This window comes from Paenibacillus sp. FSL R7-0302 (assembly GCF_038006885.1).
Taxonomy (GTDB): Bacteria; Bacillota; Bacilli; order Paenibacillales; family Paenibacillaceae; genus Paenibacillus_AQ.
The window spans coordinates 2,940,483-2,998,153 of sequence record NZ_JBBOWB010000001.1 but is presented as its reverse complement, the minus strand read 5'-3'; the positions used below and the strand labels follow the sequence as shown (position 1 = coordinate 2,998,153).

The following is a 57,671-nucleotide window of genomic DNA, read 5'->3' as shown; positions in this document are numbered from 1 at the left end:
ACTCTACCGTCCGCAATACCAATGTGCGCAATAACGGGGACGATGGTCTGGCCGTGTGGCCGAGCAACACCTTTGGTGCACCGGATGGTGTGAATAACACGTTCTCATACAATACGATTGAGAATAACTGGCGTGCTGGCGCTATCGGCATCTTCGGGGGCAGTGGTCACAAGGCGGATCACAACTACATCATCGACACGGTGGGCGGCTCCGGTATCCGGCTGAATACGACCTTTCCGGGAGCGCATTTCAACAGCAACACAGGGATGATTTTCTCGGATACGACGATTATTAACAGCGGCACCAGCCGTGACCTGTATGACGGGGAACGCGGCGCAATTGATCTCGAAGCTTCGAGTGATCCGATCAAGAATGTAACCTTCACCAACATCGACATCATCAATACCCAGCGCGATGCTATCCAGTTCGGCTACGGTGGCGGCTTCTCGGGTATCGTATTCAACAACATCAACATCAACGGCACAGGTCTCGATGGAGTGACAACTTCCAGGTTCTCCGGCGCCCATAAGGGAGCGGCAATCTACACGTATACCGGCAACGGTTCGGCGACCTTCAATAACCTGACTACCAGCAATATTGCATATCCAAGTCTGTATTATATTCAGAGCGGGTTTGGGCTGTTGATTCAGTAGCTAGAGATAGACAGGGGAGGGGCCTAAATGGCTCCTCTTTTTTTGGTTTTAGCCAGTTGAGTGCGTGAAACGTGCGAAAATCAGGACCACCCGTCCAACGGAAGGTCCTGATTTTTGTTTCTTAGAAGATCCCTGTTGAGTTGGTGGTCTTCCTTTGAGTGGTCTGTTCTTCCCAACAAGATTAAGGACATGAAGATATGTATTTATTAAAATGAGTGCTTACTAAAATTATTTCCCCATTCTAAATAAATAAAAAATTCTAATGTACCATTATTCCCTGTAACTTGACTATTGGTAATACCAATTATCTCATAGTCTTCGATAAAGTGATTACATAAATCGGTTAATATATCACGGATGGTATCGATACTGTCGAATTCCCCGCTTCTGCGTATATCAGAAGATGCTACTTCAAACAGAGGTTTAATTAAAGCAATTACAGTTCCGCAATCCCCTATGATTTCTCTACATAATGGCAGGGCATATTTTAATGAAAGGTATGACAAGTCTAAGGTGATTACTTCTGGAGTACATCAACAGCATAAACAAGCTTTGCTCCATTTTGTATCAGGCAATCAGTAAACCCGCCAGTAGAAGCTCCGCAATCCATTACCACTTTTCCATTTACATCAATTCCAAAATCACGTAATGCGCCTGCTAATTTTAAGCCTCCTTTATTTACATACTTTCTTTGATAATACCTTTTAATTCTTACTGTTCCATCTACAGGAACTTTGTCGTTAACACTTATTATTAATTCATCGTTAACCAAAACTCGACCTAATATTATCCATTTTTTTGCCTCTTCCAAGCTATCAAACCAATTTTCTGAAATTAATTTATCAATGACAATACAACTTTTTTTATTTTTCTTCATTTAGAAAACTCCAATTTTAGATAGAATAAGTGCCTTGGTAAAAATGATTGCGCATAATTATCATTCAAATGTTCAAATGCATAAAATAATTTATTCATTTGTAAAGATTAAATTAATAAAAACATGAGTCAATAGATAAAAATGTAACAATAAAAATTCGATATTTGTTTAAATTTTTGTATTTAATTTTAAATAATTTCAATATTATTACAAATTAGTCGCTTTACAGATGGAAAATGCTGTGATAAGATGCAAATTAATTAGAAGGGAAGTGCTTTTATGTAATTGTTAAATGTAAACTTTAATGTTCATTTGTTTATTTGTTGGAGCGCAATTGAAGAAAACAATTTATTAAGTGAAAACACTAATTCCAAAAAACAAGGTGTGATGATGCTGCAATTACTACGATATTGTCTGGACCCGATAAAAATCATGATAAAGTTTTGTAAAGCTCATGCCATGCTCAAAATAATTTTGTTAATGGTGTCAGCGATTTTGGCTCCGTTAAGCTTGTTGCTAACAGAAGATCTAATCGACAGTGTATCTGATTTATACAAAGGCAATGCGGGTTACACCCACGTGGGTCTGAACCTGGTGCTACTACTTATCACTATTTTGACAATCTCCCTTTGTACGTCGATGGAGGGTTACCTCAATATAAATTTTGATAGATTATTATTGAAAAACTGGACACCGGTCGTATTGAACAAGTATAAGCAGCTCAAATACAGTTGTTTTGAAGATCAAGAAACGCAGGATATTATTTTTCAAATGAGTGACCATCCTAGTGAAAGTATCAAAAACAGTTTTCTTAATATCACGCAGATAGGCAGTTCTCTGCTTTCACTGGTACTACTAAATCTGGTATTTGCAAAGGTTTCTGTCTGGTTGTCAGTACTTTGTTTTTTATTCACGGTTCCCATGCTTTTTCTAAACTATAGAGCTATGACTATCCTCGACAGCCTTTTCTACAAACAATCTGCCGAAGATCGGAAGTTGGGATATTTGTTAGGGTTGTTGACTACTAAATCTTCCCTTTCTGAACTCAAATTATTTTGTGCGGTAGAATATATCGTTAATCAATGGGGAGGGATCAGAAGTAAAGTTTATAAAGAGAGGGTTGGCGCCAATGTAAAATCTCAAAAACTTATCTTTATCAATACTTTATGTGTTATGGCTTGGACGGTGCTAATTATTATTACGTTAGTAAATTATATGTACAACGGACTCATTACTTTAGGGCTTTTTGTAGCTTTAATGGGCTCTCTCAATTCGATTATCAGTATATCTGAGCAGGTCTCCTGGGAATATTCCGAATACTCCCGAAATGTATTGAAGACAAAGTACTATAAGCGTTTTATGTCTTTGCCTGAAAGTGAAGAGAGCGCTGATTTCAAAAAAGAGAGGTGTTTCAATAATCCTGAAATTTGTTTTAATGATGTCTACTTTTCATATCCCCAATCTCAAAAACCGATTCTGCAAGGTGTGTCTCTGACGATAAGACATAATGAGAGAATTGCAATTGTCGGTAAAAATGGTGCTGGAAAGTCTACGCTAATTAAGCTGTTGTGCGGGCTTTATCAACCTGATAGGGGGGAGATCACCATTAATGGTATAGCGCTTTCAAACTTGAGTCAGCATGAGATTTCTGCTCTTTTCAGCGTCGTCTTCCAGGATTTTATGAAATACAGTTTAACTGTACGGGAGAATATAGCCTTAGGGAATATTACAAAAATCCATAACGATGCAGCTATAGATAAGGCCTTGGGACAGGCTGAAACAATGGGATTCCTTAAGCTTTCTGGGAAAGGACTGAACACGCCTTTAGGGAAGCTGGAGGATGACGGCATAGACCTATCTGGAGGCGAGTGGCAGCGGATTACTCTAGCCAGAGCACTTTTCGCGGATTCTTCATTTATCATACTAGATGAGCCAACAGCGTCTTTGGATCCGGTTGCAGAAAGTGAACTTTATCAATCTCTTTCTTTAGTTATAAAAGAAAAAGGTTCGATCATGATCTCACATCGCTTGGCAAGTGCCAAATTGGCAGACAAAATCTTTGTTATAGATGATGGGCGGATCTGCGAAGAAGGCAACCATGATGAGTTAATCGCCAAACAGGGAATTTATGCTGAAATGTTCAGAGCTCAGGCGAAATGGTATGACATGGATAGAACCTCTTTGAGAGTGGGCTACTAATATGTTAAAGCAGCTGGCTAAAATATTTAGAATAGCAATGGACTCTTCGCCCGGATCGCTTTTGATTATTATAATTAGTTCGGCAGCCGGTTTCTTATATCCCGCTGTCTCAACCAGGATTTTGTCATCGATCTTTCATGAGTTTAGCAACACGGCTTTGTTAAATCTGCATAAAATTTATTTTTTCATGGTGCTATTTATAGCGATTTATATCCTGAAAACCATCCTTCAGAGTATCGCTGGGTTATTTGTGTCTATTGGGATTTACGAGAAACTGGGATATCAGCTTAATATTTATATAGGCGAAAAGTGTACGAAGCTTCCTTTTATCAGCATGGAAACACCTGAGATATTAAATAAGTTAAATAGAGCAAAAGATTGTGTAACGAGAGCGGTAATTCCGCAATTAATTATGATTACAATCAGCGTATTCTCCAGTTTCATCTCGGTGCTTCTTGTAATCACTCTGTTAGCATCCTATAGCTTATGGTTTATTCCAATCTCCTTGCTTAGCGTGCTTCCTTATTTAATAGCCAGAATTATCCGGGGTAAAGAATTTTACTATTTGAAATGGTTTCAGGCCCCCAAGCAGAGATCCCTGGATTATTTCTGGAGTCTGTTCAATAATAAGCAGGCTGTAAAAGAAATGCGGGTTAACGGCAGCGGTGATTACTTGGCTGAGAAGTGGACTTATTATCGTGATGCTGTGTTGAGTCAAGAGTGGAATTTCAGAAGGAAAGATAGTCTGACTTTACTGGTGTGCGATTTTCTCAGGGCACTTGGATACTTGACCAGCATATTTTTTGCCTACAGACTTGTTATCCATCATGAGATAACAATCGGACTGTTCGGTGCGTGTATTGCTGCTTTTGCAATAGTGCAAGACCAGACAAGATCTTTCCTGGTGGAATTAGGCCGTTTTAAAGAACACTTGTTGTTCTCGAAAGACTATCTTGATTTCTTGGAATTGGAGGAAGAGGTTGAGGGCATAGCACAAATAAAAGGAGATTTTAATCAAATTATTATGGACAATGTTTCTTTTCTATACCCGAATAGTACAGATTATGCTCTGAAAAATGTGAGCCTACAAATACACAAAGGAGAAAAGCTGGCAATAGTCGGAAAAAACGGGAGCGGGAAAACCACCCTGGCAAAATTAATCATGGGGATGTATTCATCCAGCAGCGGCAGCATTTATTACAATGGAACGGATCTGAAGGCTATCAATAAAACAAGTTATTATTCCCTCATTTCTTCTATATGGCAGGATTTTGTTACCTACAAACTTACCATCAGAGAGAATATTGCGATTAGTAAGACTCAAAAAATGGATAGCGATGAGGCTATTTTAAATGTTGTGAAAATGATGGGGATGGAGAAGCTTGTCAGAGAAAACGGATTGGATACCCCTATCGGAAGTGAATTTGGCGGGATTGAGTTATCGGGTGGAGACAACCAGCGGCTTGGATTGGCCAGAACGATGTTCCGGGATAGTTCAATGGTTGTTCTGGACGAACCAACTTCTGCTATGGACCCGACATTCGAATCGGAAGTGCTGGAGAAATTCCTGGAAATTTCAGAGAAGAAAACATCCTTGGTTATTTCTCATAGACTGGGGCTATGCAGAGTGGTGGACAGGATTATCGTCATGAATAATGGTGAAATTGTGGGAATCGGGACTCATAAAGAACTGCTTGAGAACAATGCTGAATACATAAAACTCTATACAGCTCAAGAACAGTGGTATCACTAGTCCACCCGATAGTTTTAAAAACTGATTTTAAATTAAATGAAGCGGGAGTGGAAATATGGTATTAAGTGAGCATATTCTCAGTGTATTGCGGGCTAAAAACGTACCTAGTCATGTTCAAATTGAATTAACCAAAAGATGCAACTGGAGATGCAAGTTTTGTTATGCCGAGTGTGATGAAGACGATGGATTAGATACCGCAACATTGTTCACTTTGTTGGACGATTTAAAAAGAATAGGCACGATTGAAATTAATTTTACTGGTGGAGAACCTTTATTAAAGAGAAGATGTATAGAAATATTTGAAAGGGCTAAATCATTAGGGTTTGGCCTGTCCCTTAATACCAATGGTTCACTAATAAATGAAAAAAACTATAGACAACTCTCTGAGCTGTTTTCGAGAATTGAGATAAGTTTGCACTCTGGAATCGAAAGCGAACATGATCAAATCGTACAGAGAACTGGAGCATGGAAAAAGACAGTTCATGCAATTAAATTGTTGACAGAAGCAAACGTGAAAGTGTTGATGAAATGTGTACTCACTCAAGAAACCCTTAACTCATTGAATTCATTAAACTTGTTATCCAAATCGCTTGGAGTCGAACTAGTAGTTGATTATAACATTACTTCAACATACAGCGGTAATACAAAACCTTTGCAATATAAATTAACAAATGAACAGATTTCCAAGTTAATAGAAACGGACAAATCAGTGGTTTATAAAGTATCTGATGATTATATAGAAGAAAATTATAAAAAAAGAAAACTTTCTGATGGCATCTGCCGGGCTGGAAGAACATCAGCTTTTATTGATGCTGAAGAAATGTATTTCCATGTATTATTTTTAAAGATACAAGTGTGCCGGAAAACAGCGGTGGTTACACCGAGAACATTAAAACAAAACCGTTTGAAAACATTTGGAGGGACAATTCCTTATTTCATGAGATCCGTGCTTTATCTGCGGCTGATTATGTTTAAGTTGTGAAATAGATAATGATTAGAGGAGGAAAGTAAATGAACTCTAAAATCTTACCAATGAAGTATCCAATTATAACTTCTTGGCAATGGCAAGCTAATTTATTTTCAAATGATCAGAGACGAATCGCACGACAAAACCTTTGTTGACTTTTATCAATATCCTATATTAGAGGTTTGCCCATGGATTTATAATCAACATCTAAAACGAGAAACCATTTTGTTTTTTAAAAAAGATATTTGCGAGTTTTTTATCGAGTGTATCGATCTTAATAATTATATTTATGCGTGTTTGAACAATCCTATTTCGGCCGCTCAGAATTTTTTCCTCACGATACTTTTATATATGGTTACAATATGGAAAAGAAAGTATTTTACATAGCTGATTTTTCTATTAAAGAGAAATACTCTTATACAGAGGTATCATTTTCACAAATTGAAAAAGCATATTTAGCCATTGAGGAAAAAGATGATTGGCTTTTAGATAAAGGGGGACTGCAGCTTCTTAGTTTTAATGCTAAAGGCATATTTGATTTTAAACCCTCGTTGGTAATAGAATTCTTGGATGAGTTCTTACAGTCTAAAAATAGCTTTGAAAAAAGTTGTTTTTATATAAACAATCCTAATAAAAGTGTATTTGGATTAGAGGTTTAAAGCAGTGTAAAATATATTAATTTAGACGAGTGAGAAAGAAATTATTCTTACTGAGGAGATTACAGTGTATTACGGCTCAAGATAAAGCTCTGCTGGTCAGGGAGCATGAAGACCACAACCTTTGATTTGATCCTTTGATTATGGACTTTTTTACATGGAATATAATTATTGATCTTCGATAAATTACGACAGCGTAATATCTGCCCTCCATGTTATTCTATTACTAATACATAATAGCTATACAAAGGGGAAACATTGATGAAAAGGTTGCTTTATATCATTTTGGCAGTAGGTTTAATGATGAGTGTAACGCTCACGGGAGGGGCAGGTACTTCATCTGCTGCACAAGCTAATAAGGTATTGCGTATCGGTCTGGGAAGTCTTCCTGATCAGCTTGATCCGGCAGCAGCTGCGGATGACAGCACAGTGACGGTTCTCAAAGGGTTATTTGAAGGACTGGTCCGGTTGAATGCGGCTGGTCAAGCCGTTCCGGCAATAGCAAAATCATGGACTCTCTCGAAGGATGGCAGAACGTATACCTTTGCGCTTCGCGGGGATGCGAAATGGAGCAACGGGCAGCAGGTGCTGGCCTCGGACTTCGAGTATGCCTGGAAGCGGGCGCTGGCTCCGGAAGCCAAGAATGTCTACGCTTTTAATATGTACATGATTAATAATGCGCAGAATTACAACGAGGGACTTCTGAAGGATACCTCCAAAATCGGCGTAAAGGCGTTGAATAACACCACACTACAGGTCACATTAAAGGAGAAAACCTCCTATTTCATCCAGCTGCTCGCAGAAAGCATTTATTTTCCGGTGTACGCTAAGACTGCGAAGGCCAACAACCAATGGGCAACAGACCTTAAGTCTATGGTAACCAATGGTCCCTTCAAGCTCAAGACTTGGAAGAGTAATGAGATTTCTATAGTTAAAAACCCTGCTTATTATGCGGCCCAAGAAATTAAGCTGCCGGAGGTACGTCTGCTGCTGCCTGAGAATCCGACAGTCGCTTATATGGACAAGAAGGTTGACTGGGTTGGAGGCGGAGGGGTGGAATCAGTGGATTATACATCTTTAGATAGCGCATCTTACCGCGACCTGCATGAAGGGCCGTATGCTTCCACCTATTTTTATCAATTCAATCTGACTAAGCCGCCGTTTGACAATCTGAAGATCCGCCAGGCATTGGCGATGGCGATTGACCGTGAAGCCTTGCGTTACGGCAATCCGGCGTTTGGATTTGTGCCGCCAAGTATTCATGGGACCCAGTTGAATTTCCGCACAGAGATGTCGGACAAAATGTACTTTCATGAGGATGTGGCGGCGGCCAAGCAATTACTGAAGGAAGGCATGAGAGAAGCGGGACTCACCAAGTTCCCAAGCTTCACTATTATCGTGAATGAATATATCAATCATGACGTTATCGCAAGTAAAGTGATCAAGGACTGGAAAAAGAACTTAGGCATTGAAGCAAGTGTAGAAATCCAAAGCTTCGAGGAACTGTTGGATAATCGTATACATCAAAACTATGCTATAGCAAGAGCGGGATGGAGCGCTGATTTCAATGATCCGGCCTCGATGCTGGAGCTATTCAGTTCACAGAATGTCTCCAATGATACGGGGTGGAGCAATACAGTGTATGACCGTTATATGCAGCAAGCCCGGCAGGCGGCCGACCCCGGCACACGTATGCAGATTTATGCCACGGCCGAACAGCTGCTCATGGATAAAATGGCAGTTATTCCGCTGTTTTACACTGTGACTGATTATTTGAGTCATCCTAATATCAAGAATGTATATGTTGATTATGACGGGTCCATAGCTTTCACAAGAGGCTCGTGGCGGTGAAAAGCGTTTAGAAAACAAGGATCAGGAGGCCATGAGCAGATTGCTGCTTGTGGCTTCTTTCTTTTCCTCTAAGCTCTTCACCAATCGTTCAAAATCAAGCCGTGTCCGTACAGACAACAGCGCATATCTATGTTAATATACATCATGAATGAATTATAAAATATTCATTCATGAGTTGCTCAGGTATCAAGTGGAGTCACTATTTTGTATTCTATTCTGGAGGGACAAACATGAAGAAGGTCATCGCAATCATCGGCAATCAGCAAAAGAACAATACGTACAGAGCGGTCCGTGAGTTTGAAGCACAGCTACGAACCTACGGGGAGATTGAGTTTGAATACATTTTCCTCAAGGACTATAGGCTGGAGTTCTGCCGGGGCTGCAAAACCTGTTTCAGTAAGGGCGAAGAATATTGTCCGCTCAAAGATGACAGGGATGTGCTGATCGGGAAGATGGAGCTTTCCGACGGCGTTATTATGGCCACTCCGAATTATGCCTTCCATGTATCGGCTTCCATGAAGAATCTGCTGGACCGGCTGGCGTATGTGTTCCATCGGCCGCAGTTCTTCGGCAAGACCTATACGTCGATCGTCAATCAGGGGATTCACGGCGGGAATGCGATTGTCAAATATCTTAGCAGCATGGGAGAGAATCTGGGTTTCCAGGTTACCACAGGGTGTGTGCTTAGTACGATGGAGCCAGTGACCACAACAGCCGCGCAGAAAAATGCAGTGAGAATCCGCAAGTCTGCGGCCCGCTTCTACAAAGGACTGATGCGTCCGGCACCGCCGGCTCCCACATTGTTCCGCTTGCTGATGTTCCGGCTGTCCCGGACCAGTATTCAGCATATGCTGGATGAGCGGTCGAAGGATTACCGGCATTACCGGGCTAACGGCTGGTTTGAAGCGGCGTATTATTATCCGGTCTCACTCAGTCCTGTCAAGAGCTTGGCCGGACATCTGTTCGACAGAATCGGTAAAAGAATGGCTAAACGCGCTTAATGATGAATGAACACAAATATATTCATTCACGACGAGGAGGGTTAAGAGTGGGGTTGAGAGGAGGGTCAACATGAAAAAGAAGTGGAAACGCAACCTGCTGCTGCTGTGCCTAACCGCGATTCTCGTGGGACTAATCGGTTCAGGCGCGGCCTTGCTCTATACAGAGAAAGAGCGCCGTGAAGCGCGGAATGTTGAGATTGATCAAGTGAACTTCAACAAGCTGCATGCGGGTGAGTATACAGGTGAATATGCTGGCGGAATGTATAAATGGAGGGCGAATAAGGTGCTGGTTACCGTCACGGCGCACAAAGTTACAGCGATCCAGCTCCTGGAGCATGCGGAGAATCAGTCTGCGGCGTCTGCAGATGAATTATTTGACAGAGTGATCCAGGCTCAATCGCTTCAGATAGACAGCATCAGCGGTGCCACGCTTACAAGCAAAGCCTATCTCAAGGCCATAGAGAATGCCCTTCACAAGGGCGTTGAAATGTAACAAATATTTTGCAATACTAGCTATACCAATGAGATCCTTATACGAAAAAGAACCCAAAGGAGCAATGCAAATGCATACCGATTCATTATCCGCCATCGCGGCGGGATACCGCCATTCCGTTCTGCTCTTGCCGGACGGAACCGTGCGGGCTTGCGGCGAAAATACATACGGGCAATGCGAGGTAAGCGGCTGGCGTGATATGGTTGCGGTTGCAGCAGGCAATGCTCATACAGGGAATTCGCATACAGTAGGCCTAAGGCCGGACGGAACGGTGCTCGCGGCGGGCTGGAATAAGCATGATCAATGCAACGTGGGCGATTGGCACGATATCGTTGCGGTTGCGGCAGGCTGGCGGCGTACGGTCGGGCTGAAAGCAGACGGAACGGTGGTTGCAGCGGGAAGAAACAACGAAGGTCAATGTGAAGTCAGTGGCTGGTCGGATATCGTTGCGGTTACAGCAGGAGACTGGCACACGGTTGGACTTAAGGCCGATGGTACGGCTATTACAGCGGGGAACAACCGCTATGGGCAGCGGAATGTGAATGGCTGGCAGGAGCTGACGATGATATCAGCGGGTTATCTTCATACGGCCGGACTCAGAGCAGACGGTACAGTAGTAGCTATAGGTCTGAACAAGCGCGGACAAGGTGAAGTAGGCGGCTGGCGCAGGATTAAGGCCATCGCGGCTGGCAGCCATCATACGGTAGGCCTTCAATGGGACGGCACAGTGACGGCTGCAGGCTGGAATGATTACGGGCAATGTGAGGTGAGCAGCTGGACGGATATTGTTGCCATTGCGGCAGGCTGCACCCATACGCTCGGTCTTAAGAAGGATGGCACAGTGGTTGCGGCGGGGAGTAATGCGTACGGGCAATGTGATACAGCGCTTCTGAATGGACTGTCATCTTAATACAATCTTAATGCCACAGCCGAATCCGTAATACTATGCTCATTATGCACATGCTATACTAACGCTACAGTGTACAATGGCTAGTCTATAGATGGGCTTAGAGGGAAGGAAACCTTCAGATGATAGGGGAAAATACAGCGAAGAAGCGGCGGGGCAGGCTGAGGATATTCTTCGGATATGTACCGGGGGCAGGAAAGACCCGGGCGATGCTGGAGGCCGCCCATGCGGAGCAGAAGAACGGCCAGCAGGTGCTGGCGGGCTTCATTGAAGCCCATGACAGAGCAGATACAGCGGAGCTTACTAATGGACTGGAGCTGATGCCGCCGCTGGACATTCCTGTAAACGGGACCATCGTGCCGGAATTTGATCTGGACCAGGCGATCCGCAGGAGGCCGGACCTGATTCTGCTGGATGAACTGGCCCACATCAATGCTCCGGGCGTACGTCACAAGCGGCGGGTTCAGGATGTGGAGGAGCTGCTGCGCGCGGGAATAGATGTCTACACTACGGTTAGTATAGAACAGCTGGAAAGTATGACCGATGTTGTAGCATCCATGACCGGAATGGCTGAGCCCGCGCGTATTCCCGACAGTGTGTTCGAACGTGCGGACCAGGTCGAGTTCATTGATATCAGTCCGGACATTTGGCTGGAGCGTCTGCATGAGGGGCGAATCTATTCCACGGAGCAGCTCCGGCAGGAGGCCGGTGATCTGTACACTCCCCAGAAGCTGAGCGCTTTGCGGGAATTGGCTCTACGGTACAGGGCGGATCAAATCAAACGTTATGAGGGCAGGTTAGGGGAACGGGTAGCGGAAGCCAGCTTGTACAGCAGAGAGCATATCCTGGTCTGCCTGTCGTCGGCAATATCCAATAAGAAGGTCATCCGCACCGCGGCGAGAATGGCCGAAGCCCTACAGGGGGAATTCACTGCTCTCTACGTGGAGACCTCAAGAACGAAAGAGTTAACGGTGAGGAACAAGTCGGAGCTGCGGGAGAATCTGCGTCTGGCCGAACAGCTTGGTGCGCAGGTTGCCACGGTATACGGGGAGGATGTGCCGGGGCAGATCGCAGAATATGCCCGAACCAGCCGGGTCTCCAAAATCATCCTGGGCCGGTCGCAGAATCGCAGCCATTGGCCAATCGCTTCGAATTTCGTAGATAAACTGACGGCTGCTGCCCCGAATATCGACGTCTATATCATCCCGGATCAAGAGTCTGCCTTGCAATCCAAAATTCCGCAGTATGCCAGACCTCCGTTGCTGTCGCTGGCTGATACAGGCAAAACCCTGGGGATTCTGCTGGTCTGCACGATCATCGGGTTGTGGTTCAAGGTGCTCGGTTTCAGTGAAGCGAACATTATCACTGTCTATATTCTGGGTGTTCTGCTCGATGCGATGGTTACAAAAGGACGGCTGTACAGCGCGGTGACGTCGATTTTGAGCGTGCTGGTCTTTAACTATTTTTTCACCGAGCCTTATTTCTCGCTTCAGGCCTATGATTCCGGGTATCCGGTGACCTTCCTCGTGATGCTGGCCGCCTCGTTCATCACCAGTACGTTAACACTGCGGGTGAAGGAGCAGGCCAGAGAATCAGCGCAAAAAGCCTACCGCACCGAGGTGCTTCTGGAGACCAGCCGGAAGCTCCAGCAGGCCAAAGATACGCCCGCCATCCTGAGCGAGACCGCGCTGCAAATGCTCAAGCTGCTGGACCGGAGCATCATCATCTATGAGGTGGAGGGCGATGGACTCTCGGAGCCGCTCCTGTACGGCAAGGATGGGAGTACGATTGTCGCTCAAAGAGATACGCTGGAAGCGGAGCGCGAGGTAGCGGAATGGGTGCTGCGGAACAATAAACGGGCCGGAGCGTCTACCGATACCTTCTCGGCAGCCCAATGTCTGTATCATGCGGTGCGGAGCGGCGATACGGTGTTTGCGGTGGCGGGAATTGTGATGCAGCAGGAAGAACCGCTGGAGGTGTTCGAGTCAAGTCTGATGATCGCCATGCTTGGTGAATGCGCCCTCGCTCTGGAGAAAGACAAGCTGAACGAGCTGCAAAAGGAAAGCTCCCTGCAAATCCGGCAGGAGCAGCTGCGCGCCAATCTGCTGCGCGGCATCTCGCATGATCTGCGCACGCCGCTTACCAGTATTTCCGGCAATGCGGGAATTCTAATCGGCAACTCGGCGGTGCTGAGCGAGGAGCAGAAGCAGGAGCTGTACAGCGATATCTATGACGATTCCATCTGGCTGATCAATCTGGTGGAGAATCTGCTGTCGATTACCCGGATTGATAATGGCGCGCTTCATTTGAACTTTCAGGCGGAGCTGCTGGAGGAAGTCATCGCGGAAGCGCTGCTGCATGTGAACCGCAACAAGGAGGATCATGTGATCCGGGTGGTGCTGGAAGATGAGCTGCTCATGGCAAGGATGGATTCACGGCTGATCATTCAGGTGATCATCAACCTGGTAGATAATGCGATTAAGTATAGCGGGTCGGGTTCTCATATTACCCTATCCGCCAGACAGGAGAAGGGGCTTGTTGTGGTCGAGGTTGCGGACGACGGACCGGGAATAGCCGCAGAAGCGAAGGCCAAGGTATTCGAGATGTTCTATACGGCGGATAACGTGCGGGGAGACGGCAGGCGCGGTCTGGGTCTGGGTCTTGCGCTCTGCAAATCAATTATTCATGCCCATGGCGGGCATATTGAAGTACAAGATCATGCACCGCAGGGAACGGTCTTCCGCTTCACCCTGCTGGCAGAGGAGGTGAATGTCCATGAATAAACCCATGATTCTGGTTGTCGAAGACGACAAGCCGATCCGCAAGCTGATTACCACAACGCTGGAGACTCAGGGCTATAAATACCATACCGCAGAGACAGGGGAGGCTTCCATCCTGGAGGCGGTATCCAGTCAACCGGATCTTATGATCCTGGACCTCGGTCTGCCCGATATGGACGGGGTGGATATTATCCGGAAGGTCCGGGCGTGGTCGAACCTTCCGATCATCGTGGTCAGTGCCCGCAGTGAGGACCGCGACAAGATTGAAGCGCTGGATGCCGGAGCCGATGACTATCTGACCAAGCCCTTCAGCGTGGAGGAGCTGCTCGCCCGGCTGCGGGTCAGTCTGCGGCGAATCCGGGGGGACAGCGAGAAGCTGATGAAGGATTCGCCCTTTTTTGCGAACGGAAATCTGCGGATTGACTATGCGGCGGGCTGTGTCTGGCTGGAGGGTGACGAGATCCACCTGACGCCGATTGAGTATAAGCTGCTGTGTCTGCTGGCGAAGAATGTGGGCAAGGTCCTGACCCATAATTATATCCTGCATGAAATCTGGGGCAGTCCTTCGTACGACATTCCGGCGCTCCGTGTATTCATGGCTACGCTCCGCAAGAAGATTGAGCGCAGCCCTTCCCAGCCCAAGGTGATCCAGACCCATATCGGTGTGGGCTACCGGATGCTGCAGGCGGGGGACGACAGCCGAGTGATTTGAACCGGCTTGCGGAAGCCGTATAGCGTGTTTCATAGTGTTCCTAACCATGCCTGTGCGGGCATGGTTTTTTTGACGTTCCGGCGGATGGTGCAAGCGCGGCTGGAGCGGCGTTCCAGCGGTATTTTAACGTAATCTTAATCTGTAGAACCAAACCCTAATCCTGAACTAATGGCGGGAGTGGTACGCTGAATTCTGAAGTTAACCTACTGGAGAGAAGGCTTGGAGATGGATGTGTGGATGAGAAATATTGGATGGGTGACGGTGCTGACGGGGCTGCTGGTGCTGATCAAGCGGCATTATGACCGGATCTATCTGCTGCAAGACTGCATCTATGAGAATAGCGGGGTGTACGCTGCGGCATACCAGTTTGCCTGCGGGGCTTCGGCCCGTGAGGTCAGTGAGCTGCTTGTGACCAGCTTCGAGTTCGATCGTCAGGAGACGGAAGTGATCCTTGCCTGGGCGCTCCCGCACCGGATGGAGGCGGACGGAGGCTATGGTGCTTTTATCGGGGCGGTCAACAGGGTGCTGGGTGAAGAGATTTACCGCCTCTCCTGAAGTCTTAATGCAATCTTAATGCGCCTGAGGAAACCCTTACCCTGAACTAATGGGAGAAATGATACGCTAGACCGGAAGTTACAAGAGAGAGATTACCTTAAGGTGAGGAGTGGCAAAGACGATGATGGATGTGTATATGACGGCAATGCTGGCAGCGATATTCACGGTATTCTATGCGTTTGTACAATGGTGCAGCCGTGTGACCGATGAGCAAGGGGGGACGGAGTAATGGCAGTTGTCCTCGCAGCTACTGCGCTGCTGTTTCTGTATTTGGGCTATGCTTTGATTCATCCTGAAAAATTCTAAGGTGGGGCTGTTCAAGCTGAGTGAGAATCTAAGTTATGGATCATCCGTGCCTGCGGAGAACATTTGTACTTCCGGCCGCTGTTGTCTCCAAATTTCTTGATTTGTATCGCTAATTGCGGATGAAATCCGGAGACAAAGGCGGTCGCTTCCGCTCCTACAGTTCCAAATTTCCCCTCCGGCACTCTATCCATAAAGATCAATTCAAAATTCAGCTTGTACAGGAAAGGGTAGGGCAAAAGAAAGACAAAGACTGAAAATGATAGTTACATTAAAAGGAGGGCCATCCGTGGGGATTGTGCAGATTGTAGTCGTCATCTTAATACTCGTACTGCTGGTGAAGCCGGTGGGCACTTATCTATATCATGTATTCTCAAATGAACCGAACCGGACAGACCGGGTGTTTGGTGCCGCGGAGAAAGGAATTTATCGTCTGATCGGGCTGAAGCAGCGGGGCGGGATGTCCTGGAAGAAATATGCGCTCAGCTTCATTGTAACCAACATTGTATTGGTGGTATTCAGTTATCTCTTTCTGCGGCTGCAAAAGGGGCTTCCGCTCAACCCGAACGGGATCGGCAATATGGAAGAGACGCTCACCTTCAATACGGTAATCAGCTTCATGACCAATACGAACCTCCAGCATTACAGCGGGGAGAGCGGCGTGTCCTACTTCTCACAGATGGCGGTCATGACGATGCTGATGTTCACCTCGGCCGCCAGCGGCTTTTCGGTCGCGGTTGCTTTTGTCAGAGGGATTACGGGACGCAGCTCGGTGGGGAACTTCTTCGAGGACTTCGTCAAAGCGCATATCCGGATCTTCATTCCACTGGCACTGCTTGTAACACTGGCGCTTGTAGCGCTTCATGTGCCGCAGACTCTGAAACCTACGCTGGAAGTCACCACGCTTGAAGGGCAGACCCAGCAGATTGCTATCGGTCCGGTGGCCTCCCTGGAGTCCATTAAGCATATCGGGACGAACGGCGGGGGCTTCTTCGGAGCTAACTCTGCCCATCCTTTTGAGAATCCGGGTCCGCTGAGCAATGTGCTGGAGATCCTCTCCATGTGGCTGCTGCCCGCGTCTCTGCCGTATATGTACGGGAAGTTCGCCGGGAACAAGCGGCAGGGCTGGATGATTTTTGGCGCGATGATGACGCTGTTCGTGGTATTGCTAGGAGTGAATTACGCTGCGGAAAGGGCGGGCAACCCGGCGATTAACGCCATGGGGATAGATGCTTCACAGGGCAGTATGGAGGGAAAAGAGGTCCGGTTCGGCATCGCACAGTCGGCGCTGTTCACCACTGTTACAACGGCGGCCACCACCGGCAGTGTGAACAATATGCATGATACGCTGACGCCGCTCGGCAGTATTACCCCGCTGACCCTCATGATGCTGAATAATGTATTCGGCGGCAAAGGGGTCGGGCTGATCAATATGCTCATGTATGCGATCCTCGGCGTGTTCCTCTGCGGGCTGATGGTGGGCCGGACGCCGGAGTTCCTGGGCCGCAAGATTGAAGCGCGGGAGATGAAGCTGATCGCCATCGCGATTCTGATTCATCCGCTGATTATTCTGGTGCCGACGGCGGCTGCTTTTCTGACGGAGCTCGGTAAAGGAAGTATCAGTAACCCCGGCTTCCACGGGATGACCCAGGTGCTGTATGAATACGTATCGTCTGCGGCCAATAACGGCTCGGGCTTCGAAGGGCTGGCGGATAATACCTCCTTCTGGAATATCACCACCGGTGTGGTCATGCTGCTGGGCCGGTATGTCTCAATGATCGCCATGCTGGCGGTTGCCGGTTCCCTGCTGCGCAAGAAGCCGGTGCCGGAGACCATTGGAACCTTCCGCACGGATAACGGGCTGTTCACTGGTATTCTGATCGGTACGGTGCTGATTATCGGCGCGCTGACCTTCCTGCCGGTGATTGTCCTCGGTCCGGTTGCAGAATATTTGACTTTACGGTAGGGAGAGGGAGAGAAGAGAATGAGTACTGTACACAGAAAGAAGCTGCTGACGGGTCCCATCCTGCTAAGTGCTGCCAAGGATAGTCTGGTGAAGCTGAACCCGGTAACGCTAATGAAGAATCCGGTCATGTTCGTCGTGGAGGTCGGGACGGTTATCGTCTTGCTTATGGTGCTGGCGCCCGCGTATTTCCATGCGGAGCATGCGGTAGGCTTCAATATAACCGTGTTCTTCATCCTGCTGTTCACTGTGCTGTTCGCTAACTTCGCGGAAGCGCTGGCGGAGGGCCGGGGCAAGGCACAAGCCGATTCGCTCAAAAAAACCAAGCAGGACATCACCGCCAATAAGCTGGCGGGATCAGGGGTCAAGCAGGTACCTGCCTCTGAGCTGCGCAAAGGCGATATCGTAGTCGTCAGCCAGGGCGAACTGATTCCCGGCGACGGGGAAGTAACCGTAGGGCTGGCTTCTGTAGACGAATCGGCCATCACCGGGGAGTCGGCCCCGGTCATTAAGGAAGCCGGAGGCGACTTCGGCTCCGTGACCGGCGGTACCCGCGTAGTCAGCGACCAGATCAAGGTGCGGATCACCAGCGATCCGGGGGAATCGTTCCTGGACCGGATGATCTCGCTGGTCGAAGGGGCGAAGCGCCAGAAGACACCGAATGAGATTGCCCTGAACACGCTGCTGATCAGCCTCACGATTATTTTCCTGATTGTCGTCGTTACCCTGCGTCCCATCGCGGATTATATCGGGGTGAAGCTGGAGATTCCGGTCATGATCGCACTGCTCGTCTGCCTGATTCCGACCACCATCGGCGGGCTGCTGTCGGCTATCGGGATTGCGGGCATGGACCGGGTGACGCAGTTCAACGTCCTGGCGATGTCCGGGAAGGCGGTGGAAGCTGCCGGGGATATCAACACGATGATTCTGGATAAGACGGGGACGATTACCTTCGGCAACCGGATGGCCAGTGAGTTCGTTGCGGTAGGCGAAGCGTCAGTAGCCGAGCTCGCGGCCTGGGCAGCGGTCAGCTCACTGAAGGATGAGACGCCCGAAGGCCGCTCTGTCCTGGAGCTGGCGAAGAAGCTGGAGCTTCAGTATGAGAGCAGCCTCGCGGACGGCGGGGAGTTCATTGAGTTCAAGGCGGAGAGCCGGATGAGCGGGATAGATCTCCGGGACGGACGCTCTGTGCGCAAGGGAGCGGTCGATTCCGTGAAGAAGTGGGTGCTGTCCCGGGGCGGCAGCGTGCCGTCTGATCTGGACAGCAACTCGGATGCTATTGCCCGGCTGGGCGGCACTCCGCTCGCGGTTGCTGTAGATAACCGGATCTACGGGCTAATCTATCTGAAGGATACGGTTAAGCCAGGGATGAAGGAGCGCTTCGACGAGCTGCGCAGCATGGGGATCAAGACGATTATGTGTACCGGGGATAACCCGCTGACCGCCGCCACGATTGCCCGTGAAGCCGGGGTTGATGATTTCATTGCCGAGAGTACCCCGGAGGATAAGATTGCGGTGATCCGCCGGGAACAGAACGAGGGCAAGCTTGTCGCCATGACCGGGGACGGAACGAACGATGCTCCCGCGCTGGCCCAGGCCGATGTGGGTCTGGCGATGAACAGCGGGACAACCGCTGCCAAGGAAGCGGCCAATATGGTGGATCTGGATTCTGATCCGTCCAAGATCATCGAGGTTGTAGCCATCGGGAAGCAGCTTCTTATGACGCGCGGGGCGCTGACCACGTTCAGCATCGCTAACGATATTGCCAAGTATTTCGCCATTATTCCGGCGATGTTCACGCTCGCTATTCCTGAGATGGAAGCCCTGAATATCATGGGGCTGGGGTCCCCAAGCTCGGCGATAATCTCGGCGCTGATCTTCAATGCCATCATCATCCCGCTGCTGATTCCGCTCGCGATGCGCGGGGTCTCCTATAAGCCGATGAGTTCTACCAGGCTGCTGACGCGCAACATTGTCATCTATGGTCTGGGCGGGGTCGCTGTTCCATTCGCCGGCATCAAGCTGATTGATATGCTAGTCAGTATATGGATCTAGGGGTCCGGCTGACGATTGACTATATAAGGAGGGCGTAATCATCATGGCACAATCTACTCATGAGACAACCGGAGAGCAGGTCTCCGCTTCACCAGCAGCTTTTGTCTTCACTACAGTGAGGTTAAGCATAGTATTCATTATTCTCTGCGGAATGATCTATCCGCTGGCTTCCACCGCGCTGGCCCAGGTGCTGCTGCCTGCCCAGGCGAACGGCAGCCTGCTGAAGGATGCTTCCGGGAAGGTCGTCGGTTCTGCGCTGATCGGGCAGAGCTTCACGAATCAGGCAATGTTCCAGAGCCGTGTATCCAGTATCGGGTACAAGGCCGAAGCCTCAGGCTCGAATAACTATGGCCCATCGAATCCTGAACTGCTTCAGCGCACGAAGGATTCGATTACCCAGTGGAAGCTGGACAATCCCGGCGTCCCTGTAAGTCAGCTCCCTGTGGATCTGATTACGAATTCCGGATCGGGTCTTGATCCGCATATTTCTCCGGCTGCGGCGCTCGTGCAGGTTCCCCGGATCAGCAAGCTGACCGGCATTCCGGCAGATACCCTTGAAGCTCTGGTGAAGGAGCATACCGAAGGGCGTGATCTGGGGCTTTTCGGAGAGAAACGGGTGAATGTGCTGAAGCTAAATCTGGCACTGACGGAGATGGCGAAGTAAGCTGAGTCCATAAGGGCTGCTTCCTCCAGTTGTGAGTTGTGAGAATAGAAAGAAGGTGAGTCCGTGGCGCCCTATAAACGCAAGTCTCCTGAGGAGATTCTATATTCTATCTACCAGCTCCAGCGGGGGCGGCTGAAGATCATCATCGGCTCGGTCAGCGGCTCCGGCAAAACCTATCATATGCTGGAGGAAGGCAAGCTGCTGAAGCACCAGGGGATCGATGTAGTGATTAGTGCGGTCTCCACTATGGGCCGGGCGGAGACGGTTCAGCAGCTTGGCGATCTGGAACGCGTGCCCAGTATTCACTGGCTGAAGGACGGCAAGGAGGAGAAGGATCTGCCGCTTGAAGCGCTGGTGGAGCGCAATCCTGAGGTGCTGCTGGTCGATGGTCTGGCCCACCGCAACCGCGAAGAGGCCCGGTTCCCGACAAGGCTTGCGGACATCCGTTATCTGATGGATCAGGGCATCAGCGTAATTACGACTATTAATGTCTATGAGCTGGCCGGTGTGGGCGAGCAGATCTATGAAATGACCGGCATCCGTGCGGAGTGCACCGTGCCGCTCAATACACTGGAACTCGCCGATGAGGTACGGCTGATCGATGTGTCCCCGGAGACCATTCTCAAGCGGCTAGAGGAGGGAGTGCTTGGAGAGGGCGCGCATCCGGCATTATCCCTCAGGGGCAACCTTGGCGTACTCCGTGAGGTGTCGCTGCGGCTGATGGCGGAAGGGGTCAATGATTCTCTGGAAAAGCACCGCGAGGCCGAGGGACTGATCGGCCCATCAGGCGCGACAGAGCGTATTCTGGTGTCCGCGCAGTATCACTGGAATGGTTCCCTCTATATTAGAAGAGGACAGCAGATTGCCAAACGGCTGAACGGAGACCTGCTTATCGTTACCTTCCTGCTGCGCGGACATCCGCTGACCAAGGATCAGCAGGTATTCAAGCGCTCCATCCGCAAGCTGACTGAACGGATTCAGGCCCGGTTCGAGGAGCTGGAGCTGCTGCGTCTGCGGATGCTGCCTACCATGCTTGTGCGCTATGCCATTCAGAACAATGTCACCCGAATTGTGATGGGGCATTCGCAGAAAAGCCGCTGGCAGGAGAAGTGGCAGGGCTCCATTGCCAGCCGTGTCCTACGGCGGACGCGGAATATCGATGTGTTCCTGATGGCTGACCGTGCCGAGCAGGAGGGAGAACGGGTTCTGCCGGTTCGTCCCGCAGTGAAGACGGCGGCAGAACCGTTCCACCGGCTGACCGGCCGGGAGCTGGAGCAGCGGATCGAGGATATCCGCCGGGGCACCTTCAAGGTGTACATCGGCGCAGCCCCGGGCGTAGGCAAAACCTACAAGATGCTCCAGGAAGGCAATCTGCTGCTGGGTAAGGGCATCGATGTAGTCATCGGGCTGCTGGAGACCCACGGGAGAGAGGAAACCGGCAAGCAGGTGGGCAAGTTAACGATGATTCCTAGAGCGCGGATTGCCTACCAGTCCACCGAGCTTACGGAGATGGATACAGCGGCTATTATCGCCCGCCATCCCGAGGTGGTGCTGGTGGATGAGCTGGCCCACACGAATGTTCCCGGAAGCGTGACCCGCAAGCGTTATGAGGATGTTATGAAGCTGCTGGAGAATGGGATCTCTGTCATTACCACGGTCAATGTGCAGCATCTGGAGAGCCTGAACGATGCGGTGGAGCAGTTAACTGGTGTGCGTGTGCGCGAGACGGTGCCGGATGCCATCCTGCGGATGGCGAGTGAGGTGGAGCTGATTGATGTGACTCCGCAGATGCTGCAGCAGCGGATGCGGGAAGGGAAGATCTATGCGCAGGAGAAGGTCAATCAGGCACTGGAGTCCTTCTTCCGCATCGGCAATCTGATCGCGCTGCGTGAGCTGGCGCTCCGCGAGATCGCCGATGATGTGGATGAGCGGCTGGAGGCCTGGGAGCGGGAGCCTGCCCTGCGCGGGCCATGGAGCAGACGGGAGGTTATCTTCGTCTGTGTAGACACAGGGCCGCAGGCTGAACGGCTGGTCCGCCGCGGCTTCCGCATTGCACACCGCCTGAAGGCGGAGTGGCATGTTCACTACGTGCACTGTACCCGCATGAAGACGGCGGAGGAGCAGAAGCGGCTGGATACGCTGAAGGCTCTGACCGAGCGGCTGGGCGGGGTAATGGACATTACGGAGGCGGGAAGCCGCAAGCATCTCTATAAGCATCTGCTCCAGCGGATGAATGACATGCAGACTACACAGCTGATCATCGGCCAGTCCCGCAGACCGTTCCTGCGCAGCCTGTTCTCGGTGAGCTTCGTTCAATATTTGCTGCGGCATGCCCGGCATATGGATATGCTGATCGTGGCCGTTCATACGCAGATGATGGAATGAACCTGTCTGCATGCAGTCCTGCGGCCCTGTGCGGCTAATGTACAATTTACACGGGTTTGTTCAGTAATTGACATCCCCGGCACCATTGGCAATTGCGCTAGTAGGGTCCCCGCTGCTAACCTAATGAACAGATGTTCAATTAAAGACAACTGTTTGAAGCGGAGAGGGGATTCGAGATGCGAATATTAGTGATGGGTGCAGGGGTAATAGGCAGTTATTTGGCACATGTGCTGGTACGGGGCGGGAATGAGGTCACGATGCTGGCCAGAACGAAGCGGGCGGGCCAATTGAAGAAGGACGGACTGGTCCTCCGGCATTATTTTCAGCGCAAAACGACTGTAGATCAGGTGAAGGTGATATCCGAGCTGCGGAGGGATGATGTCTATGATCTGATCTTCGTAGTGATGAAATACAATGACTTCCCGGCGGTGCTGCCGGCGCTGGCAGACAACGGAAGTAAAAATATTGTGCTTGTCGGCAATAACGGGGATACCGGCGGGATGCAGCAGTTCTTCAAGGGGAATAGCCGGATTCCGCAGAATATTGCGTTTGGCTTCCAGATTAACGGGGGGACCCGTGAGGAAGACGGGCGTGTCATCGTTGTAAGCGGTGGCGGCAAGATGGTGCTGGGCAGTCTGGAGGGTGAGGTTCCGTTCAAGACGGAGCTTGCGGAGGCCTTCCGTCAGACGAAGTATAAGCTGGATTATTCGCAGGATATTAACGCCTGGCTCCTGAGTCACATTGTTTCAATTATCCCGGTGATGTCGGTCATTTATCTTCATGATTTTGATTTGGCACATGCAAGCAGAGACTCCGCCCGCTGGAAACAGGCAGTTGCCCTAATGGATGAAGGGTTCCGCGTGCTCTCCGCGCTGGGCTTACCCGTTAACCCGGCCTCCCTGGTTAACGGAGCGAAGAAGCACCCGGCACTGCTTGCCCAAGGGTTGAGATGGTTACAAAAGCTACCCTTCATGAAGCTGATCGATGGCTCATTCAGCGAGATTGCGGCACTCTATCAAGCCTTTGAACCTCTGATGCAGCAGGCCAATCTCTCCACACCGGCGTGGGATGACTTCAAGCAGCAGTCGATGAGGAAATATGCGCTGGAGCAGGCTTAGGATGAACGGATTCATGGAGAACAAATCGACTCCACCAACGAACAGCTCAGGAAGCTCCGCTTAGGCGGAGTTTGCTGGGCTGTTTTTGCTCTTGCGAGTAGGTGAAGGACCAATGTAATCGGAAAATCGATTACATTGCGCTCGCGAGAGGGCAGATGACTGGATGTAATCGGAAAACCGATTACATTGCGCTCGTGAGAGGACAGATGACTGGATATAATCGGAAAACCGATTACATTGCGCTCGTGAGAGGACAGATGACTGGATATAATCGGAAAACCGATTACATTGCGCTGGTTAGAGGGCGGATGGCCAAATGTAATCGGAAAACCGATTACAATGTGCTCGCGAGAGGACAGATGACTGGATGTAATCGAAAAACTGATTACATTGCGCTGGTGAGAGGACAGATGGGTAAGGCTGTTTTTGCCCAGGAGCCCATTCACTTTCAGCATAAAAAAATCATTAACACCATATACATAATGTTCCAATTAATTTATGAAGTCTTGTGATTTAACCCTCAGTTGACACAATTCTCCCATCTTCTTTAAGTGGGGGATGAATGGAAACGGTCTAATCTACATGGATTCTAACCGTCTAAGATGCTATAATAAAAGTATTCAGTCGTATCTTGGAAAGGTCAGTGAATCAATGAAATTAGACTCGAATAACCATTCAGTGTTCTCCCTTCACTTCCACCTTATTCTAGTCATCAAGTATCGTAGGAAAGTAATTACAGATCCAATATCCGAACGTCTGAAAGAGATATTTGCATACATTCAGCCTACTTACAATGTGACTTTGCAGGAATGGAATCATGACAGGGATCACGTTCATGTCCTAATGAAAACGCATCCTAATACCGACATTTCTAAATTTCTCAACGCTTATAAGAGTGCATCATCTAGGCTGATCAAGAAGGAGTTTCCTACCCTCCGAAAATCACTTTGGAAAGAGGCTTTTTGGTCACGCTCCTATTGCTTGCTTACAACGGGTGAAGCGCCAATAGACGTCATTCAAAAATACATCGAAAACCAAGGTGTGAAAGGGTGATCGCCATTGCTGAAAGCCTACAAATACCGTATCTATCCAAGCCATGGGCAACAACACTACTTCGCTAAAGTGTTCGGATGCGTTCGCTTCATCTACAACAGAATGCTTGCAGATAAAATTGAACATTACAAGCAAACGGAAACGATGCTGAGGAATACACCTGCACAATACAAAAAGGAATTCGACTGGCTGAAAGAAGTCGATAGCCTTGCCTTAGCGAATACACAACTAAATTTAGACAAGGCGTATAAGAATTTTTTACGGGATAAGAAAACGGGATTTCCTAAATTCAAGAGCAAGAAGACGAATAATCATAGCTTCACAACGAATAACCAAAAGGGAACAGTGGCTATAGAAGATGGATATCTCAAGATTCCAAAGCTAAAAACTGGCATCAAAATCAAGCTGCACCGACCATTCGTGGGGCTGATCAAATCATGTACGATTTCAAAAACACCAACGGGAAAGTATTATGCTTCCGTATTGGTTGAAACGGATATCGTCCAGTTGCCCAACATGCATACGAAGATTGGCGTTGATCTTGGGCTGAAAGACTTTGCTATTACTTCAAATGGCGAAATCATATCCAATCCTAAATACTTGCGTACGTCTGAAAAGCGATTAGCGAAGCTGCAAAAGGATGTATCGCGGAAGAAGAAGGGGAGCCATAACCGTCATAAGGCTAGGCTGAAAGTTGCCAAGCACCATGAAAAAATAGCGAATCAGCGTAAAGACTTCTTGCATAAAACGTCTGCCAAAATGATAAACGAAAACCAAGTCATCGTGATGGAAGACTTACGTGTAAAGAATATGATGCAGAATCACAAACTTGCAAAAGCGATTAGCGAGGTATCTTGGAGTATGTTCCGTTCCATGCTTGAATATAAGGCTCAATGGTATGGCAGAGAACTGATTATTGCCCCTAAGCACTATGCAAGCAGTCAGCTTTGCTCCTGTTGCGGTTATAAGAACGCAGAGGTGAAGAATCTCGCCTTGCGAGAGTGGACTTGTCCAGAATGTAACGTGCATCATAATCGCGATGTAAACGCTGCTCAAAACCTACTGAAACTAGCCATGTGATATAGCAATGATTGGGCTAGGGACTAGCCTTTGAGCTTGGGTAAACTTGGAGCAGTAGCTTCATTGACCAAGAAGCCGCCACCTCTTAGGTGGATGGTAGTTCACCGTGCTAAAGAGATATGCTTATAACAATGTGGCTACAAATACAACCGAAGGAGTGGACTAACTATGACTATCATCGATACTATTCAAACGAGAAGAACGATCAAAGCCTTCCGGCCAGACCCGATTAAAAAGGAGGAGCTCAATACTTGGCTGGAAGCTGCCAGCTATGCTCCGAACCACCGGATGAATGAGCCGTGGGAGCTGTTGTTCATTGGGCCGCAGACCCGTGCAGCGCTGAACCATAAGACTGATTTTGGCGGCGCTCCGGTGCTGATTGGAGTCTTATCCAAATCTGCCGCTACCACAATGGAACGTGAAGAGAACATCATGGCCGTGTCCTGCTATATCCAGAATTTCATGCTGGCAGCCCATGAGGCAGGAGCTGGCGTGTTCTGGTCGTCACTCGGCGGTACAGCCAAGGGCCGTGAGGTGCTAGGCGTTCCTGAAGAGCAGGATGTTATTGCGGTGCTTGCCGTAGGGTATCCTTCGGAAGTGCCTGCTGTCAAACAGAGAACACCAATGACTGATAAAATCACATATTTACCCTAAACGGACGAACGGATGCGACGACTGATGAGATGAAGGTGAACGGAATGTGGAAGCTCAGGAGCTTCATGAAGCCATACGCGCTCTGGAGCGTGCTTGCCCCGCTGTTAATGGTAGTTGAAGTAGTGATGGACCTGCTGCAGCCTGCACTTATGGCCAGCATTGTAGATAAAGGCCTGATGAAGAATGATTTATCGCATATCCTCTCCACAGGCGGCATTATGATTGGAATCGCTGTCATCGGGATGGCCGGCGGTGTGGGCTGTGCGATATGTGCAAGTATTGCCTCACAGAATTTCGGGAATGATCTGCGGATTAAGCTTTTTGAGCATATCCAGACCTTCTCCAACCGCAATTTGGACCGGCTGAAGACCGGCTCGCTGATCACCCGGCTGACTAACGATGTGGTGCAGCTCCAGACCTTCGTGCAGATGATTCTGCGGAGCTTCGTGCGGTCGCCGCTGCTGCTGATCGGCAGTCTGATCATGGCGGTGCGGATCAGCCCGTCCCTGGCGTTGATCCTGCTCGCTGCGGTTCCGCTGCTGTTCATCCTGCTGTTTGTGCTGATCCGGCTTTCTTTTCCGCTATTTGCCCGGATGCAGGAGAAGCTGGATGGTGTGAGTAACGTGCTGCAGGAGAATCTCACCGGCATTCGCGTAATCAAGGCCTTCGTCCGTGGAGACCATGAGCAGAAGCGCTTCGATACCGCCAATACCGGCTATACGGATACCGGAATCCGGGCGATCCGCCTGATGGCGCTGAATATGCCGCTTATGATGCTGATTCTGAATGCCAGCATTATTGCTGTGCTCTGGTTCGGAGGCATACAGAACTGGAACGGGGCGCTGCCCGTTGGTGAACTAATTGCCTTCATTAACTATGTTACTCAATTGCTCATGTCGATGATGATGCTGAGCACGATGCTTGCCTTCGTATCACGGGCCAAGGTATCGGGGGACCGTGTGAATGAAGTTTTCGCCGCCACAAGTGAAATTACCGAAGCGCCTGCGGCGGACCAAGCAGCCATTACACTCGGACGGATTGAATTCAGCAAGGTCTCCTTCGCCTATAACCGCGCGGATGAGAATCTTGTGCTGGAGGATATCAGCTTTGCAGCCAGTCCCGGGGAGACGATCGCTATTCTGGGGGCAACTGGAGCAGGCAAGTCTACCCTGGTTAGTCTGATTCCAAGATTCTATGAGGTCTTGTCCGGTGCCGTTCTGATCGACGGAACAGACATCCGTGAGATTAGCCTAGAGCATCTGCGGAGCCGGATCGGCTTCGTAATGCAGCAGTCCCTGCTGTTCAGCGGCAGTATCCGGGATAATATCCGTTACGGACGGCCGGAAGCCACAGATGAAGAAGTGGAGCAGGCGGCTGTGGCCGCAGAAGCACATGGATTCATTACAGCTATGCCGCAAGGCTACGACACGCAGCTCGGACAACGCGGGGTGAACCTGTCAGGCGGACAAAAGCAGCGTCTGTCCATTGCACGTGCGCTGTTAATTAAGCCGGCCATTCTGATCCTGGATGACAGCACCAGCGCTCTGGATGCGGTTACCGAAGCAAGCATCCGCCTGCTGCTGAAGACGGAGCTTCAGGACTCTACTGTCGTTATGATTGCCCAGCGGGTGTCTTCCATTATAGATGCCGACCGGATCTTGATTCTGGAGAACGGCCGGATCGCCGCACAGGGTACGCATACCGAGCTGATGGCAGGCAGCGAGATCTACCGGGACATCCGTCACTCCCAGCTGAAGGAAGAGGAGGAGCCCTATGTCCAGTCAACGTAAAAGGGAGCAGGCTCCCGGCGGACCTGGAGCGTTAGGCGGCGGGCCTCCCGGCCGTGTTGGCGTAACCCCCAAGGTACGTCCGAAGAATAGCAAGGCAACCATCCTCCGCATCTGGTCCTATCTGAACCGTCAGCGGACAGGGCTGATTATGGTCTACGTATTCACGATGCTGAATGCTGTTCTCGCCCTGATCGGACCCTACCTGCTAGGAAAAGCTATTGATACCGCGATCCTCCCGCAGGATTATAGTCTGCTGGTCCGGTTCTGTCTCCTTCTGGGCGGCATTTATCTGCTGGGCAGCGCCGTCTCTTGGGTCCAGGCTTATGTGATGACCTCCGTCTCGCAGCGCACGGTGTATGAGTTGCGGCGGGACCTGTTCGCCAAATACCAGGAGCTGCCGGTCAGCTTCTTTGATACCCATGCTAACGGTGAGCTAATGAGCCGTGCAACTAATGACATCGACAACGTCTCGAACTCGCTGAATCAGAGTGTAACCCAGCTGCTGAACAGTCTGATTACACTTAGCGGCTCTCTGATCATTATGCTGATGCTGAATGTGCCGTTGACTGGAGTTGCTCTGGTAACCATTCCGCTGGTCGTACTGGCGAGCCGCCGGATTACCGGCTTAAGCCGGATCTACTTCAAGGATCAGCAGCAGCATCTGGGTGAGCTGAACGGCTTCATTGAAGAAGCGGTCAGCGGCCAAAAGGTGATCAAGCAATACCGCAGAGAACAGGCGGAGGTCGCCAGATTCCGAGGAATAAGCGGGGAGCTTAACAAAGCTAGCATTAAGGCGCAGATCGTATCAGGCCTGGTAGGACCAGTAATGAACCTGATTAACAATCTGAACTTTGCGCTGATTGCCGGCATTGGCGGCTGGATGGCTTATCATGGGCTGGTTACCGTGGGGGTCATTGTCAGTATGCTGAACTATGCCAAGCAGTTCGGCCGGCCCATCTCCGACCTTGCGAACCAGTATAACCTGATCCAATCGGCAATTGCCGGTGCCGAGCGCGTATTTGAAGTGATGGATATGCCTTCTGAGTACAGCGGGGAGCAGCCTCAGGAACTGGAGCGGATACGCGGGGAAGTTGTTTTCCGGGATGTAGTGTTCGGCTATCAGCCGGGCGAGCCTATTCTGAACGGGGTAAGCTTCACCGCACAGCCGGGTGAGACTATCGCCCTGGTCGGGCCGACCGGAGCGGGGAAGACGACCATTGTCAACCTGCTGACGCGCTTCTATGAAGTGAGCGGCGGTGAGCTGCTGATCGACGGCAGGGATATCCGGGAGCTGGGTAAAAACGGTCTGCGCCGCCAGCTCGGCATGGTGCTGCAGGACGCTCATGTCTTCTCGGGAACCATCCGCGAGAATATCCGGTTCGGCCGCCTGGAGGCCACAGACCGTGAGGTGGAGGAAGCCGCTAATCTCGCCAACGTCAGCGGCTTCATTGCGCGGATGCCGCAGGGGTACGATACGCTGCTGGGCACGGACGGGACCACCTTGAGTCACGGCCAGCGCCAGCTGTTGACCATTGCCCGCGCCATTCTGGCCGATCCGGCCATCCTCATTCTGGATGAGGCAACGAGCAGTGTGGATACCCGGACAGAGATGCATATCCAGCAGGCCATGCGGACACTGATGAAGGGCCGCACCAGCTTCGTGATCGCCCACCGGCTCAGCACCATTCAGGATGCTGACCGGATTCTGGTCATTCAGGGCGGGCAGATCGCCGAGCAGGGCAGCCACAGCCAGCTCCTTGCGCTGCAAGGGATATATTCCGAGCTGTATAACAGCCAGTTCAAGCAGGCTTTTGAAGCCGGGTAAGCAAGGCACGCCGATTAAGGTACGATGATTAAATAGCAGACAGCGATCCTCCGTTTAATAGAGAATCGCTGTTTTGCGTTTTGGCTTCAGCCGCTATTAGTCTGAGGGGATTCCTGCACAAAATGCAACAATGTTCATGATCCAGCACCGTGCTGATGGAAATCCTGCACTAATTACAACAATGTGTGTTCCTCAGCCGTGAATCGCAGCGAATTCCTGCAATAAGTGCAACAATGTTCATTATCTGAGCTCAAAACGGACAGAGATCCTGCAAAAAGTGCAACATTTGTGTTCAGTGGGGCTACTTTCTCTTTCGGATTTTTGATAAGTGGCAAACTTTCTCTTTGAGTATGTTTGAGGTTCAATCTAAGTAGCACTTTTAGCTCAAACAGCGGAGCGGGCGGAACGATTGTGGAAAAGCGGAGCGTTCGCCTTTGTGTCCGGATTTTCACCGCTAAGGGGAATGGAAAAAATCTGGACACAACAGCGATTGGAACAACGTTCCGTTTGCGCAGCGTTCACCCGAGCGCTAACATTTCGCATACTCCATCACTCATTTTTCAATCAATTTCACAACAGGACACATAAAGGACATAACACTCGACTATGCTGAGAGGTATAAACGGGTTGAAAGCAGGGAGTACATTGAACAAAAAGCTATTGCTTGTCGAAGACGAGCTGCGTATCCGTGAGCTGGTGTCGGATTATTTCATACAGGACGGCTGGGAGGTACGCGAAGCCGATAATGGGCAGGACGCGCTCCTGTGGTTCGATTCGCTGGAGCCGGATCTGCTGATTCTGGATATTATGATGCCCAAAATGGACGGATTTCAGGTATGCCGGGAGATCCGCAAGAAATCGGCGACCCCGATTATTCTGCTGACCGCCAAATCCGCCGATGACGACAAAATACACGGCTTCGAGCTGGGCGCCGATGATTATGTAACCAAGCCGTTCAGTCCCAAGGTGCTGGTGGCCCGGGCTGCCGCGCTGATGAAACGGGTGGAAGGCGCACACCAGCCAGAATCCGGTGTAGTGAGATTCGGCTCGGCCATCTTCAACACCATGGCGCACCGTCTAGAGGTGGAAGGTGCCGATGTTGAGCTGACTCCGAAGGAATATGATCTCCTGTGGCTGCTGATCCGCAACAAGGGCCATGTGGTCTCGCGGGATACCATCCTCAGCCGGGTGTGGGGAATTGAATTCGAGGGGGACTCCCGGGTCGTGGACAGCCACATCAAGAAACTGCGCAGCAAGCTGGGGTATGAATCCCGCCACATCCGCACGGTCATTGGAACCGGCTACAGATTCGAGGACGAGGAATGAAACGATGGGGTATTACCTTCAAGCTGTTCGTGATGACCGTAATCTTCTTCGTCTGTTTCTACGGGATGGTAATCCTCAGCCAGTTCCTGCTGTTCGACCGCTTCTACCAGACGCAGAAGGAGTCCCGTGTGGAGAAGCATCTCAAGAGCTTCGGGACAAGCTACACCAAAGAAGCCTGGGGCAGAACCCGGACTTCCCGCGAGCTGGTCCGGTTCATGCTGCGCAACAAGACACAGATGGTCATTCTGAAGCTGGACGGCCGGATGAAGTCGGAAGATCCGTTCCGCATGAAGCTGATTGACGATAAAGGCCAGACCCAGGTGATCCCCATGTCCCTGTTCATGAATCAGTTCGGGGATATGCTCCGGTCGGCCCATTTGAAAGAGAATGACCGGGTTACCATCCAGGGAGAGCTTGTCACTGGCGAGAATGACCTCGGCAATCAGTTTTTCCCGCTCATGATTACCAAACAGGGGTTCCAGCCGGTAGGCGAGGAGGCGGAGCTGGGCAACACAAGCATTACCGGGACGATTACGGAGCTGGTCCTGCCGGATCTGAAAATATGGAACCCGCGCCAGGGCATCCTGTTCGAGGCCGTAGAGGACTGGTTCCCGTTAAATACGGGGCAGCTGGAGAGCCTGGGCAAACTGAACATGATCAAGGAAGAGTGGACGGCTCCCTGGAGCGGTATCCGCAATTCCGTGATGATTCTGCCCGTGAAGCAGGCAAGCGGGGAGATTGAGCTGTTGTTCTCAGTGACCTCGCTGCAGGATGTTAAAGATTCCAATGAAGCGCTGCGCTGGTTCTTTTTATACTTAGGGCTTGGCGGGTTCGTGCTGATTCTGGTCCTCTCGCTGTTCTATTCCAAGATGGTGACCCGGCCCTTGATCAAGCTCAATAATACGGCCAAACGGATGGTAGCGCTCGATTTCACCGGCCATGCCTCCATCCGCCAGAAGGATGAGCTGGGCAACCTGTCCAGAAGCATGTTCACCTTGTCCCAAAGTCTGGATACTGCACTGGGCGAGCTTCGGGAGACGAATCAGCAGCTGGTGGAGGAGATGGAGCAGAAGAAGAAGCTGGAGCAGATGCAGCAGGACTTTTTTGCCAGTGCCTCCCATGAGCTGAAGACGCCGCTTAGCATCATCAAGGGCTTCGCCGAGGGTCTGGAGGATGGGGTGAGCGCCGGCAAGCAGGATCATTACATCAAGGTCATTATCGAAGAGGCTGACAAGATGGAGTTCCTGGTAAAAGATATGCTGGACCTGGCCCGGCTGGAGTCCGGCACGATCAAGCTGCGCAAAAGCTCATTCATGCTGAGCGAAATGACCGAAAAGGTGACCGGTAAACTGGTGCATTCCCTCCAGACTAAGCAGCTGGATGTGGTCATTATTCCGGCGAATGAATTGCCTGTATATGCGGATGCTACATGGATTGAACAGGTGCTCAGCAATCTGCTGACCAACGCGATCCGTCATGCCGAAGAGAGCAGTACTATAACCGTTACATTGGAGAGTCAGCCTAAGAAGCTTCTGTTCACCATACACAATAAAGGGGAGAGAATCCCCGAGGATCAGCTGGCGCATATCTGGGAGCGCTTCTACCGGATCGAGGCTTCACGCAGCCGTCTGACGGGAGGAACCGGACTCGGATTATCCATTGCGAAGCAAATTTTAGATATGCATGGCTGCCGGTATGCAGTGATGAACACCACGGACGGCGTCTGTTTTAGTATAAGCTTTGAAGGCTGAGCCGCCCCAATTACCAATTTGTCTGGAAAGGAGTGAACAGCAATGAAATGGAGCTGGCTGCCTTCAATGTGCACACTGGGGAACCTGGGCTTCGGATCAATTTCCCTGCTATTCACGATTGAGGAACGTTATGATCTTGCTTTATTAATGATACTGCTGGCTGCAATATGCGATGTTATGGACGGACTGCTCGCCCGGATGCTCCATTGCACCAGTGATTTCGGCAAACAACTGGACTCTTTGGCGGATATTATTTCGTTTGGTATCGCTCCCGTCTTTCTTATTCTGTTATACCGGCTGGAGAACGTGCAGTGGGTCGGACCTGTGGCTGCGGTCGCATTCCTGATCTGCGGGGCGCTGCGGCTGGCCAGATTCAATATCTCGGCTCCTTCCAAGGGCTTCGTGGGCATGCCGATTACGGCAGCCGGATTGCTTCTGTCGATGACCACACTTATAGGTGAGCGGCTGAAGCCGGAAATGGTCATTTTAATTATGGGACTGTTGTCCATACTGATGATAAGCAGGGTTCCATTCCCTTCGTTCAAAAAATTCGTTAACAGGAAGTGATTGTTCATGCCATGGGTCATCGAGATGATCTCACAATACGGTTATATAGCTATATTCGCGCTGCTGGCGCTGGGGCTTGTCGGACTTCCCGTTCCCGATGAGCTGCTGACGCTGTTCGTTGGCTATCTATCCTCTACCATGGTGCTGGATTTCTCGCTTTCGGTTCTGGTCTGTTTCATAGGCTCGATTACAGGCATGCTGATCAGCTATACCATCGGTCTCAGAGTGGGGCAGCCTGTTGTGGACCGGTACGGGAAATGGGTAGGCCTGACGCCCAAAAGATTCGCCTATGTCAAACGCTGGTTTTTCCGGTTCGGCAACTGGACGATCTTCATCGCTTATTTTGTTCCGGGCATCCGGCATGTGACCAGCTACATCTCGGGCATCAGCGCCATGTCCTTCCGAAAATATTTAATGGTCACCCTGGCCGGTGCCTTTATCTGGTCACTCCTGTTTGTCTCGATTGGCTATCTGATCGGTTCGAGGCTAACCTTTGCTTGAGTTAAGTAATAATCTTTTATAATCAAACAGGAACTTACAGCGGCTGAACGTTCTGTTATATACTGCAAGTAGTATTTATGGCTATGAAGCTAGGAATTATAGCGTTTCTGAGGAGGTATGACTGTAATGTCCGAATTACAAGAGATAGTTATTGAAGAATATGTACCGGAGAGGCACGCTGCTTCCATTGCCGAGATGTGGAACAGAAGTGCAGAGAGCTGGGGCGGAGACGGAGCGTACCGGACAGAGGAAAGCGTGCTGCGGGAACACGAGAACAGCCCGATGCTCAAGTTGTTCCTGGCGGTAAGCGGCTCAGAGGTCATTGGATACTGCAGCTTCTCCCATTATAAAGAGGATACCGGAGCGCTCTATATCGCTCTGCTCAACGTAAGACCGGATTACCATGGACGCAAGGTGGGCAAGGCGCTGGTAAGACGTTCGATCGAAGAGACGATTAAGCTGGGCTGGCCGCGGCTGGATCTCTATACGTGGCCCGGTAATGTCAAGGCGGTGCCTACGTATAAGAAAAGCGGGTTCTTCTGGGAAAACCGGGATGACACCACTCACCTGATGAACTTCATTCCCTCGGTGCTTCAGACCGGAGCGGTGAAGTCTTATTTCGAGAAGATAGACTGGTATAATGACAGCATCCGCGAGATCAAGGTAGCGCCTGACGGTCATGGGGAAAACGGCTTTGACTATTTTACATATGAATGGCTGAAGGACGGCCTGTCGCTGAAAATGGAATATGAGCGGACCGGCCGCGGCCTGCGCCTCATTGAGACGGAGGATTACCGGATACAGGTAACGATTCCTGTGCAGCATGAGCTGCCCTTTGGAGCGGAATACCCTGTCGTTTATGAGGCCTTTAATAAGAGCGGGAAACCCCTGTCACTCCAGATTAGCGGGAAAAGCAATGCGCAAATCCGCTTGGAGCTGGACGCCGCACAGACAATCGAATCCGAGGCGCGGATCGAAGGCCGCTTCTTCATCCATCCGGTGGAGGAGGAGCAGGATCTCTATCAGACCCACCCTGTGGTGGAGGCTGAACTGCTTATTAACGGCCTGCCTGCCGTCTTCAAGCTGGGCATTAAGCCGAAATTCCCGGTCAAGGTGAAGCTGCATCTGCCGGACAGAACGCTCTTTGCGGGTGAAGAGGTAGAGCTGGATGTAACAGTAGAGAACGAGTATAGCAAGGATACCGTGTTCAGCTTTGAGCTGCCGGAGGATGAGATTTTGTCGTTCAGTCAAAAGCGTTACACCGTAGAGGTTCCGGCCAAGAGCCGGAGAACCGTTACCGCAGCGGCCCGGCTGCTCGGGTACGGGATTTGGCACCATTCGGTGAGCATCCGCAGTGCAGAAGAAGGAGCCGGTTCAGCTATCCTGGAACAGGAGCTGAGCCTGGTCTTCTCCGGAGCAGAGACGGCCTTCGGCGGCCCGACCGACAAGGACTGGATCATCAGCAATGGCCGCTATTCCGCCGTTCTGAACAAAACGAACCACTGGCTAACTTTTTTCCAGAACCGTAAATATCTGATGAACCTGCCTTATCCGAAGCTTGGACTGCCGTATACGAATGAATTCAACAAATTCTCGGCGCTGGATGTGAAGATCTCCAGGGATCAAGAGGCTATCGTGCTTGAGGCTACTTATGAAGCCGGCATCAGGAAAGGCTTGCTGCTGACGATGGTGGTGAAGCTGCTGGGCAACGGGATGGTCTCCCGTTATTTCAGAATCGACAACCCGCAGGCTACCGCACAGGAGGAAGAGCTGTTACTGAAGGACAGCTTCCGCTTCGGTCTGCACGGCGGCGTCATCCCTTACCGCGGCAAATATATAGATCTGAGCGCAGGGGCTGAAGCCTCCGGCATGGATTACTGGGAAGCGCAGGATTTCACGGAGAACTGGATGTTCGCTGCGGATGAAGGCTTCTCCAGAGGGATTAGCTGGCCGTCAGAGCTTAAGCTGATTCAAGATTCTTGGATGCATGCTGTGGAGCATTCCCTGGGACGGATTCCCGCCGGCGGGCGGAAGGAAACGCAGCCGCTGCGGATCGCTCTGGGAACCTGGGACCATTGGAAGGATTTCCGTGCTTATGCGCTGCAAAGCGGCAACAGCAATGCTGAGGAACTCACCACTACAGAGCAGCTGGAGCTGAGCCTGAATAACGGGAATCCGTTCATCAGCGGAGAGGCTAAGCTTCTCCTTCAGGAGCAGAAGAAGAGTTATCTGGCGGGTGAGATTCGGATCTCTTCCGGAGCAGGCAGCATGGAGGAAGCCCGGCTAACGGTGCAAGAGGAAGAGAAGCTCAGAGAAGCAGCTCTGCCGCTGACAGTACCGGCAGGCGCTGCCCCGGATGTGCTGACCCTGCATCTGGATCTGGACAGTTATGTGCAGGATCACTCCTTCCTGGTCTTGCCGGTCGCGGCTGAACGTGTCCGGCAGGAGAGACTCACAGCAGAAGGGGCACAGGTACTGGCTGTGGACAACGGGATACTGCGGATACAGGCTAGTCCTGACTTTGCACCGGGATTGTTCTCGCTTGCCCATCAGGGCGAGGAATGGCTTGAATCTTCTTTTCCGCAGCCGATTGCAAAGTCCTGGTGGAATCCATGGGTGGGTGGTATCGTAACCACTGTGGAAGAAATCGCCTTGCGCAGCTTCATGGAGGAGCCGCTAACGGCTGATTTCGCCGAATTGACCGATAACAAGGGGAACCGCTGGTCGGGTATACGGATGAGCGTTACCATTCAGAAGAATGATAAATACAAAGGACTCGTACTGCATCAATATTACATGCTGCTGCCGGGCGTTCCGGTGCTTGTCTCTACGGTACATGTGGAGCAGAATACAGGCGGTCCGCTGCACCCGTTGCAGCTTGAGACTTCAACCTTCTATCAGGCCGCTTCTGCGATCAAGGCGGGTAGAGGATACCTCAAGAATAGCAGAGGGGAACAGCTGGTGTATAAGGCAGGCAGAGTACAGTCAGGAGCTAAAAGTTCAAACGGGCTTCTGCAGCTGGGTTCTGAGGAGCGCCAGCACCGCTTGACGTTAATTGCAGCACCTGAACATTCCTCTCCCTCTCTTATGGTGAATGCAGATGCAATACTGTCTTATACGGAGGAGTACCTGCATCTGCAGGATGGCAAGGAGCAGTTCAGCAAACCGCAATTCTATCTGATCTCGGATCTCCAGATACCTGAGCAGGCCTATGGCGATCTGCTGTCGATCCGGTTCAAGAAGTGAGTCAGAGAAAGGAAGCTTCTATGAAAATCATTGACGCACATGTGCATTATTCCAATATTGCAGCCTTCCACGAAACAGCGCAGACCTTGGCGCATATCGATTATACCGGCAAGGGACTCCTGGAGGAGTTCCGCCGCAGCGGTGTCATTGCCGGGGTCGGCATGGGAGTGACTGAGACGGTTGCCGGAGCTTTTCCCGATTCCGCTGCCCTCAATCCCATGCTGCTTGACCTGAGCGGGACACTGCCGGACAATCTGTTCACCTGCGTGGGTATTAACCCGCTCACTCTTCATCTGGAGGGGCAGCTCGAAGCACTGGAGCAATCGCTGCAGCGCTCCGATGTCGTTGGCATCAAGCTGTACGCCGGGTATTACCACTTCAATGTGGGGGATGAGATCTATGATCCGGTCTATAAGCTGGCTGCTGCTTACGGCCTTCCGGTGGTCATTCATGGCGGATTGACTTATGCGGACCAGGGATTGCTGAAATACTCCCACCCGCTGTCCATGGAGGAGACCTTCCTGAAGCACCGGGAGATTACCTTCATGCTCTGCCACCTGGGCGATCCCTGGGTCATGGACACCGCAGCCCTGCTGGAGAAGAATCCTAATCTCTACACAGATTTATCCGGCTGGATTGTCGGCGATCAGGCCAAGGTGGACCGGCTGCTGACCGAGCAGACCTATACCGATCATTTCCGCCGGGCGCTGGTGTTCGCCGAGAAATACGACCGGCTGGTCTTCGGCACCGACTGGCCGCTGGTTCCGCTGGATGCTTATATTACCTTCGTGAAGCACCTGGTGCCGGAGGCTTATCATGAAGACGTCTTTTATAACAACGCACTCCGCGTGTTCCCTAAGCTTGCGGAGCGGATCAGTGAACTGAATCTATAGTGAGATGGGCTGCAGACTTCCCCCGGAATGGTATTCCGGGGGTTTTTAGTTTGTTGCGCGGGTAAGCGGGGCGGGTTACTACTTCTGATGGACGACCTGTGGTAAGCTGAGAGTAGCGTGTTAAAGTCTGAGCATGAACATCGAGTTGATATTGGGGGCTGACACTGGGCAGGTACTACACCCGTTACCGACTTCTACTCTTAAATTTAATTAGCTGATTGTATTTCCTGCATTAGAAAAGGCATAGCTGACCGTAAAATGAGATTCTATTGTATTTCATACAGTGGAATGTTGAGTTTTGGGTGAAAAATGGCCTTTTTACAACATTCAATTGTACGGAATACAATAGATGCTATTTTAAAGTCTTTTTTTAAGCATTCTAATGTATAAAATGCAGTTACTATCATTCAAGTGCCTAGCATCCGAATGACTACTGTGCAAATAAGAAGCTGGCTCGTAAAGGTCCGGTAATGGTCTTTTTACATTCACAGAGGGAGAGGTATCATGCCATACATACAGGTACATGATCTTGAAATGTTCTATGAACAGATGGGCACCGGAGAACCGGTGATCTTCCTGCATAGTCATTATTCCCGCAGCATGCTGGCCTTCAGCAGCCAGGTTCTGGACTTCCAGAACCAATACAGTTGTTACTTCCCGGATCTTAGGGGGCATGGCAGGACCCGCAGCCGGGATCTCGACTGGTCTACTCCGCAAATTGCTGAGGATATGGCCGGATTCATGGATCGAATGAACATTGAACGGGCACATCTTATTGGATACAGTATGGGAGCGGGCGTAGGGTTGTACTTGGCGGTGAATCATCCGGGACGAATTGCTACGCTGACTACGATTGGAACCAGCGGCTTCTGTGAACCGGCCGGAGCCGGAGAGTACGAACCTGAACAGCTTCTGGCGAATCAGCAGCAAGCCTTCATTAATCAGATGATTGAGCGGCATCAGGAGGCCCATCAGGGGAATTGGAAATACTATCTTCGGCAAACGGTGCAGGACTGGATCAGGTACCCGGATCTCACGGAGGAACAATTGACCAGTATAACCTGCCCGGCACTGCTCATTACAGGTGAGCATGACCCGTTCGCGGGAGAGGATAGAACGGTGAAGCTCGCTTCCCTCCTTACGGATGCAAGGACACTGATCGTTCAGGGAGCGGGTCACCGCCCGCATATGCTAAGGGAACAGCCCATCCTGGTGAACGATACGATTCTTGAATTCCTTGCACAAAACCCTAGCCACTAACACAAGGGGATGTACACATCCAGAAAGGAGTTACAGATGAAGAAAGTCATCGTAATCGGAGCAGGGATTCTCGGGGCATCGGCAGCTTACCAGTTAGCAGGGCTGGGGGCGGAGGTACTGATTGTAGACCGTCAAGACCCTGGACAAGCTACGGATGCAGCGGCAGGCATTATCTGTCCCTGGCTGTCGCAGCGGCGCAATCAGGCGTGGTACCGGCTGGCGAAGGCGGGGGCGCGGTTCTACCCTGAGCTGATTCAGCAGCTGGAGCAAGGCGGAGAAGCGAATACCGGCTATGCCCGGGTTGGAGCGCTTAGTATACATACGGATGAGAGCAAGCTCGACAAAATAGAAGAGCGGGCACGGATGCGGCTGGCGGATGCCCCGGAGATCGGAGTCATTACGCGGCTTAACGCTCAGGAGACCCGTGAACGGTTCCCGCTGCTGGCGGAAGGATACGCCTCGGTTCATATCAGCGGTGCTGCCAGGGTGGATGGCCGCGCCTTGCGGGACGCTCTGCTTCATTCTGCACAGCAGCAGGGCGCGGTCATGGTTACCGGTGACGCTGCGCTTGCCTTTGAACCGGGCCGGGTAACCGGAATCAACGCAGGGGGACACTATTATCCGGCGGATGAAGTGATTATCTGTGCAGGTGCATGGGCGAACCCGCTGCTCCGGCCGCTGGGCATGGACTTCAAGGTGAGCTACCAGAAGGGGCAAATCATGCATTTGCAGGTTTCTGACCACAAGGATACGGAAGTCTGGCCCGTGGTGATCCCGCCAAGCGATCAATATCTGCTCGCTTTTGCCCGGCAGCAGATTGTTATCGGAGCTACTCATGAGAATGACGTAGAAGGATATAATACCAGAGTGACCGCCGGCGGGATGCAGGAGATTCTGGCTAAGGGGCTGGAAGTAGCGCCTGGACTGGCGGATGGTACCTATAGTGAAGTGAGGGTCGGCTTCCGTCCGTTCACTCCGGGATTTCTGCCGGTCATAGGGGCTGTCCCCGGGTGGAGCGGAGTCCTTGCGGCCAATGGTCTGGGAGCCTCAGGACTTACGATGGGGCCGTATATTGGTTATCAGCTGGCGAAGCTGGCACTCGGCAGGGAGCCTGATCTGGAGCTGGACGATTATAGCCTTCAGAGAGCCATAACGGGCGGATGATTACGAATACATTTCCTTCATTGGAACATTATGATTTAATTCGGCTTGCCGGATGAATTTTTGTTTGACAGAAGTGAAGGTCTGATCCATAATACAATCCATACTAAACATATATGATTTATAGGAAGGGTGGATCACACGTGATTAATTTAAAAGCTTCTATGAGAAAAACAGCAGGGCTGGGCACACTCGCGGTACTATTCGTATCGCTGCTTGCCGGCTGCTCCGGGTCTGCCAATCCTGCGGATTCCAGTAATGGGGCTCAGGCCAGTACGGCTCCAGCCGCAACGGAAAGTGCAAGCACAGCAGAGCCTGCAACTGGAGGCACCTTCGTGTATGGCCGCCCGGCTTCCGTAACGTCGTTTGATCTGCATAACCAGATTACATCGAATAACGCATTTGCGATTGATAAAGTGTTTGAGTCACTGGTTGCTTTTGACAGCAAGGGTGAAATTACAGATCAGCTCGCAGCCTCGCATACGATCAGCGAAGACGGCTTAACTTATACGTTCGTACTCCGTGACGGGCTGAAGTTCTCGAACGGTACGCCGGTGACTGCAGAGGATGCGGTATTCTCCCTCCAGCGGCATCTGAAGGTTGGCGGTCCCCTGGCCATCTCGGCCAAAGTAGATACGGTCAAGGCACAGGATGAGAAGACACTGGTAATCACGCTGAAAGAACCCTACACTCCATTCATTTCGGAGCTGTCGAACTTCTCGAACGGGATCATCCCGAATAACTTCGGCGGAGTGACCGAAGAGGAATTCTTCAAGAAGCCGGTAGGCACCGGGCCGTTCGTGATCGAGACCTGGGACCCGGCAGGTGATGTCACCTTCACCAAGAATACCAACTACTGGAAGGAAGGCCAGCCTTATATCGACAAGCTTGTCTATAAGCTGATCCAGGACGACAGCCAAGCCATCAACCAGCTTAAGGCGGGAGCAGTGAATGCAGTTGAAGCCCTGTCGCTACAGAATGCGGGTGAGATCAAGGATGGTGCAGACACAACAGTGGTAACGAACGGCAGCTGGGTGACAGAACAGCTCTTCTTCAATACACTGGATAAGCACTTCTCCGATGTGCATGTCCGCCGGGCACTGGCACTGGCGCTTGACCGTGACGGACTGACCAAGGCCCTGACCTTCGGCTATGCGCAGACGGCGACTTCGCTGCTGCCGTCAACGATCCCTTACAATGCCAATGACAAGATCAAGGCACTGAGCTTCGATCCGGCGGCTGCCAAGGCAGAGCTGGCCAAATCGGCCTTCCCTGACGGATTCTCCACCAAGCTGCTGGTGGCTTCGGGCAACAGCACCCGGGCCCAGGAAGCCCAGATTATCCAGGCAGCCGGCCAGGCGATCGGGATCAAGATTGAGATTGAATCGGTGGAGCTGGCCACCTTCCGTGAACGCTTCTTCGCTTATGATTTCGCGGCGATGCTGAACAGCGGTCAGGCGGATTCCCCGGAAGCGAACTCGATTCTGGCGTTCCAGACCGACCCGGAAGGCTTCAGCAAATCGTATTGGACGCATTACACGAATGAGAAGGTAACCAAGCTGCTATATGAAGGCCAGAAGACAGCAGACGGTGAAGGACGGGCTACCATCTACACCGAGCTTTTACAGACGCTTGCCGATGAAGTTCCTTACATCCCGCTGTACTATCCTGATATCCTGATCGGCGCCCGTTCTTCAGTTGACGGACTTGTGGTTCTGCCTAACGGCAGCATCCGTCTGGAAGATGTCCGACTATCTAAATGATGAAATCCAGGCTAACCCTGAGGGGTGCAGCTGGAAACAACGGTTCTTACAAGTGGCTGGCCTTAGCCCTTGTAAGAGCCTTACTTGTTATCCTCTGCGTAATGACGGCGGTCTTTTTCCTGATTCGAATAGTACCCGGCGACCCCGCCAAAATGATTCTCGGTGAATACAGCACACCTGAAGCGCTTAAGAATATGCACCACACGCTGGGACTGGATCTCTCCTTATGGGATCAGTTCACCCGGTTCGTGAAGCTGCTGTTCACTCAGGGAGATACCGGAAACTCTATTATCGCGGGCACCTCGTCCAGAGAGCTGATTGCAGAGCGTGCTCCGGTCACCTTGTTGCTGATTGTAATTGCCTCGGGGCTTGCGATGATTACAGCACTGCTGCTGGCAACGGTTGCTGCCACCAACAAGGACAAGCTGCTAGACCATCTCATCCGCATTATTCCAGCAATCACCCTAGGGATGCCGGTCTTCTGGGTTGGCATTCTGTTCATTCTGTTCTTTAGCGTGCGGCTGGGCTGGTTCCCCGTAGGGGGAATCGGCGAGGGCTGGTCGGGTACGCTCCATAGTCTGGTGCTTCCGGCGGTCACGATTGCTTTTTCACAGATTCCTACGCTGGTCCGCTCGTTGCGTGCGCAAATGCTGGAGGTGCTCGAATCCGAATTCGTTGTCACTCTCCGGGCAGCAGGAATCCCGTCCAGAGTCATCCTGTTCAAGCATGTGCTGCGCAATTCGGCATTACCGACCCTAATGCTGCTTGGAGTGAATGTGTCCTACCTAATCGGGGGAACGCTCGTTGTGGAGCAGGTTTTTGGTATCAAGGGCATCGGCAGCCTGCTGTTCACCTCCATCTCAAACAGGGATTTCCCGGTGATTCAGGGGATTGCGCTCTATTGTGCGCTGGCTGTTGTGATCATCAGTCTGCTGATCGAAATCATCTCCGGGTGGCTTGATCCCAGAACGAAGGGGAAATCATGAATACTACACAGATAGACTCAACCTTACCGGAACTCGGGAAGCCTGCAAGCAGACTCCGAAGAGTACTTCACACCCCATCCTTGCTGATCGGGATCATTATGTTCGCTATACTTATACTGCTCGCCATATTCGTCCCTTACTTAAGTCCCTATAATCCGACGGAGCAGAATCTGAGCGCCTTCCTGCAGCCACCCTCCGCAGCCCATTGGCTGGGTACTGACCAGCTTGGCCGGGATTTATTCACCAGACTGGTCTATGCCGCCCGGACGGATCTGACGATCATGGTGCTGGCTGAGATTATTCCGTTCTGCACGGGCGTCATGCTGGGCATGATCTCGGGGTACTATGGCAAATGGACCGATAGAATTATATCGCTGATCACAGACACTTTTATTGCCTTCCCGTTCTATCTGATTGTCATTATCGTGGCCTTCGCCAGCGGGGCAGGGGAGCGCGGAATCTATATTACCTTCATTCTCGTAGGCTGGATTGTATTCGCCCGTGTGGTCAGAGGACTCAGCGCATCCTTCCGGAAGCAGGAATGGATTGCCTCGGCGCAGACGCTTGGTCTGCCCGGAACCCGCATCCTTCTGCGCCATCTTCTGCCGAATGTATTACCGCAAGCCGTTGTCGTGCTGATGACCGATATGATCGGACTCCTGGTAGCCATCGTTACGCTGGGTTATCTGGGCATCGGGATTGCCCCGCCTACGCCTGATTGGGGAACGATGATCGCAGACGGACAGCCCTTCATTACCACAGCCTGGTGGCTGTCGGCGGTTCCCGGCTTCGCAGTCGTGTATACGGGAATTGCATTGTCTCTCCTGGGAGACGGACTGGCTGATATCTGGAGGAGAAAAGGATGACAACACAACCTGTACTTGAACTCGAAGCGTTGACACTCGCGGCCCTCTCCAAAGAAATCCTGGTGAACAGCATCAGCTTCTCCCTTGAACGCGGCGAAAGCCTCGGTCTGGTAGGCGAATCCGGCTCCGGCAAATCGCTGACGCTGCGGGCCATTCTCGGCCTGCTTCCGCGCGGTGTGGAGCAGACCGGCGGAGCGGTCCGCAGCAAGGTAAGCAGTGCCATGGTGTTCCAGGACCCCAGAGGAGCACTGGACCCGCTCTGTCCGGTAGTGAAGCAGCTGACCGAGGTTGTCTATTACCGACAGAGAACCAATCTGAAGGCTGCGCGGCGCATTGCCCTGGAGCTGCTTGAACGGCTCGGTCTGCCAGATTCGCTGAAGACAAAAGACCGCTACCCGGGCCAGCTCTCCGGCGGCCAGTGCCAGCGTGTGGTCATTGCTCTGGCGCTGGCCTGCAAGCCGGGCATTCTGCTCTGCGATGAGCCGACTACTGCGCTGGATGTGACGGTTCAGCGCCAGATTATAGATACGATTACGAGTCTGCAGCAGGAGCTGGGCTTCGCTATGGTCTTCGTGACCCACAACCTGGCGATTGCCGCCAATCTCTGCTCCAGACTGGTTGTCATGAAGCAGGGCCGGATCATTGAGCAAGGCGAGACACATAGCCTGCTGCGGCATCCGGCTGAGGCTTATACACAGATGCTAATGGATTCGGTGCTCCCTCTGCCGGAGCTGGAAGGAGGCGGGATCTCATGGAAGTAGCACTACAGGTGCAGGATGTAACCGTCCGTTATGGCGGATTCACCGCCCTTGATCAGATCCGGCTGGAGCTTGCGCAGCATACCACGCTGGGGCTTGTCGGTGAGTCCGGCTCCGGGAAGTCTACGCTGGCCCGGGTCATTGCCGGACTGATCACTCCAGATGAAGGACAGCTTCTGCTGGGTGCGGAGCTCTTAGGCAGGAAGCGGAGCAAGGCACAGCATAAGCAGATTCAGATGATTTTCCAGAACCCGGATTCTTCGCTGAATCCCCGGCATACCGTCCGGCAGATTCTGGCGGAAGCCTTGTTGTTCCACCGGATTGTAGAGCGTTCGCAGGTGGAGCGCAGAAGTAAGGAGCTGCTTAGCCGGGTGCAGCTGGATGCCAAGTCTCTGGACAGATATCCGTATGAATTCTCCGGCGGCCAGCGCCAGCGGATCGCCATTGCCCGCGCGCTTAGCGTGGAGCCTACCCTGCTGATCGCCGATGAGCCCACCAGCGCACTGGATGTCTCAGTGCAGCGCAGCGTGCTGGAGCTATTCCATACGCTGCAAGCCGAGCTTAATCTTACGATGCTGTTCATCTCCCATGATCTGGGAGTCATTCATGCTGTCAGCGATACCGTCGCTGTGATGCGTCAGGGGCAGCTGGTCGAGGTGAATACGAAGGATGAATTCTTCGTCCGGCCGGGGCATGAATACAGCCGTGAGCTATTGTCTGCGGTGCCCAAGATGCCGCAATATTGAACATTCAACACATCAGGAGGATTATATGAACCGTCAAACTACAGGATTCGTACCACTCACGCTATCTGAGCTGGACACATTAACACAGCAGCTGTCCCGGCTATTCGGGACCCAGCATCCTCCGGTAATCATTCCGGGGGAGGCGATTCTAGGCATTGAGGCGGTAGCGGCAGGAATTGCTGCGCCGGGACGTACGATTCTGAACGTAGTGACCGGACCTTACGGCAGCTTGTTCGGAGAGTGGCTTACGCGCGGCGGGGCCACTGTTAAGGAAGTGAAGGTTCCCTTCGACCAGGTGGTTACAGTAGAGGAGGTGGCCGCAGCGATTGAGCAGCATCAGCCGGTTGCGATTTCTTTGGTGCAGGCAGAGGTAGTTACAGGCGGCTCGAACCCTGCGGAGGAGATCTTCAAGCTGGCCCGGAGGCATGACCTGATTACCGTAACGGATTCCGTGTCTGCTGTCGGGGGAGAGGCGCTTTCTGTGGATCAGTGGGCTGTGGATTTCGCTGTAATGGGTGCGCAAAAAGCGCTCGCCGGTCCTAACGGAATCAGCGCGGTCAGTATTTCTCCCCGCGGCTGGGCCTTCCTGGAGTCGAACGAACGGGCTCCGCGCAATTCCATTCTGTCCTTGCTGGATCTGCAGCCGTCCCCGGATGGCGCAGCGCAGCGTAGAGTCCCGCCGAACATCCCGGTCCTGGAAGCCAGAGCCCTGATTGAAGCCCTGGAGGCTGTTGCCGAGGAGGGCCTGTCCCAGGTCATCAAGCGTCATGAACGGGCAGCGGCTTCTGCTGTCGCCGGGATCTCGGAGCTTGGGCTTGTGCCTTGGCAGAAGGACAGCAGACATTACTCTACACTGACTACCACTGTTCGGATTGACGAGCAGCCGCTGCTGCTGATTAAGCAGCCTGTCGGTATCGTAGCTCCCGGGGACGGGGAATTATTCGGTCAATTGCTGCGGGTCAATCATTTCGGAACGAATGCCAGCCGCGAGAGTGTCGAAGCGGCGGTGCAGACGCTGGCCAGACTGCTGAAGCTGGAAGCTGAACCGGCTGTGCAGGCCGTCCGCCAGGTCTGGGGGGAAGCGGAATGATCCTTAAGCAGCCGCAATTTCAGGCATACACTGGAATCCATATTGCAGGTATCCAGGGTAAACGCTTCGATATCGAGATTACGAACGGGCGGTTCACCGCCGTGGCAGAAGCGGGTCCGCAACCTGAACAGGCAGAAGGCTCCCGGCAGCAGCAGCTATGGATCAGTCCGGGCATTCTGGATCTGCACACCCATCTGGCCTGGACCGACTTCGACCATGAGGATCAGCTCCGGCGGGACCCCCGAGAGATTGAGGTGATGCAGGCGGAGGCCTTCGCTGCTACCTTGCGGACGGGAGTAACTACAGCCCGCGACGCCGGTGGTATTCTGCCTGCTACGATCCGGCATCTCGTGAAGTATTACCAGCAGCCGCTGCGGGTAGAGACCAGTAGTGAAATGCTGGGAGCTGCCGATGCCAAGGGGATCAAGCATCTGGAGAACCGCCTGACGGATATCTACGCGACCGGTGCAGGCTGGGTCAAAATCATGGCAACCGGCGGTCTTGGCGCACCTACCGAGCAGGTTACGGAGCCGAACTTCTCCGGGGAGGAATTCGCCTTCATCGTCCGTCATGCCCATGCGAACGGGAAGAAGGTATTGGTGCATACCTGGGGCGGGGTGACGATTGACTGGTCCATTCAGGCCGGTGTGGAATCTATTGAGCACGGGATGTTCATGACCTGGGATCAGGCCGGGAGACTGGCCGAATCCGGCGTAGCTTACGTGCCGACCACTTCCATCTACCGAATCGCCGCCGATCCGCAGGGAGTCCTGGGGCAGCCGCCGGTCATCTGTGAACGCGCAGCCCGGGCAGCCGATGCTCACGCCGTCGCGCTTGGTTATGCCAGAGAGGCAGGGGTGCGGCTGGGCTTCGGCACCGATTACGCTACGCCTGCGCTGCATGGCTACAACCTGCAGGAATTCGACACCCTGCTGGACTATGGACTGAGCCGCGCGGAAGCGTGGCGGTCGGCTACAGAAGACGCGGCGGGGATTCTCGGAAGCGGCCATGAGCTGGGCCGGATTGCGGAAGGCTATATTGCCGATGCCGTCATCTACGCCGCCGATCCGTATCAGGCCAAAAATGCGGATCAACTGCGCACAAGCATTGTTACGGTCATTACCGGCGCGCAGGAAGAGGATTTGCTGTAACGGATGTGCAAAGAGGCTGTCCTTTCTGATGAAGGACAGCCTTCTTGCGTTCTGATGGCCCGAGGCTGAATGTATGCGAAAAACCGACTACATTAGGGCGCTACGCTGGCATGTGGCCGAATGTAATCGAAAAACCGACTACATTAGGGCGCAACGTAGGCGTGTGGCCGAATGTAATCGAAAAACCGATCACATTAGGGCGCTGCGTAGGCGTGTGACCAAATGTGATCGAAAAACCGACTACATTAGGGCGCAACGCTGGCATGTGAGCCAATGTAATCGAAAAACCGATTACATTAGGGCGCAACGTAGGCGTGTGACCCAATGTAATCGAAAAACCGATCACACTGGAGGGCACGTGAGCTAAGTCTAATCGAAAAACCGATCACATTGTGCCCCGCTGAGCCTCCCAGCTTTTCACCCGCCAGCATCATTCAGTTCAAATTGTAACCATTCACAGCTCCGTATACTGCTTAACCACCTGATCCAGGTAAGCCTCTACCTCAGGTGTCTTCTTATTCCCGGCAGCGTCGAGCAGCGGCATCAGTTTGGCCAGAATGTTCAGCACCTTATTGTCGCCTGGCCCATCCATCAGAACCTGTTCGTAGGCTTTGCGCAGCTCAGGGTCCAGTTCCATAGTGTCATAATCGTAGGCAGGTGTATTGTCCGAGCCGAGCAGCACTAAGGGAACGGTATAGGACATTTCATTGCGGATGGCCGCTGTCCGGTTCGACTTCGGATAGTCCTGGACGTAATCACTCATAATGGCCGCTCTGCCGATCAGCTCATCCCAAGTGATCACGATACCTGCGTCGAAGGTAGACGGCTTGTTGCTCTCCGTGGCCATGATATCAATATACGCGGCGATATCCTTGCTGATATAGGGCTTGAATACCTTGAATCCTTCATAATGCATAACTGCATAATACATACCTTCGCTGGTCTCCAGCTTATAGCCTTTATCCCAGACCTCTTCAATGAGCTTGCGGACGGCAGGCTGCTTCACCCGCTTCAGGATCTCCGTATAGGTCATATCGTTGTTAATTTGGGCATCGAACAGAGCCTTTTGCACAGAATCACTATAGAGCTTCTCGGAGAACCGTTCTAACCCGGCCTTCTGGGCATTCTCCAGTTGAAGGGTCATGACCGTGCCGTACCAGGAGCCAACTTTGGAGATATGGTTCATAAGATATTTGCGTGCTTGAGCCTGGCTGGCGGGATTGCTGACATATTTGCGGAACTGGTTATAGACTGCCTGGGCATCCGATGCCGATGCTGCAGCTACGGGCTGTCCACCAACCCCTGCAAACACTGTACCGCCTGCCAGAGTCAGCGCTGTACCGAGCAGCACCGCTCTTGCTGTTTTTGCTAAGGTTTCTGGTAATGTTCTCATTATGTACCTCCTAATGGGATAAGATGCTTTCTGCAACGCCTATATAAATTGAACTTAAGGATTTAAGTTAAGGGAAAAGTGGCGGAGGGGAATTTTGGAACTGGAGGAGCGGTAGCGCCCGCTTTGTCTGCGGATTTCAACCGCGAAAAGCGGTATAAATCAAGAAATCTGGAGACAACAGCGGCCGGAAGTCCAAAACTTCTCTGGAGTCACGGCACATCCCAAAACATAAAACCCATTAGTTCAATCTATCCTATCTATTTAGACAGACCCGGAATGAATGAATCGGGCGACTTTTATGAAATAACGCTTGACTTGGAACGCATTTCATAACCTATAGTTCAGTGGAAGACTAGACAAAGGGGAGAAGAGGATATGAATCAGACCAGCAGCAAGATTATTTTCATCGATATTGACGGAACGCTTCTCATGGAGAATGGAATAGTCCCGGAATCGGCAGTGCAGGCATGCAGGCAGGCACGGAAGAACGGGCATTTGCTGTACCTGTGCACCGGACGCTCCAAGGCTGAAATCTATGATTATATCTGGGAGGTCGGGTTCGACGGGTTGATTGGAGCGGCCGGCGGATATGTGGAGAGCCGTGGCGAAATGCTTTATCATAAAAAAGTGACCCCGGAGGATGCGAAGCATTTGATCGATTATTTTAACGCGAACGGGGTCGATTTCATTCTGGAATCCAATACGGCGCTTCACGGCAGCCGCCATTTACAGCCTCATCTGGAACGCAGAATCTATGGCGACTTGCTGAATGACCCCGAGGCGCAGGAGAGAAAACGGCTGTCGCCCCATCCCTATATCGCAACACTTACTTATGGGGACGAGGAATTATATCTGGATGATGTCAACAAAGTATGCTTCTTGGAGAGCAGTCTGCCCTTTGATCAGATTCAGGAGGAATTGCAGGACCGGTTCACGGCGATTCAGTGCTCCATCCCGATCTTCGGAGAGAACAGCGGGGAGCTAATGATGCCTGGCGTTCATAAAGCTTCCGCTATTGCCGATGTCCTGCATCATTTGAATATCCCGCTTGAGAACAGTATGGCGATTGGAGACGGGCTGAATGATATGGAGATGCTGGAATATGTCCAGGTGGGGGTTGCCATGGGCAATGCCCGCGAGCCGCTCAAAGCCATTGCTGATGACATCACCGATTCAATTGAGAACGATGGACTGTATAACTGCTTCCTGAAGTACGGACTGATCTGAATGCGGGTTGATCTCCGGGAAGACTCGTGTTAAAATGCACTTAATTAAGCGATGGGAGTTGAAGAGTATCGTGCGGACATTTCTTGCGTAATGTGACCAATAAACAAGCGTTATTTGTGGCGCGCAATTTATGGTTGATATGCAGGAAGGGTCTGCCTCTTTTCACTCTGGTCCAAATATCCTTATTCAAGTCCGCCTGGAGATAAGTGTCCGGGTATGGGATTTGCTGTGTTTATTTGAGCTGCTGGAGGAGAACCTTCTTGCAGCTTTTATTTTTGTAAATACAGGAGGATACGTGTATGTCTTTGATTAATGTGAGCAACCTGACTTTTGCCTATGAGGGCACTTACGAACATATTTTTGAGAATGTGAGCTTTCAGCTGGATACAGATTGGAAACTGGGCTTCACCGGACGCAACGGCCGCGGCAAAACCACCTTCCTGAACCTGCTGCTCGGCAAATATGAATACAGCGGAACGATCTCCGCGCAGGTGGGCTTCGAGTATTTCCCTTATGCGGTTGCTGACCCCACGGCTCTTACTGTGGACGTCATGCAGGAGATCGACCCAGAGCTGGAAAACTGGAAGTTTATGCGCGAGCTGTCGCTGCTGCGGGTGTCCGAGGATACGCTGTACCGGCCGTTTGAATCCCTGTCGAACGGGGAGCAGACGAAGGTGCTGCTGGCGGCTCTGTTCGCGCGCGAGAACCAGTTCCTGCTCATTGACGAACCGACGAACCATCTGGATGCGAAGAGCCGGAAGCTGGTCAGTGACTATCTGCGTACGAAGAGCGGGTATATTCTGGTGTCGCATGACCGTGCTTTTCTCGATAACTGTGTGGACCATATCTTGTCGATTAACAAGACCAATATTGAGATCCAGAAGGGCAACTTCAGCAGCTGGTGGGAGAACAAGTCCAGACAGGATCAGTTCGAGCTGGCGGAGGATGAGAAGCTGCGGAAGGACATCAAGCGTCTGTCAGATTCGGCGAAACGGACGGGCGGCTGGGCGCATGAAGTCGAGAAATCCAAGAATGGCACCCGAAGCTCCGGCAACAAATTGGATAAGGGCTATGTCGGCCACAAGGCCGCCAAGATGATGAAGCGTTCCAAGTCGATTCAGCAGCGGCAGGAATCCGCCATCGCCGAGAAGTCGAAGCTGCTGCGGAACTTGGAGAGCGCAGACAGTCTGAAGATCGCACAGCTTCCTTATCATAAGCAGCAATTAGTGGAGCTGGAGGATCTGTCGATCCGCTATGGGGATACAACAGTATGCTCCGGCGTTAGCTTCGCTCTGGAACAGGGGGACCGGATATCCCTCTCCGGCAGCAACGGCTCAGGCAAATCAAGTATTCTGAAGCTGATCTGCGGCGAGGACATAAGCTATACCGGTCACTTCCTGCGGGACAGCCAGCTGGCTATCTCTTATGTGTCTCAGGACACCTCGCACCTCCAGGGCAGCCTGAACGATTATGCCAGAGAACGGGGAATCGACGAGAGCCTGTTCAAGGCCATCCTGCGGAAGCTTGATTTCACGCGGCTGCAATTCGAGAAGGAGTTGTCCACATACAGCGGCGGGCAGAAGAAAAAGGTGCTGATTGCCGCCAGCCTCAGCGAGCAGGTACATCTGCACATCTGGGATGAACCGCTGAACTTCATCGATGTCATCTCCCGGATGCAGATCGAGGAGCTGCTGCTGGAATATACGCCGACGATCCTGTTCGTGGAGCATGACCGTGAATTCTGCGCGAATATCGCAACGAAGCAGGTTCTGCTAGACTAAGCTTAAGAGAAATCCGTAATACAAACTATTCTCAAATACAAACTATATTCAGGAAAGCAGGGAACAAGTGAATGGAATATACAAAAATGGGCAATACCGGCCTTGATGTCTCCAGACTGTGTCTGGGTTGTATGAGCTTTGGCGATGCCAAGCGCTGGGTGCATCCGTGGGTGCTGGATGAAGAGCAGAGCCGGACGATGATCCGTGCCGCACTGGACCTGGGCATTAATTTCTTCGATACGGCCAATGTCTATTCAGACGGCACGAGTGAAGAAATGCTCGGACGGGCTTTGAAGGACATGACTACCAGGGATGAGGTGGTGATTGCCACCAAAGTATTCTTCCCTATGCGAACCGGACCGAACGGCGGGGGCTTGTCCCGCAAGGCGATTATGAGTGAGATCGACCACAGCCTGAAGCGGCTGGGCACCGATTATGTCGATCTGTACCAGATTCACCGCTGGGATTATACTACGCCGATTGAAGAAACAATGGAAGCCCTGCATGATGTGGTGAAGGCGGGAAAAGCCCGCTACATTGGCGCTTCCGCCATGTATGCCTGGCAGTTCCAGAAGGCGCTGCATGTTGCTGACAAGAACGGCTGGACCCGGTTCGTCTCCATGCAGAACCATCTGAATCTCATCTACCGTGAAGAGGAACGTGAGATGCTGCCGCTCTGCAAGGAAGAGGGCATCGCGGTCATCCCCTACAGCCCGCTGGCTTCCGGCCGGCTGACCCGGGACTGGGCGGAATCAACGCTGCGCTCGGAAACGGATCAGGTACAGAGATCCAAATATGATGCTGCAGCCGATAAGGACCGTCTGATTGTTGAGCAGGTAGCTGCCATTGCAGCAGAGCGCGGAGTTCCGCGCATCCATGTTGCACTGGCCTGGCTGCTGCAGAAACAGCCGGTAACTGCGCCGATTATCGGGGCGACGAAGCTGTCGCATATTACCGATGCGGTAGGGGCGCTATCTCTTCAGCTGACAGCTGAAGAAATTGCCCGGCTGGAAGAGCATTACGTCCCGCATGCCGTCGTTGGAGCGCTTTGATAATCTCCATTTAGCAGCTAACTGCATCAGTTTCATCCATTAAGCGCGTGCCGGTATCCTTCCGGCATGCGCTTTTTGCTGTACAGCCACTTCTGCCATATCCGCCTGTATCCCTCAAATACGCCTCAGCTGGTAAGCACTTCACAAGATCAAATCAGAACGATAGATATCCAACCGCTGTTATATAGGCGGGGGAGGCAGTTCCTTTTATGATAGAAGTATCAAGGGGGGAGACAATTGTACAACAAATTCTACAAATACCGCTGGCAATATCTGATGATCCTGCCCGGGGTAGTCCTGCTGTTTCTGTTCAGCTATATCCCCATGGCCGGTATTCAGGTCGCCTTCAAGGATTTTCAGATTGGGACCTCGATCTGGGACAGCACCTGGGCGGGCTTGGATAACTTCACGTTCCTGGAAGACCCGCAGTTCCTGACCGTGGTCCAGAATACGCTGTACATTTCGGTGCTGAAGTTCATCTGCGGCTTCCCGGCCCCGATTCTGCTGGCGCTCCTGATCAACGAAGTGACCCGGCCGGCATTCAAGCGTTTCGTCCAATCGGTCAGCTATCTGCCGCATTTCTTCTCCTGGATCGTTGTTGCTTATATTCTGCAATCCTTCCTTACGCTGGATGGCGGGCTGGTCAATCAGTTTATCGGGCAGGCGGGGGGAGATCCGGTATTCTTCCTGGGTTCGACGGAGTGGTTCCGTCCAATCATTGTCTTCAGCGGCTTATGGAAAGAAACCGGCTGGAACACCATTCTCTATCTGGCAGCCATTACAACCATTGATCCGCAGCTGTATGAATCGGCGAAGGTGGAAGGTGCAGGCAAGCTGGCACAGATCCGCCATATCACCCTTCCCGGAATTATGCCAACCATCTCCATTGTGCTGATTCTCAGTATTCCGAGCTTAATTACAGTGGGAATGGATCAGATTTATCCGCTCATGAATTCTGCCAATCATAGCGTTGCCGATGTGCTGGATACGTATATCCTCCGCAACGGCTTACAGCAGGGGTACTTCGGGATGGCGACGGCAGTAGGATTATTGTCTTCGCTCATCAGCCTGATCCTGGTCGTCTCAACCAATCAGCTATCCAGAAAACTAAACGGGGAAGGACTGTGGTGAAGGCACATGAAAGCAAGCCGAGGTGAAAAAATAGCAGAATACATCATTATTGTACTGCTATCCCTGTTATGCGTATCGGTGCTGTATCCGTTCCTCTACATGCTGGCGATATCGCTGAATGACGGTGCAGATGCAGCCAAAGGCGGGGTCTATCTCTGGCCGCGCAGCTTCACACTGATTAATTACGAGATTGTGCTCGGCAACGAGACCATCAGGCATTCCTATCTCATTACAGTGGGCAGAACGGTAATTGGCACGGTTGGCGGGCTGCTGGTCACCCTGCTGGTGGCCTTCGGCCTCTCCTACCGGGGATTGCCGCTGCGCGGCACGATTCTCAGCTACATTCTGCTGACAATGCTGTTCAGCGGCGGACTCGTCCCCTTTTACATCCAGCTCAATAGTCTTGGCCTGATTAATACGTTCTGGGTATATATTCTGCCGGGATTGTTCTCCGTCTGGAATATGTTCGTCATGCTGAAGTTCATTCAGGGCATCCCGGAAGCGCTCGTTGAGTCGGCGGAGCTGGATGGGGCAGGACCGGTCCGTATTCTATGGCAAATTATCGTGCCGTTATCGAAGCCTATGCTCGCTGCGCTGGGGCTGTTCACCGCAGTGGGCCACTGGAATGACTGGTTCGCCGGGGCCTTCTTCGTCACGAAACAGAATTTGATTCCTGTGCAGACCTTCCTGCAGCAGCTGCTGTCGGCACAGGATCTGTCGGCCGTGCTCGGCTCCAACAACAATCAGGAGGCACTGGCCCGCAGCTCGCAGCTACAGAATATTACGCTGATGTCGATCAAAATGTCTGTCGTGATGGTCAGTGCACTTCCGATTCTCTGTGTGTATCCGTTCCTGCAGAAATATTTCGTCAAAGGTGTTCTCCTGGGGTCAGTGAAGGGCTGATCTCTAAGTTAATGGCTATAGAACCATTTCACTGTACAATAACCATATAGGGGGAGTATTCTAGTGACAATCAAACAAGCCCGGCTTACAGCTCTGGCCATGACGGCGCTGCTGACTATCGTCAGCGGGTGTTCCGGTTCCAATTCCGGCGGCGGAAATACGAAGGCAAGCAACAGCGGTACAGGAAATAAGAGTGCAGCTACCCAAGGGGCAAGCGGTTCTACCAGCTTCAACCTCTGGCTTGGCTGGACGGCAACCATCAATAATGACAGTCTGGTGCAGAAGTATTGGCGGGAAGAGGAGCCGGGGGTGGATGTCAAGCTGGAGGCCACACAGGGCGATGCGATGACAGCGCTTAACCTGAAGATCAATACCGGCGGGTTCGAGGATGCGGCGATCTTCAGCCGGAACGAGACGGTGAAAAGCGCCATGCGGCGCTCCAAGCAGGTGCTGCCGGTGGAGCAATATTTCGACATGCCGGATAAATATCCGGGACTCGCGGCAATCCCGAAGCCGTATCTGGAGCTAATGAAGGACGAGGACGGCCATATCTGGTCGATTCCGACCTGGTTTGACCAGAACCCGGAGGCGCCTTGGCCAGGCTGGGCATCGCAGGGCTGGTTCGTCAGAACGGATGTGCTGGAGAAGACGGGCATGACTAGAGCCGATCTGTCCACACTGGATGGGGTTGAGGCCTTCCTGAAGAAAGCCGCTGAACAGAAAGACGCCTCCGGCAAAACACTGCTCCCCATGTCCTTCCTTATGGACACTAATGATTCGCTCGGGTGGAGTGACGAGAATGCGGTGCTGACCGCGTTTGGTGTCAGTACCGGCGGCAATGGCATTCAGAAGCAAGGGGATGAATTTCTCTTCGCTTATGATAATCCTAATTATAAGGCCGCTTATCAATGGATGAACAAGCTGTACCGGGAGAAGCTGATTGATCCGGAAGTAGTAACCAATAAGGGAGAGCAGTATATCGAGAAGAACAAATCCGGCCGGGTTGCATTGAATGCAGGCAGCTTCTGGAACATCAACGCTACAGCCTGGGAGACGCTGGATGGCCCTACGGAGCCAGGCTGGTTCTATGAAGTCATTCCTTTTACGAAGGTTGCAGGGGTAGAGAAGCTGGGCATCAACCAGGTCACGAACCCGAATCCGGGGTATGATGTCTATATCAGCCAGAAGACCAAGAATCTTGAGGCGATTCTGAAATTCCTGGATTACAGCCTGCAGCCGAAGGCAGAACAGCAGCAGGTAATGAGCGAGGGGCCGGCAGGAAAGTACTGGGACTGGGTGGACCAGCCGCTGGGCAAGTGGAAATTTACAGATGAGACGTACAAGACCGCGCGCAATTCCGGCGATGCCGCCCAGAAATCCAAAGTCACACCGGAGCTCTACATGACCTCTTCCTACAGTAATAAGTGGTATCCGTGGTGGAACACAGAAGACGGCGGCAAGGCAGGCGCAGCCAAGACGATTCAGTTCACCGAAGCCATCGGGAAGATGGGGACCATCCGTGTAGCAGAGCCTTATGATCTGATCGAGGTTAAGCAGGGCGGGGTATGGGAGAAATACTCCCTGGAGCTGGAGAATATCCGCAAGGAATACCGGGCTAAGCTGCTGATGGCGGGGGATGATGCCAAGTTCGAGGCGGAGTGGAACGGGTTCCAGGAAGCGCTGGAGAAACGCGGACATTGGAGTGAAGTCAAGGCCGAGTGGCTAAGCAGATATGAGGAAGAAATGAATGCAGGCAGCCAGAAATAAAATACGCCGGAGCGCCCTTCGCCTGAGAGGGGGGCTCCCTTTATAGTTCGTGGGAGGG

General features: G+C 51.6%; 47 protein-coding genes (1 of these 47 only partly in view). 45 read left to right on the top strand and 2 right to left on the bottom strand.

Annotated elements, in window-relative coordinates:
* Positions 1–653: the 3' end of a discoidin domain-containing protein gene (locus tag MKY96_RS13030; protein WP_340940910.1), read on the top strand. Its footprint begins 3,256 nt before the window's first position; only the last 653 of its 3,909 coding nucleotides appear in the window; its start codon lies off the left edge, out of view; the stop codon is at positions 651–653.
* A gap of 517 nt (positions 654–1,170) precedes the next feature.
* Here the strand turns inward: MKY96_RS13030 and MKY96_RS13025 are convergent.
* Complete coding sequence (locus tag MKY96_RS13025) at positions 1,171–1,530, bottom strand: SAM-dependent methyltransferase (RefSeq protein WP_340940907.1); 360 nt, start codon at positions 1,528–1,530, stop codon at positions 1,171–1,173.
* A 285-nt stretch (positions 1,531–1,815) separates the two neighbouring features.
* Between MKY96_RS13025 and MKY96_RS13020 the strand changes: the two genes are divergently transcribed.
* From MKY96_RS13020 to MKY96_RS12840, 38 genes are all read left to right on the top strand, one after another.
* The gene (locus MKY96_RS13020; RefSeq protein ID WP_340940905.1) at positions 1,816–3,729 is read left to right on the top strand and encodes an ABC transporter ATP-binding protein; all 1,914 of its coding nucleotides are present in this window, start codon (positions 1,816–1,818) and stop codon (positions 3,727–3,729) included.
* Position 3,730: 1 nt separating this feature from the next.
* Entirely contained in the window at positions 3,731–5,482 is a 1,752-nt protein-coding gene (locus tag MKY96_RS13015; RefSeq protein WP_340940904.1) for an ABC transporter ATP-binding protein, read from the top strand.
* A gap of 55 nt (positions 5,483–5,537) precedes the next feature.
* Positions 5,538–6,464 (top strand): radical SAM protein, encoded by a 927-nt coding sequence (locus tag MKY96_RS13010; protein ID WP_340940902.1) that lies wholly within the window; start codon positions 5,538–5,540, stop codon positions 6,462–6,464.
* Between the two features lie 347 nt (positions 6,465–6,811).
* Positions 6,812–7,108, top strand: a complete 297-nt coding sequence (locus MKY96_RS13005) for a hypothetical protein (protein WP_340940900.1) — start codon at positions 6,812–6,814, stop codon at positions 7,106–7,108.
* A gap of 300 nt (positions 7,109–7,408) precedes the next feature.
* Positions 7,409–8,956: a peptide ABC transporter substrate-binding protein gene (locus MKY96_RS13000; RefSeq protein ID WP_340940899.1), complete on the top strand. Its 1,548-nt coding sequence runs from the start codon at positions 7,409–7,411 to the stop codon at positions 8,954–8,956.
* 230 nt (positions 8,957–9,186) lie between these two features.
* Positions 9,187–9,957, top strand: coding sequence for a flavodoxin family protein (locus MKY96_RS12995; RefSeq protein ID WP_340940898.1), 771 nt, complete (start codon positions 9,187–9,189; stop codon positions 9,955–9,957).
* A 70-nt stretch (positions 9,958–10,027) separates the two neighbouring features.
* Positions 10,028–10,450: an FMN-binding protein gene (locus tag MKY96_RS12990; protein WP_340940896.1), complete on the top strand. Its 423-nt coding sequence runs from the start codon at positions 10,028–10,030 to the stop codon at positions 10,448–10,450.
* 70 nt (positions 10,451–10,520) lie between these two features.
* Positions 10,521–11,360, top strand: coding sequence for an RCC1 domain-containing protein (locus tag MKY96_RS12985; protein ID WP_340940895.1), 840 nt, complete (start codon positions 10,521–10,523; stop codon positions 11,358–11,360).
* A gap of 119 nt (positions 11,361–11,479) precedes the next feature.
* Positions 11,480–14,140, top strand: a complete 2,661-nt coding sequence (locus tag MKY96_RS12980; protein ID WP_340940894.1) for a sensor histidine kinase KdpD — start codon at positions 11,480–11,482, stop codon at positions 14,138–14,140.
* Entirely contained in the window at positions 14,133–14,849 is a 717-nt protein-coding gene (locus MKY96_RS12975) for a response regulator transcription factor (protein ID WP_339256611.1), read from the top strand. Before MKY96_RS12980 ends, MKY96_RS12975 begins: the two co-directional genes overlap by 8 nt.
* A gap of 237 nt (positions 14,850–15,086) precedes the next feature.
* Positions 15,087–15,404 carry a hypothetical protein gene (locus tag MKY96_RS12970; protein WP_340940893.1) on the top strand — a complete coding sequence of 106 codons (318 nt, stop codon included), beginning with the start codon at positions 15,087–15,089 and terminating at the stop codon, positions 15,402–15,404.
* Between the two features lie 228 nt (positions 15,405–15,632).
* Complete coding sequence (locus MKY96_RS33915) at positions 15,633–15,710, top strand: potassium-transporting ATPase subunit F (protein WP_076154139.1); 78 nt, start codon at positions 15,633–15,635, stop codon at positions 15,708–15,710.
* A 286-nt stretch (positions 15,711–15,996) separates the two neighbouring features.
* Entirely contained in the window at positions 15,997–17,673 is a 1,677-nt protein-coding gene (gene kdpA / locus MKY96_RS12965; RefSeq protein ID WP_340940891.1) for a potassium-transporting ATPase subunit KdpA, read from the top strand.
* Positions 17,674–17,691: 18 nt separating this feature from the next.
* On the top strand, positions 17,692–19,725 hold the full coding sequence (gene kdpB / locus MKY96_RS12960) for a potassium-transporting ATPase subunit KdpB (RefSeq protein ID WP_340940890.1): 2,034 nt from the start codon (positions 17,692–17,694) through the stop codon (positions 19,723–19,725).
* Between the two features lie 43 nt (positions 19,726–19,768).
* The gene (gene kdpC, locus MKY96_RS12955) at positions 19,769–20,389 is read left to right on the top strand and encodes a potassium-transporting ATPase subunit KdpC (protein ID WP_340940889.1); all 621 of its coding nucleotides are present in this window, start codon (positions 19,769–19,771) and stop codon (positions 20,387–20,389) included.
* 63 nt (positions 20,390–20,452) lie between these two features.
* A complete protein-coding gene (locus tag MKY96_RS12950) occupies positions 20,453–22,774 on the top strand; it encodes a universal stress protein (RefSeq protein WP_340940888.1) in 2,322 nt (773 codons plus the stop codon).
* Between the two features lie 176 nt (positions 22,775–22,950).
* Entirely contained in the window at positions 22,951–23,892 is a 942-nt protein-coding gene (locus tag MKY96_RS12945; protein WP_340940886.1) for a ketopantoate reductase family protein, read from the top strand.
* Positions 23,893–24,543: 651 nt separating this feature from the next.
* A complete protein-coding gene (gene tnpA, locus MKY96_RS12940) occupies positions 24,544–24,945 on the top strand; it encodes an IS200/IS605 family transposase (protein WP_076154137.1) in 402 nt (133 codons plus the stop codon).
* Positions 24,946–24,951: 6 nt separating this feature from the next.
* Positions 24,952–26,025: an IS200/IS605 family element RNA-guided endonuclease TnpB gene (gene tnpB, locus MKY96_RS12935; protein WP_340940885.1), complete on the top strand. Its 1,074-nt coding sequence runs from the start codon at positions 24,952–24,954 to the stop codon at positions 26,023–26,025.
* A gap of 168 nt (positions 26,026–26,193) precedes the next feature.
* Positions 26,194–26,679, top strand: coding sequence for a nitroreductase family protein (locus MKY96_RS12930; protein ID WP_340940883.1), 486 nt, complete (start codon positions 26,194–26,196; stop codon positions 26,677–26,679).
* Between the two features lie 44 nt (positions 26,680–26,723).
* Entirely contained in the window at positions 26,724–28,469 is a 1,746-nt protein-coding gene (locus MKY96_RS12925) for an ABC transporter ATP-binding protein (RefSeq protein ID WP_340940881.1), read from the top strand.
* Positions 28,453–30,294, top strand: coding sequence for an ABC transporter ATP-binding protein (locus MKY96_RS12920; protein ID WP_340940879.1), 1,842 nt, complete (start codon positions 28,453–28,455; stop codon positions 30,292–30,294). Before MKY96_RS12925 ends, MKY96_RS12920 begins: the two co-directional genes overlap by 17 nt.
* A 645-nt stretch (positions 30,295–30,939) precedes the next feature.
* Positions 30,940–31,620 carry a response regulator transcription factor gene (locus MKY96_RS12915; protein WP_076075658.1) on the top strand — a complete coding sequence of 227 codons (681 nt, stop codon included), beginning with the start codon at positions 30,940–30,942 and terminating at the stop codon, positions 31,618–31,620.
* On the top strand, positions 31,617–33,371 hold the full coding sequence (locus MKY96_RS12910; RefSeq protein WP_340940877.1) for a sensor histidine kinase: 1,755 nt from the start codon (positions 31,617–31,619) through the stop codon (positions 33,369–33,371). Before MKY96_RS12915 ends, MKY96_RS12910 begins: the two co-directional genes overlap by 4 nt.
* Positions 33,372–33,413: 42 nt before the next feature.
* Positions 33,414–33,938: a CDP-diacylglycerol--serine O-phosphatidyltransferase gene (gene pssA / locus MKY96_RS12905; protein ID WP_340940875.1), complete on the top strand. Its 525-nt coding sequence runs from the start codon at positions 33,414–33,416 to the stop codon at positions 33,936–33,938.
* Positions 33,939–33,944: 6 nt separating this feature from the next.
* Entirely contained in the window at positions 33,945–34,439 is a 495-nt protein-coding gene (locus tag MKY96_RS12900) for a DedA family protein (RefSeq protein WP_036728489.1), read from the top strand.
* A gap of 126 nt (positions 34,440–34,565) precedes the next feature.
* The gene (locus MKY96_RS12895; RefSeq protein ID WP_340940873.1) at positions 34,566–37,685 is read left to right on the top strand and encodes a GNAT family N-acetyltransferase; all 3,120 of its coding nucleotides are present in this window, start codon (positions 34,566–34,568) and stop codon (positions 37,683–37,685) included.
* Positions 37,686–37,705: 20 nt separating this feature from the next.
* A complete protein-coding gene (locus MKY96_RS12890) occupies positions 37,706–38,578 on the top strand; it encodes an amidohydrolase family protein (RefSeq protein WP_340940871.1) in 873 nt (290 codons plus the stop codon).
* Between the two features lie 504 nt (positions 38,579–39,082).
* Positions 39,083–39,838, top strand: coding sequence for an alpha/beta fold hydrolase (locus MKY96_RS12885; RefSeq protein WP_340940869.1), 756 nt, complete (start codon positions 39,083–39,085; stop codon positions 39,836–39,838).
* 36 nt (positions 39,839–39,874) lie between these two features.
* Positions 39,875–41,002: an NAD(P)/FAD-dependent oxidoreductase gene (locus MKY96_RS12880; protein WP_340940868.1), complete on the top strand. Its 1,128-nt coding sequence runs from the start codon at positions 39,875–39,877 to the stop codon at positions 41,000–41,002.
* A gap of 161 nt (positions 41,003–41,163) precedes the next feature.
* The gene (locus MKY96_RS12875) at positions 41,164–42,762 is read left to right on the top strand and encodes an ABC transporter substrate-binding protein (protein WP_340940866.1); all 1,599 of its coding nucleotides are present in this window, start codon (positions 41,164–41,166) and stop codon (positions 42,760–42,762) included.
* Complete coding sequence (locus tag MKY96_RS12870; protein WP_340940864.1) at positions 42,759–43,748, top strand: ABC transporter permease; 990 nt, start codon at positions 42,759–42,761, stop codon at positions 43,746–43,748. The genes MKY96_RS12875 and MKY96_RS12870 overlap by 4 nt, the downstream gene beginning before the upstream one ends.
* On the top strand, positions 43,745–44,614 hold the full coding sequence (locus tag MKY96_RS12865) for an ABC transporter permease (protein WP_340940862.1): 870 nt from the start codon (positions 43,745–43,747) through the stop codon (positions 44,612–44,614). The genes MKY96_RS12870 and MKY96_RS12865 overlap by 4 nt, the downstream gene beginning before the upstream one ends.
* Positions 44,611–45,375 carry an ABC transporter ATP-binding protein gene (locus tag MKY96_RS12860; RefSeq protein WP_340940861.1) on the top strand — a complete coding sequence of 255 codons (765 nt, stop codon included), beginning with the start codon at positions 44,611–44,613 and terminating at the stop codon, positions 45,373–45,375. The genes MKY96_RS12865 and MKY96_RS12860 overlap by 4 nt, the downstream gene beginning before the upstream one ends.
* Entirely contained in the window at positions 45,366–46,118 is a 753-nt protein-coding gene (locus MKY96_RS12855) for an ABC transporter ATP-binding protein (RefSeq protein WP_340940859.1), read from the top strand. Before MKY96_RS12860 ends, MKY96_RS12855 begins: the two co-directional genes overlap by 10 nt.
* 25 nt (positions 46,119–46,143) lie before the next feature.
* Positions 46,144–47,208, top strand: a complete 1,065-nt coding sequence (locus MKY96_RS12850; RefSeq protein WP_340940858.1) for a pyridoxal-phosphate-dependent aminotransferase family protein — start codon at positions 46,144–46,146, stop codon at positions 47,206–47,208.
* The gene (locus MKY96_RS12845) at positions 47,205–48,359 is read left to right on the top strand and encodes an amidohydrolase family protein (protein WP_340940856.1); all 1,155 of its coding nucleotides are present in this window, start codon (positions 47,205–47,207) and stop codon (positions 48,357–48,359) included. The genes MKY96_RS12850 and MKY96_RS12845 overlap by 4 nt, the downstream gene beginning before the upstream one ends.
* 44 nt (positions 48,360–48,403) lie before the next feature.
* A complete protein-coding gene (locus MKY96_RS12840) occupies positions 48,404–48,577 on the top strand; it encodes a hypothetical protein (protein ID WP_340940854.1) in 174 nt (57 codons plus the stop codon).
* Positions 48,578–48,813: 236 nt separating this feature from the next.
* Here the strand turns inward: MKY96_RS12840 and MKY96_RS12835 are convergent, their stop codons facing one another.
* Positions 48,814–49,752: a hypothetical protein gene (locus tag MKY96_RS12835; protein WP_340940852.1), complete on the bottom strand. Its 939-nt coding sequence runs from the start codon at positions 49,750–49,752 to the stop codon at positions 48,814–48,816.
* A 375-nt stretch (positions 49,753–50,127) separates the two neighbouring features.
* Here MKY96_RS12835 and MKY96_RS12830 point away from each other — a divergent pair, with 375 nt between their 5' ends.
* The 6 genes from MKY96_RS12830 (at position 50,128) to MKY96_RS12805 (ending at position 57,613) form a co-directional block, all read left to right on the top strand.
* On the top strand, positions 50,128–50,979 hold the full coding sequence (locus MKY96_RS12830) for an HAD family hydrolase (RefSeq protein WP_340940851.1): 852 nt from the start codon (positions 50,128–50,130) through the stop codon (positions 50,977–50,979).
* A 299-nt stretch (positions 50,980–51,278) separates the two neighbouring features.
* Positions 51,279–52,760, top strand: coding sequence for an Lsa family ABC-F type ribosomal protection protein (locus MKY96_RS12825; RefSeq protein ID WP_340940848.1), 1,482 nt, complete (start codon positions 51,279–51,281; stop codon positions 52,758–52,760).
* A 71-nt stretch (positions 52,761–52,831) separates the two neighbouring features.
* The gene (locus MKY96_RS12820; RefSeq protein WP_340940845.1) at positions 52,832–53,812 is read left to right on the top strand and encodes an aldo/keto reductase; all 981 of its coding nucleotides are present in this window, start codon (positions 52,832–52,834) and stop codon (positions 53,810–53,812) included.
* 237 nt (positions 53,813–54,049) lie between these two features.
* A complete protein-coding gene (locus MKY96_RS12815; protein ID WP_340940844.1) occupies positions 54,050–54,943 on the top strand; it encodes an ABC transporter permease in 894 nt (297 codons plus the stop codon).
* A 6-nt stretch (positions 54,944–54,949) separates the two neighbouring features.
* Positions 54,950–55,846, top strand: coding sequence for a carbohydrate ABC transporter permease (locus MKY96_RS12810; RefSeq protein WP_340940843.1), 897 nt, complete (start codon positions 54,950–54,952; stop codon positions 55,844–55,846).
* A gap of 63 nt (positions 55,847–55,909) precedes the next feature.
* Positions 55,910–57,613: a hypothetical protein gene (locus MKY96_RS12805; protein WP_340940841.1), complete on the top strand. Its 1,704-nt coding sequence runs from the start codon at positions 55,910–55,912 to the stop codon at positions 57,611–57,613.
* Positions 57,614–57,671 lie beyond the last annotated feature (58 nt).

Bases quoted from the DNA above. Each gene is read 5' to 3' on its own strand.
- MKY96_RS13025 (WP_340940907.1), bottom strand. From the start codon at position 1,530: ATGAAGAAAAATAAAAAAAGTTGTATTGTCATTGATAAATTAATTTCA.
- MKY96_RS13015 (WP_340940904.1), top strand. From the start codon at position 3,731: ATGTTAAAGCAGCTGGCTAAAATATTTAGAATAGCAATGGACTCTTCG.
- MKY96_RS13010 (WP_340940902.1), top strand. From the start codon at position 5,538: ATGGTATTAAGTGAGCATATTCTCAGTGTATTGCGGGCTAAAAACGTA.
- MKY96_RS13005 (WP_340940900.1), top strand. From the start codon at position 6,812: ATGGAAAAGAAAGTATTTTACATAGCTGATTTTTCTATTAAAGAGAAA.
- MKY96_RS13000 (WP_340940899.1), top strand. From the start codon at position 7,409: ATGAGTGTAACGCTCACGGGAGGGGCAGGTACTTCATCTGCTGCACAA.
- MKY96_RS12995 (WP_340940898.1), top strand. From the start codon at position 9,187: ATGAAGAAGGTCATCGCAATCATCGGCAATCAGCAAAAGAACAATACG.
- MKY96_RS12990 (WP_340940896.1), top strand. From the start codon at position 10,028: ATGAAAAAGAAGTGGAAACGCAACCTGCTGCTGCTGTGCCTAACCGCG.
- MKY96_RS12985 (WP_340940895.1), top strand. From the start codon at position 10,521: ATGCATACCGATTCATTATCCGCCATCGCGGCGGGATACCGCCATTCC.
- MKY96_RS12980 (WP_340940894.1), top strand. From the start codon at position 11,480: ATGATAGGGGAAAATACAGCGAAGAAGCGGCGGGGCAGGCTGAGGATA.
- MKY96_RS12975 (WP_339256611.1), top strand. From the start codon at position 14,133: ATGAATAAACCCATGATTCTGGTTGTCGAAGACGACAAGCCGATCCGC.
- MKY96_RS12970 (WP_340940893.1), top strand. From the start codon at position 15,087: ATGAGAAATATTGGATGGGTGACGGTGCTGACGGGGCTGCTGGTGCTG.
- MKY96_RS33915 (WP_076154139.1), top strand. From the start codon at position 15,633: ATGGCAGTTGTCCTCGCAGCTACTGCGCTGCTGTTTCTGTATTTGGGC.
- kdpB (WP_340940890.1), top strand. From the start codon at position 17,692: ATGAGTACTGTACACAGAAAGAAGCTGCTGACGGGTCCCATCCTGCTA.
- kdpC (WP_340940889.1), top strand. From the start codon at position 19,769: ATGGCACAATCTACTCATGAGACAACCGGAGAGCAGGTCTCCGCTTCA.
- MKY96_RS12945 (WP_340940886.1), top strand. From the start codon at position 22,951: ATGCGAATATTAGTGATGGGTGCAGGGGTAATAGGCAGTTATTTGGCA.
- tnpA (WP_076154137.1), top strand. From the start codon at position 24,544: ATGAAATTAGACTCGAATAACCATTCAGTGTTCTCCCTTCACTTCCAC.
- MKY96_RS12930 (WP_340940883.1), top strand. From the start codon at position 26,194: ATGACTATCATCGATACTATTCAAACGAGAAGAACGATCAAAGCCTTC.
- MKY96_RS12925 (WP_340940881.1), top strand. From the start codon at position 26,724: ATGTGGAAGCTCAGGAGCTTCATGAAGCCATACGCGCTCTGGAGCGTG.
- MKY96_RS12920 (WP_340940879.1), top strand. From the start codon at position 28,453: ATGTCCAGTCAACGTAAAAGGGAGCAGGCTCCCGGCGGACCTGGAGCG.
- MKY96_RS12910 (WP_340940877.1), top strand. From the start codon at position 31,617: ATGAAACGATGGGGTATTACCTTCAAGCTGTTCGTGATGACCGTAATC.
- pssA (WP_340940875.1), top strand. From the start codon at position 33,414: ATGAAATGGAGCTGGCTGCCTTCAATGTGCACACTGGGGAACCTGGGC.
- MKY96_RS12900 (WP_036728489.1), top strand. From the start codon at position 33,945: ATGCCATGGGTCATCGAGATGATCTCACAATACGGTTATATAGCTATA.
- MKY96_RS12895 (WP_340940873.1), top strand. From the start codon at position 34,566: ATGTCCGAATTACAAGAGATAGTTATTGAAGAATATGTACCGGAGAGG.
- MKY96_RS12890 (WP_340940871.1), top strand. From the start codon at position 37,706: ATGAAAATCATTGACGCACATGTGCATTATTCCAATATTGCAGCCTTC.
- MKY96_RS12885 (WP_340940869.1), top strand. From the start codon at position 39,083: ATGCCATACATACAGGTACATGATCTTGAAATGTTCTATGAACAGATG.
- MKY96_RS12880 (WP_340940868.1), top strand. From the start codon at position 39,875: ATGAAGAAAGTCATCGTAATCGGAGCAGGGATTCTCGGGGCATCGGCA.
- MKY96_RS12875 (WP_340940866.1), top strand. From the start codon at position 41,164: ATGAGAAAAACAGCAGGGCTGGGCACACTCGCGGTACTATTCGTATCG.
- MKY96_RS12870 (WP_340940864.1), top strand. From the start codon at position 42,759: ATGATGAAATCCAGGCTAACCCTGAGGGGTGCAGCTGGAAACAACGGT.
- MKY96_RS12865 (WP_340940862.1), top strand. From the start codon at position 43,745: ATGAATACTACACAGATAGACTCAACCTTACCGGAACTCGGGAAGCCT.
- MKY96_RS12860 (WP_340940861.1), top strand. From the start codon at position 44,611: ATGACAACACAACCTGTACTTGAACTCGAAGCGTTGACACTCGCGGCC.
- MKY96_RS12855 (WP_340940859.1), top strand. From the start codon at position 45,366: ATGGAAGTAGCACTACAGGTGCAGGATGTAACCGTCCGTTATGGCGGA.
- MKY96_RS12850 (WP_340940858.1), top strand. From the start codon at position 46,144: ATGAACCGTCAAACTACAGGATTCGTACCACTCACGCTATCTGAGCTG.
- MKY96_RS12845 (WP_340940856.1), top strand. From the start codon at position 47,205: ATGATCCTTAAGCAGCCGCAATTTCAGGCATACACTGGAATCCATATT.
- MKY96_RS12835 (WP_340940852.1), bottom strand. From the start codon at position 49,752: ATGAGAACATTACCAGAAACCTTAGCAAAAACAGCAAGAGCGGTGCTG.
- MKY96_RS12830 (WP_340940851.1), top strand. From the start codon at position 50,128: ATGAATCAGACCAGCAGCAAGATTATTTTCATCGATATTGACGGAACG.
- MKY96_RS12825 (WP_340940848.1), top strand. From the start codon at position 51,279: ATGTCTTTGATTAATGTGAGCAACCTGACTTTTGCCTATGAGGGCACT.
- MKY96_RS12820 (WP_340940845.1), top strand. From the start codon at position 52,832: ATGGAATATACAAAAATGGGCAATACCGGCCTTGATGTCTCCAGACTG.
- MKY96_RS12810 (WP_340940843.1), top strand. From the start codon at position 54,950: ATGAAAGCAAGCCGAGGTGAAAAAATAGCAGAATACATCATTATTGTA.